Raw genomic sequence first — 56,794 nt, 5'->3', positions numbered from 1 at the left:
CTCTGACCTCGCGAGAACACCACGCGCTTGCCTTTACTGCTGGGCTGCAGCCCCTCGCCGGCCAGCATGATTCCGGCCTTCACCAGTTCCTCGTTGTAGTTGCCCATGGCCGTAAGCAACTCGGCGCTCGGCATCACGCCCGCTTCGGAATTCTTGGTGGCCTTGATGATGATCATGACGCGCATCGTCGACTCCTTGTATCAACCTTGAGGGGCGGCGCGGATGACCCGATCGCTTGCGCCGCTGACCGGATGAAGACGAGGCAGCGGTGGCACAGCCGACACATGCAGCTTAAATTTTTTATCGGCCTCGGCGGAGCCGAACGGCACGCTCGAGCTTGATGGGCCGCGGTCTGGACCGCCAGCTCTCGATGTACGGTTCCGATCAGCCGCTCAATGAACGGGTGCGACAGTGGCACATGTGGCAAGGTCTTGGTCTCGCTCACCTCAAGAATCCGCAGATGGACCTTCCAGGGGTGAAACTCACATAGCGGATCGTGGTCGTTGCCGAGTTGCTGTGGAAGTGCGGGTGCGCCACAACCCAGGAAGGCTCACCTGTACCGCTGAACACAGTGATCGTTTGATATGACTCTTAACCAGATGCCGCTGCTGCTGTCCCGCCGTGTCGCGAACTGTCGCAAAGCGTCGTCTCGACTGGCAGATCTCGAGGTCAAGCCGTACACTGCCAATCAGTGTGGACCACAGTGAATGTTTGATATTGAGTTGTCCCCAAGTTGTCCCAGCCCCTTTTCACAGCTCGCAAATGCTTGTCCGCCGGAACTAATGTAAGTTACTACCCCATCCATCACGACCGACCGATCGCCGCCACTACAAAGCGACAGAACGCAACAAAACTGCGGCATGACGCCCCCGATACTCACCTCTAGGATAGAAATTGATGAATCCGTATGACTTGGTCAGGTGCGGATGTGCGTTTGATTCATTCTCGTGACCGCGGGCAATGCCTCTGTCTTGAGCATGATCGGCGTCCCTAACCCACACCTCTTCTTTCGCGAACGTCAACGCTGTAGAGCCGTTTCGACCGCCTGCCCGGATGCTCAGGATGGCAGGGAGACAGAGGATGGACCCTCGCGCTACGTGACGGATCTCAGCGGATGGGAGCTACCACGCACACAAGCACTCGAAGATCAGCTGCTAGAGGAACTGGTCACGAAGACACGTGGGAGAGCTCCCACGCCCGAAGTCTTGAGGGAAGAGCTGTACGGCGTGTTCCTCAGTCATCTCCGCGAGATTGCGGGCGCAGCCGTTGACGAGACGATCGAATACTGGCTCAAGGGCCTGGCCGAGGGCTTCAACGGCACCTATCCGGAGCTGTGCGTGGAATTCTCATACCTGCAGCACGACGAGTGCGTTGATGCGCTCACGATCGATTATTGTGTCGATAACCAGGACGGAACGCGCACCCGACTACATTGCACGAATGTGAGAACGGCAATGTGAGAACGGCGCTCATGCGACACATGGATAGGTTTCATGAGCGTGGTGGCATCAAGTGTGGTCCGACTAACGTCGTTGCGGCCGAACTGAGAGCGCTGGCTCACCAACTCGAAGGCGCTAGGACTGAGCACCAGAAGCCTGTGAATTAGGCTCGGCCCTGGGCGACACCTCGCATTGGCAGTTCAATCATCCTGCGATCTAGGCCGCGCGCGACGCGGAGATCAGTGAGCCCCAGCGGGCTCCGCGGGCCCGGTGCCACGACAGCCCCACACCGCAGCCGTCCGCGACTTCCGGCACGGGCACTGGCGCAATTTGGCGGCGTCCGCAGCATGCTGGGGTATCATGTGGGGTACAGGTGATCTCTGTGATTCAATTAATCGCGCAAAATTCGGTACTTAGGAGGGACTTCGATTCCCTCCACCGGCACAGTCCTAGAACAAGCATTTCCGCGAGATTTGGCTCGCGGACCGTCCGAAGGCACCCGAGTCATGGGTACGTCATCACACACGTGCTCGGTATCGTTTATCGCGCGACCGCTGGCCACATTCTCAAGCAGATCTAGCCCGGAATACGGCGCACCATGTATCGAGTGACGCCGTCCTTCACGACGGCTTCCTCGCGGAAATGCTGGAGTGACGTACAGATCTTGGGTTTCAGGCTCGACGAGCAGGCCGTGGAGATCAAGCGCGTGTCCCCCAGGTAGGTGACGAACATCGAGTTCTTCAATGATTCGACCCAGTGGTCGTACGGCACGATGCCCGAACGGGATCGTCGGGACTGATGTACTCCTCGATGCTAGGAGGAAACAGTTGGTGCTGCTCGCGTGCGCCTGTGATGTACGGCATCCAGACCTCGAATCATTCCCGCCCCGCTGCAATTATAGGCAATCAACGGTTAGTTATGACACAGCCTGAATTTGCGATGTTGAACGTTCAGCCTGCTCCCGGCTCTGCTAGTCCATGCGAAGGCCCGCCCGAACTTTCGGAACCATCCTCGAGTAAGTTGGCATCGATACGCGCGCTCACCGCGGAGACGAGCGCGCGAACAATCAAGCGCAACAATCCGCTCACCGCCGGCCCATGCGCTCGACATATCTCCTCGCGTTCTCCAGGTCCGCGATCGGCAAGATCAACCCACGATCGAACTCCTCGATCGCACGCTCTCCGCTCACCTTTCGCACCCAATCCGGATGCATCAGCGCGCCGCGCCCCAACGAGACGAAGTCTGCCTCGCCGCGATCAATCATGCCGGCTGCCTGAGCCGGGGCATGCAGTCCGCCATTGGCCAGCACCGGCTTTCGGGAGTATTTTTTCGCCAATGCCGCGAGGCTCAAGCCGGCTCCGAACGCGGGCTGCCACGCCTCGAACTCCGTAGTGTGAATGTAGTCGAGCGGCAGCGAGTCCAATGTTTCAAACACGACTGCGGCCGCCGGCTCGCCTTCACTCCACTTGTGGGTGAAATCATTCACCTTGCCTTGGGAAATGCGCACTCCCACAGCGAAGTTCGCGCCGACTGCTGCACGCACCGCTTCAACCACCTCGACGATAAGCCGCACTCGGCGCTCTATGCCGCCGCCGTAGCGGTCGCCGCGAAGATTCACGCCCGCGGTCAGAAACTGATCGAGCAGATAGCCGTTCGCGCCATGGATTTCGACGCCATCGAAGCCGGCCTCGCGCGCGCGCACGGCGGCGTTGGCGAAACCGCGAATCGCCACCGATATCTCTTCCTGCGACAACGGCTCGGGCAACGAATAGTCGCCGCTGCCGTGATAGATAGTCATCTGCTGTCCTCGAGGCTTCACTGCCGACGGACCCCGCGTTCCACTGTTATATGGATTCCACTGCGACAACGCGCCAGCGTGCATGAGCTGCGCGAAGATGCGACCGCCCTGCCGATGCACCCCTTCGACCACGCGGCTCCATGCATCTCGCTGGGCGTCATCCGTCAGGCCGGGCTGAAATCTATAACCTTGCGAGAACGCCCGGTCCGTATACGTGCCTTCGGTGATCACCAGGCCGAAGCCGCCCGCGGCGAAGGCGGAGTAATACTCCGCCATTTGCTGAGTAGCGCGACCATCCTCTGTCGCACTGACTCGTGTCATCGGGGCGACTGCGACGCGGTTACGCAGCGTCAGCCCACCGAGTTCGAGCGGCGTGAAAAGCGGTGCCGCTGCGAGAACATCGACGCGCGTTTGGTTTTGCTGTGCGCGCATGCTACTTGCTCCCACCCGCACGCACGGCCGCGATCGCTTCAATCTCGATCATCGCCTTCGGATCGTAGAGCGCCTTGATCTCGGCGATGGTGTCCGCAGGGTACGGCTCCGAGAAATACTTCCTGCGCAGCTCGACGACCTGCGCGAAGTTCGCCATGTCCGTAACGAAGATCGTGACTTTGATCACGTCCTGCAGGCTCGAGCCGCCGGCCTCCAGTGCGCGGCGCAGGTTTGCAAACGCTTGTTCGCCCTGTGCGCGAAAGCCGCCCTCGACGATCTTGCCGCTGTCGTCCGCGCCGGCCTGGCCGGAGATGAAGATCAGGTTGCCGAACTTGATTCCCTGGGAGAGCAGGAAGGGAGCGTAGTTGTCAGGCCGGGTGATGATTCGTTCCAACATCGTTGCAATCCTCATGTGACATCGACGGGCGATACGTCCGTCGCGGACCAACGATGCGGCCGGCAGAGCAAATCGACAAACTCGAAATTCTCAGGCATAAGGTGAGCTCAACTCACCTCTGCAGACATGCGTCGACTCCCTCCTCTTTCCGCTCTCCGCGCATTCGAAGCCGCCGCGCGGCTGGGCAGCTTCAAGCGGGCCGCCAGCGAGCTCGCCGTTACGCCTACCGCGATCAGCCATCAGATCCGCTCGCTGGAGGAGTACACCGGACTGTCGCTGTTCAAGCGCGACGCGAGAAAGGTGGAATTGACTGACGCGGGCGTGCAGCTATTCCCGGTCTTGCAAGAGGGCTTCGACGCATTCGAAGCGACGCTCGCACGCCTGGTCCAAACGAAGAAGCGAGCGCAGGTGACGATCTCGGCGACCAATGCCTTCACCGTGAAGTGGCTCGTGCCGCGAATGCGCCGGTTTCATGAGCAACATCCGGAAATCGACCTGCTGCTCAATGCCTCGGACGAAGTCGTCGATCTCGTGGACAGCTCCGTCGACGTCGCGATCCGCTACGGCGAGGGGCCTTATCCTGGTGTCGCGAGCGAAGTCTTGTTCGCCGATCGCTACGCGCCGGTGGCTCACGCCAAACTCGGCGTGGCTTCGCCAGCAGACCTGAAGGGTGTGACGTTCATTCACTTTCAGTGGAAGCGCGCCCATCCGCTCAACCCGACCTGGGAGAGCTGGTTTGCACGAGCGCAGCTGAAATGGAGCGCAGCGCCCGGACAATTGCGCTTCTCTGACGAAGGGCACGCGATTCAGGCAGCGGTCGCCGGCCAAGGGATCGCACTGCTAAGTCTGCCGTTGGTGGAGGAAGAGCTCGCCGCCGGCCATCTGGTACAGCCGTTTGGACCCGTGATGCCTGGGCACACGTATCATCTGGTGATGAGATCCGATCGACCTCCAGCGCCGCACGTGAGCGCCACCGCTGAATGGCTTCGAGCGGAGGCACGCGCATTGTCTCGCTGACCCACCTGCGTTAATCGATGACGACAGCGCAGCCGAGTTGATAGCCGTGTTTGCGGATGGCGATGACAGGATTGCCCGTGGCGCCGACCAAAGTGAATTTGCGCCGCAGACGGCTCATTGGCACTTCCAGAGCCATCTTGCCCGACGTGTCGACCCAACCGAGCTGTTCGAGCAGCTGCCAGGTTTCGAGGCGATGACCCGGCGCGCGCACTAGCGCGGCGAGCACGGTCGCTTCCTGCGTTGTGAGTGGCGTCTCCCCGGCCGGACCACGCAATCGCATTTGCTGGAGGTCCAGGCTGAAGTCCCGCCGCGGTGGGTGACTCACGCGCAGGAGTCGTTTCCCCAGAGCAGCGGCCGCCGCGCAGAGCTCTTCAACCGAAACGGGCTTGGTCAAGTAGAGGTCCGCTCCGCACTCATACGCGCCGAGCTTGTCGTCCAGCCGATCGCGCACACTGACCACGATCACCCCCAGATCCGGGTGACTCTGCTTGAGGCGGCGCGCCAGGCTGACACCATTCTCGCCTGGCAGATTGACATCGACGACGACCAGATCGAGGGACTGATTGCCCAATGTTTCCTGCAGAGATTCGGCGCTTTCGACACCGATGACGCGATGTCCCCGACTCTGCAGCGCTTCGACGGTGATGTTGCGCAGCGCTTCGTGATCTTCGACGACGACGATGTTTAGGCAGGGATCCATAGCGTAAAACGAGCGCGCTGGTGAACCTGGTCGTAGCTCAGACGGACGTCCAGCAGTTCGGCCAGGTGCCGGACCAGATAGAGACCGAGACCCGAGCCGGTGTGCTTGTGGGCGTGCGGACTGCGGTAGTACTTCTCGAACAGCTTGTCCGGATCGGGCAGCCCGGCCGGGCCGGGCTGGTTTTCGATGGACACGCGAATGTGCGCCTGCCCCTCGCCCTCGCGCCGTTCGATGTGGCAATCGATGTCCGAGCCGGGCGCGGAGTACTTGAGAGCGTTGTCGACCAGATTGCTGATGACGATCTTCAGCAGGTGCCGGTCGCTCTCGACGTCGCACACGGGCCCGGTGGCCAGACGCAATCGGTCCGGCGCGGAGCAGGACGCGAGGACCTCGTCCATCAGAGCATTCACTCGACACGGTTCGCGGCGCGGCGTGAAACGGCCCTGTTGGAGCAGATCGAGTTGTCGGCAGCGCTCGACGACGGCATCCATGTCGTCGAGCGTGGTCAGTGCGTAACGCCGGGCGCTGTCTGAGGCTTCGGGCAACTGAAAGACCATCTTCACCGCGGCGATCGGTGTCTTTAGTTCGTGAGTGAGCATGTCCATGAAGCGTGCCTGCTCGGCGGCGCGCTTGCGCTCGGCGTCGAGCAGGCTGTGGGCCATGTTGATTTCCATCTCAGCGTGCCGCCGCGCCTCGACCAGGCCGCGGGTGCGCTGATGCAGGATGGCGCACATCACCGCGGCGGCGACCACGCCCTGACCCAGGGGCGCATCGAGGATCCATTCGACGCGCGCCGAAATCAGTCCCAGCAGCGGCATCACCATGATGGTGACCGCGACGGCCTGCAACCAGACCAGCCAGCAGATGATGCGGCGCTCGCGCGCAGGACCAGCTCGCATCGACACAGCAATCACCGGCGCCAGCAGGCCGAGCATCAGGACGACGTTGCCATTGATCTGCAATGCAAGCCCGGTCTGACCGAAGCCCATGAGACAGAGCTCGGCGATGAAGATGAGCAGGAAGCCATCGAGAACACGCACACCCAGAACGGATGCCGCGTAGTCGCGGAACACGTTGCGATAGAAGAGCACGCCGGTGCCGGCGGCGGCCACCACCAGGATGCTGGTGATCGTGTCTCCCCATTGGGCGTGCGCGGCAGGAAGGAAGTGGGCGAGATAGCCGTTCAGTGCAACGAACGCCGTGGTCTGCGTCGTCAGATAGAGCAGATACACCGCTGCCAGGCGTGAGCGCAGGTTGATGAGACCAAGCAGCGCGAGGACAGCCATCGACAGCATGACGCCGAGATAGATGGCATGGCTCAACTCCCGGACGAGGTCGTCGGCGCGCGCGTCGGCCGGCCCGAGCGCCCGCACGGCGAGCAGCGAACTACTGGTCGTCTTGAGCCGCAGGTAGTAAGTCGTCTCCTCCCGCAGCGGCGACATGAGGAATCCCAGCGTCGTAACAGGGCGATCCGGGTTGGCGTGGCGGTCCCCTGTCGTGCGCCGCAGCCAGGCGCCCGGCCGTGCCGCATCTGGCTCGTAGAGCGCGACTTCGTCGAGGAACGTCGGGCGAATGCGCAGCTCGAACGGTCCGCCGTGCGCCGGCGCTCGCACCGTGATGCGCAGCCAGTACGCCGCATCGGTAAAGCCGCCAACGAGGATCAATCCGGCGTCCTTGAATTCGCTCCGGAGTACGGCCTGGAGTTCCAGGTCACCGCTGTCATCCACCAGGACGGCGCGCGATGTCACCAAATCGTGAGCAGATGCAGGCGCGCTGAGCAGGAGTCCGAGCAGCAGGCTGACCAGGAGAGCTTTGAAATACACGCCAGGAGTGCAGGAAGTGCGGAGGAATCGAGGCGGCAATGGTACATGGGCGGCGCGCCCTGCCCTGTGCAATGTTTCGCAAGGTTCCGCAACATTTATAAGTTACAACACCGCCCCCCGTCGAAACATCTTACACATCGTCGCCGATCTATCGCGCATTTACCGATTTGCCTTGTCAATGGAACGTTATGTCTTCAGACTCGCTCTCGGCGATCGCGTCTGAAGCGCGGTGCGCCTGGCCTGCAGGGGGTCGCGGCCAACAACCAAAGACAAGTCCGGTCGACCGGCGTCAGCAGCACCATGCGATATACAGAAACGAAGGAAAGGAGCGCGGAAATCCTGCGCCTGACGCTGCCATTGATGGCTCAACATCGCGCCGCCTACCACCCTCAGACCTATACCATCTGGTATGAGCACGTATCGGGCATCAATCCGAGATTGAGCAACGAGCTCGAACAGCGCCTGGCCAGGAAGGAGTCGCTGAGCGACGACGATGTCTGGCGGCTGCACGCGAACTTCGTCATTGCCCGCGATGCCGAGGTGCTCGAGCGCATGCACCAGCGTTTGCAGAACTTGTTGTCGGATACGGCCACGGCCGCTTCCAGCGCCGGCATCGAGGCGACGCAATTCAACCAGACGCTGCAGATTCACAAGAGCCAGTTGACCCAGCCGCTGGCAATCGACCTGATCACCAACATCGTCGCCGAGCTCATCACCGATACCGAGCGGATGCGCGTCGTGACGCACGAACTCTCCGAACAGCTCGAGCGCTCGACCCAGGAGGCCCGCCAGCTGACCGAACAGCTGAAGCAGGCCGAACACCAGGCCAAACTCGATCCGCTGACGGGCATGCTCAATCGACGCGGACTGGAGCAGCGCGCGGAGTCCTTCGCCGAAGATGCCGGCTCGCTGCAAGGCGGCGTGATGCTGCTCGCCGACATCGATCACTTCAAAGTGCTGAACGACACTTACGGTCACCTGCTCGGCGACAAAGTGATCCGCTCAGTCGCGCAGCTGATCTGCGACAGCATCAAAGGACGCGACATCGCAGCGCGAATCGGCGGCGAAGAGTTTGCAATCTTCCTACCGGACACGACGCTCGAAGGTGCGACGGTGCTGGCGAAGCGGATCTGCGCCGCGACGGCATCTCGCTCGATACGCCGCAACGGCACGGATCAATCCGTCGATCGCGTGACCATTTCGATCGGCGTCGCCGCCAGCACCGCGACCGATTCGCTGGAAACCTTGCTCGATCGCGCAGACAAGGCCATGTACGCCGGCAAGCACGCTGGCCGCAACCGCGTCACGCTGTACGATCCGGCGATGGGCGCCAGTAGTTCTCCAGCGCAGAAATCTCTTGAGACGTGACGAGCGCACCGATATAGCCATCGGGCCGGACGAGCACCCAATCGCCGGGTGACGCGGCATACGCATTTTGGAAATGACCGCTGTCGTCGGCGAGATCGCCGCCACTGCCGACCGTGTGAATCCGCAATCCCGCTCGGGGCGGCACGCAATTTCGATCGACTTCGAAGCCCACCAGCGTCCAGTGCGGTCCGGCCAGCAATTCGAACAAACGTTTCGGCTGCCCGGCTGCTCCGCGCAACACCGCATCGGGAGCTCGAGCACCAGCACGCAAGCCCCGAGCTCGCGGCGGTGTTTCCATCGCGAGTGAAGACTTCTGATACCCGATATCCAGCTGATGGACTTCGCGGCCGCGACGGATATCGCCGCGCTTGGCCGCGTCGAGCAATTGCGTTGAAAGCCCCAACACGCTTGCGGCAATCGGCCGCCGCTCCTCTTCATATGTATCGAGCAGCGCATCCGAACGGCCCTCGGTGACCGCAGCCAGCTTCCAGCCCAGGTTATAGGAATCCTGGACGCTGGTGTTGAGGCCCTGGCCGCCCGTCGGCGGATGAATGTGTGCCGCATCGCCGACCAGAAGCACGCGCCCCACCCGATATCGATCCGCGAGCCTCGCATTCATGGAGTACGCCGAAGCCCACGACACCGATTCGATGTGGATATCCTTTCGGCCGGTGCGCTCGGCAACTACGACATTCAATCCGCTCGCCGACAGGTCCGGCTCGCCTGCGAGCGGGATGGGCGCCTGGATCTGAAATAGATCCGTGCCCGCCAATGGACACAGCGCAATCTGCGTCTCCATCGAATCGGAGTTGAAGCGATGCCACGCGTTTCGATCGAGCCCTGAGAGCGCCACATCCGCAACCAACGCGCGGATGCCGAGCGTCTTCCCGGGAAATCCGATATCGAGCGCGTTCCGCACGAAACTACGCCCGCCATCGGCGCCGATGAGATAACGCACTCTGAGGTGCTCCTCACCCTGCTCACAGCGAAGTCTCGCCGACACACCGGTATCGTCCTGCTCGAATCCCACCAACTCGCACCCGAACTCCACCGCGTGCCCAAACTCGGCCAGGCGCTCGCGCATCACCCGTTCGGTCAGGAACTGCGGGATCATGAGCGGGATGTGATAAGGCTCCTCCGGCGTAGGCTCGCGCGGCGCCACTACATTCGAGTCAACGTAGCTGCCGTCGATGCGATATTCCCGCTGCGGCGGATACACGCCTCCCAGCGCGACGATGCGATCGAGTATGCCCAGATCCTCGAAAATCTCCTGCGTGCGCGGCTGAATGCCCTTGCCGCGCGAGCCGTGAAACGGCTCCGGCATTTTTTCTATCAATCGAAAGCGCACGCCGCGCCGCGCGAGATCGATTGCAAGCGCGAGGCCAGCCGCGCCTGCGCCACAGATCAACACATCCGTCGAGTCGTCTTGCATGATGCCTGCTCCATATGTGTAATGTGCACATATCTGGAGGAACCCTATGCCGCCCGCGAAACGAGTGCAAGCTGCACATATTTCATCTCAGCAGCTCAAGGACTTACATCGATCGCTCATTGAGATCCTGGGCGAGCTCAACCGGCCGCAACGGGATGAATACATGGTGCGGGCAGCCGGCATATCGCTCGAGGGCGTGTTGTTTCCGCTGCTGGTGAGCGTCGAAAGAATCGGGCCCATCGGCCTGGTCGAGCTCGCCGATCGGAGCGGACGCGACTACACCACGGTGAGTCGGCAGGTCTCGAAGCTCGAAGCGCTGGGGCTGGTCAGGCGTGAGGAAAACACCGTAGATCGCCGCGTGCGCAAAGTCGCGATCACGCCCCAGGGCAAGACAATGACGAACCGCATCGACTCTGCTCGCGAGCGTTTTGCCCGCGCGATCTTCGACTCATGGGAGCCGCAGGACGTAGAAGCGCTGATGCGGCTCATGCGCAAGCTTGCGGATGCGTTGAAGAGCTAAAATTTTCCCCCGGTGCCCGGGACGGGTGTCGATTCGGACCAGTGTCGTTCGTATAGGCTGACCAGGCGATATCGGATCGCCTGCTCACCGCAGAGGACCAGGACAGTGAAGCACTACTTATTGAGCATCTATCAGCCCGATGGCCCGCCGCCTCCGCCCGAGTTTCTCGAACCCATCATGCGCGAGGTCAACGAGGTGATCCGCGAAATGAAGGCCGCCGGCGCACTCGTGTTCGGCGGCGGCCTCTACCCGGCGTCGACCGCGACGGTGCTGACGTTCAAGGACGGCAAAATGCTGACCACGGACGGGCCGTACATCGAGGGCAAGGAGCATCTCGGCGGCTTCGACATCATTCAAGCGCCCGATCTCGACGCAGCCCTCGAGTGGGGCCGCAAACTGGCGCGCGCGATCACCTTGCCCATCGAAGTGAGGCCGTTTCAGCACAACGGCAGCTGATGTCGCTTTCGCACGCAGACATTGCCAACATCTTTCGCGCGGAGTACGGGCGTGCGGTGGCGGTGCTGACGCGCTCTTTCGGCGACATTGATACTGCCGAAGAGGCCGTGCAGGACGCATTCACCACCGCGATCGAACGCTGGCCCAAGGATGGGCCGCCTCCCAGCCCGGTCGGATGGATCATCACCACCGCACGCAACCGCGCCATCGACCGGCTGCGCAAGGATAGTTCGCGACGCGATCGATACGAGCAAGCGGTGCTGCTGCAAACGAACGAGTCGCTCGACGAGGACGAAACCGTGCACGACGACCGCTTGCGGCTGATCTTCACTTGTTGCCACCCGGCGCTCGCGACGAGCGCACAGGTGGCGCTCACACTGCGGCTGCTTGGCGGTTTGACCACCGCCGAAATCGCCAGGGCGTTCCTCATTCCCGAAGTCACGCTGGCACAGCGCCTGGTGCGAGCGAAGGGCAAGATTCGCGACGCGGGAATTCCGTATCGAATACCTGAAGCGAGCGAACTCCCTGCCCGCCTGGTCGCGGTGCTCGCCGTGCTCTACCTCATCTTCAATGAAGGCTACGCCGCGACCTCCGGCACTGAGCTCACGCGTGCCGAGCTGTGCACCGAAGCCATACGACTCACCCGGGTACTGTTGAGCGAGCTGCCCGATGAGGCAGAAGTTCAAGGACTGCTTGCGCTGATGCTGTTGACGGATGCTCGCCGCGCAGCCCGCGTGAGCAGCGACGGCCAGATGGTGTTACTGCGGGATCAGGATCGCAGTCAATGGGATCCCGCATTGACTGCCGAAGGACTGAAGCTCGTCCAGCGCTGCTTGCGGCACAACCGGCCCGGTCCCTACCAGATACAGGCGGCGATCAACGCGGCACACTCGATTGCCGCGAGCACCGCCGAAACAGACTGGTCTCAGATCGTTCGACTCTACGATCAACTGCTGGCGATCCAGCCGACTCCGGTCGTGGCCCTGAACCGGGCTGTCGCGGTGGCGGAAGTCGATGGACCGCAGACAGCGCTGCGACTGGTAGATACCCTCGCCGACAACCTCCACAGGTTCTACCTGTTGCACGCGATCCGCGCGGATCTTCTTCGACGCCTCGGCCGCAAAGACGAGGCGGCAGTGTCGTACACGCATGCCATCGATCGCTGCGAGAACAGTGCGGAACGCGAGTTTCTAAGACGCCGGCTCGCGGCACTTCGATAGGTCCACCCCAAGACAGGTGCCCAAGCACGGGCAATGCTGGATAATCGCAGGCCGTTGGTCTGTAGCTGGGGTGATCAAGTGACGGGACGACCGGGTCGCGACGACAAGCCGCTTTACGAATCCATCATCGACGCTCAGAAGCTTGCCTTCGCGCCACTGTCATTTCACGCCGCGCTCGCATTGAGGGATCTGGGCATTCTGGCCGTGCTGGCAGAATCCAGGTCAGAGGGGCTGACGGCCGAACGCATCGCGCAGCTCGCGCGCGTGCCGCTCTACGGCGTGAAGGTGCTGCTCGAGGCCGGCGTCGTGTGCGATCTCATCGCACTCGAGGGCGATCGCTACTATCTGCGCCAGCTCGGGCATCTGGTCCTGCGCGACAAGATGACTCGCATCAACATGGATTTCGCCGCCGATGTCTGCTATCGCGGGATGGCGCACCTGCGCGAGACCATCACGACCGGCACACCGGCGGGACTGAGCGAACTGGGACCATGGAAGACCATCTACGAAGGTCTCACGCAACTGCCGCCGCAGGTTCAGCAAAGCTGGCTCGCATTCGACCACTATTACTCGGATCATATGTTTCCGAGCGCGCTGCCACTGGTGTTTGCCCATCAGCCTCGGCGGCTGCTCGATGTCGGCGCCAACACCGGAAAGTTCGCGCTCGCGTGCCTCGCGCACGATCCGCAAGTCCATGTCACCCTGCTCGATCATCCGGGCCAGCTCGAGCTGGCCCGGCAAGCGATTTCAGCGCAAGGTCAGGGCGCACGGGCAAGCTATCACCCCATCGACTTCCTCGATCCATCGCTCGAGTTCCCCGCGAATCAAGACGCGATCTGGATGAGCCAGTTCCTGGATTGTTTCGGCGAGACCGAGATCGTATCGATCCTCGAGCGCGCGCGGCGCGCCCTGGCTCCGCAGGGGCGCCTCTATATCGTCGAAACCTACTGGGACAATCAGGAGCACGCCGCCGCTCGCTACGTGCTCACGATGACTTCGCTCTATTTCGCCTGCCTCGCGAACGGCAACAGCAAAATGTATCGCTCAGAGGACATGCGTGCCTGCGTGCAACGTGCCGGGTTCCAGATCGAGCGCGAGCTGGAGCGCTTCTCGGCCAGCCACACGATGTACGTGTGCCGGCTTACGGCAACGCTCTGACCACCCGGAATCCCAGTGTGTTGTTCGGCGGGTCGGTTCGTCTCCGGCGTAGCGTAGCGCCGAGCGCTGCCGTCCATCCACGCGCATAGGATCGGCGCAGCCGGATCGCCGGCGCCTACGGCCGCACCGCCGGGGTTTCCATCTTCAACCCCTTGGCTCGCTCCATTAGAAACAATTCGATGTCCACGTACTCGGGCGCACCGAAGTCGAAGGGCTGGGCGCGCACGCCGACCAGGCAGCCGCGCAAGCGTCGTTGCAGAGAGCCCATGTTCTGCCATTCCAGTCGATACAGCGGATAGCCGGTCGGATGGCCTTGAGGAATGACGCTGCCGCCGAGGCGCGCGCCCCAGCGATCGTCGTGACAGGCAGCGCACGAGAGTTGCAGTTGACCCAAGCGCTGCTCGTACCAGGCTCGACCGTTCTCGCGAAACGGCTGCAGTCGAGAATCCGCAGGTGGCGCGATCGGCATGCCATGGGACTGGTAGGCAACGTAGGCCGCGAGTGCCAGCAGTTCATCGCTTTGATAGGCGAGCGACGCTGCACCTTGACGCTTCACGCGGCATTGATTGATGCGACCCATCAGATCGATCGGACGCTTGGTCTCCTCGTCGAACGTGGGATATCGAGCCGCAACCCCGCGCATGCTCTTCGGCGCTTCGGCATGACAGCTTGCACATGATTTGTCGGCAGAACCCTGCGGCTCGCCAAACAGGCGCTCGCCGTCGGCGACCCACAGCATGCCGGGATTGCTGGTCTCCTCCGACTGCATCGCCTGCGTCTGCGGCGACATGAATTCGAACCCGGAACGCCGGTCCTGCGGCGGGATCTCCGCCGCGACGCCGATCGACGCGCAAGCAAGCAGGCTCAACAGTACGAGCCGAATCATCACGTCACCGTGATCTCGGCGGAAGCGCTCTGCGTCTCGCCCTTGTCATCGGTCCACTCGAACGTGAGCGTGCCGGTCTCGGTCGCAACCGTGCTGAAGGCCATGTAGGGATTGGCAGCGATCGCAGGGAACAACTCGGCGGAGAAGATTTCTTGCGCACCGTATTTGCAAACGAATCGTTTGATGATGTTACGTGGCAGCGTGACGCCGTTCGGCCCCTCTCGATATCCGGTTTCCATGACGTGTTGAATCATCGCGCGGATCTCGATGATCTCGCCGCGTTTGGCAGTCTTCGGCACGTTGACGAGCGCGCGTGTCATTGCTGGGAGATGTCCTCGATGCAGGCCGCGAGCGTCACGATCACTTTGGCTCGAGCAGACCAGAAAGCCCCGTCGCTGGTCTCGGCCAGTGCGACCACGGTCTGCGAAGCCGCCAGGCGAATGCGAGTCGACACCCGGGCCCGACCGCTGCGTGGACCAAGGTGAAACACAACCACGTCGGCCTGCGGGTTCCTCTCGTTGAACAGCGCGATGCGCTTCACGTGATCGGCAGCGGTCATCGGGCTCTCGACTTCGACACTCACCGGCACCGCGTTGCCATTCTCCACCAACGGCGAGATCTCGAACTTGACGCGACCTTCGCGCACGCTGGCGCCACCCGTGAACGAGTCGATCGCTTCTTCAAGGGAGGGCCGGGAAATCTTCATGGCCGCAAGGTCCGCAGATACGCCACCAAATCCTCAATCTCCTCGGCCGTGAGGACAGGCTTGTCGCGCCAACCCTCGGCGATGCGCGTGTCCTTGCCGTTCGTGACGATGCCGTAGTAGGTCGGCATGATGCTGTCGGGCTTCAAGCGCTTCATATCGACGATGCGCAATCGCAGCTGCCCCGCGGACAGTCGCTCGCCGATGCCGGTCAGGTCCGGCGCAAGCGTCCCTTGCAGATGTGGGTCGGGAAACGGGCCGGAATGGCACAACACACACAGGCTCTTGTGCCGCTGCTGAATCAACTCGGCGCCTCGGCTCGGGTCGCCTGCCTGCCCTGTGAGCGACTTCTCGATGGCATCGCCGACCACGGCATAGGGACTCACGCTCTGCACTGGCGGAGTGGCCGACGCCACTGACGCCGATGCGAACAGTGCCCACACTAGCCACTTCATCCAGCTTTCATCCGAAGACGCCGTGAGTGATGGTCTTGAACCATGCCTCTGCGTAGGTCGCTTCCTGTGCCCGCATCGACTTGGGTGCGTCGAGCGCACTGACGCCGCCCGCGCCCGGCACATCGGTGAGCAAACCATTGGCAGGCTGGTAGACCCCGGCGACCGAGATTCCATAGTCCGGCGCGACCAGGCTGTAACAGGTATTGATGAGCTTGGGCGATGCCGGCTTCCGCTCGCGCAGCAAATCGACCACGGCGGTGGCACAAACGCGCGCCTGCGAATTGGCGGAGAACGCTGACTTGGGCATGCCGCCCGCGATGATGGCATCGCCGATCACATGAACGCCCGGCTGCAGCGTCGATTCGAACGACACTGGATCGACCGGACACCAGCCCGTCTGATCGGCAACACCCGCGAGCGCCGCGACCGCTGCAGCACGCTGCGGAGGTATGACATTGCCCACGTCGGCAACATGACTGCCGAACTCCGTAACGAACGTGCGCGTGTCAGTCTCGATGCGAGTGACATTGCCGCCGGAGGACAACGATACCCACTCGATCATTCCAGGATAAAGCTCCCGCCACGCCGCCTCGAACAGCTTCTGCTTGGAGAAAGCGTCCTTGGCATCGAGCAGGATCAGCTTGGAACGCGGCTTGTGAGTCTTGAGATAATGAGCAATGAGGCTGGCACGCTCGTACGGCCCGGGCGGACAGCGGAACGGATTCGCAGGCGCGGACATCACGACCACGCCGCCATCTTTCATGGCTTCTAGTTGACGACGTAACAACAAGGTCTGCTCGCCCGCCTTCCATGCGTGCGGCAGGACTTCCGCTGCAGCTTCGTTGTAACCAGGAATTGCATCGAATCGCAGCTCCACGCCCGGGGCCACGACCAGGCGATCGTAAGCAAGCTGCTTGCCATCATCCAGGCGCACGGTGCGCTGCTTGGTATCGACCGCGGTCACCTTGCGATGAATCACCTCGATGCCCGCGGCGCGCACACGGTCATAACCAAACTTCTGCTGCTCCAGTGGCCGCAGCCCGGCGATCACCGCGTTGCTGAAGGGACAGGCGATGTAGGTCGAGTTTGCTTCGACGAGCGTGACCGTGATGTCTCGATCTTCGCCCTTGATCAAGCGAGCGCAACTTGCCCCACCGAATCCACCGCCGATGACCACGACCCGCGGCGCTGCTTTCGTCGCCGCCCGAGCCGCAGGAATTCCGAAGGCAGCAAGCACACCCCCGGCGGCCATGCCGCCGAGAACAGCGCGCCGACTACTTTGATTTCGAGCGCGCATACCAGTCGGCAATGGCTTTGATCTCTTCATCCGAAAAACCCTTGGCGATGCGATTCATCACAGTGGCTGGGCGCGAACCCGAACGAAACGCCTGCATCGCCGTGACCATCTGCTCCGCCGTAAAGCTGCCGAGCGCCGGCACCGGGCCGCCTTCGGCCGCGACGGTGTGACATCCGAGGCACGACGCAGCGCCCGGCGGCGATGCTGCCCATGTCAAACCCGGCGCGACGACCAGTGTCGTCGCGACGAGCGTGTACAGCAGGCGACTCATGCCAGGCTTTGTTTCTTCAGCGGCAAGGTCCGAATGCGCTTGCCCGTGGCCGCGAACAATGCATTCATGACTGCTGGCGCTGCGACTGCAATCGTCGGTTCGCCGACGCCGCCCCAGAATCCGCCCGAGGGCACGATGTGAGTGTCCACCTTCGGCATCTCGGCCATGCGCATCACCTGATACGTGTGGAAATTGTCCTCCACCATGCGACCGCCCTGCATCGTGCACTCACCGAACAGCGCAGCCGAGAGTCCATAGACGAAGGAACCTTCGACCTGGCGCTCCACCTGCGCCGGATTGACCACGTGGCCGGCGTCGGTCGCCGCAACGATGCGATGAATCTTCATCTGACCGTCGGTGACAGACACCTCCGCGGCCGCGGCTACATAGCTGCCGAAGCCCATGATCTGAGCCAGTCCACGTCCCACGCCCTTGGGCGCCGGCGTGTCCCAACCAATGCCTTTCGCCGCAGCTTCCAGCGCCGCGAGATGTTTCGGATGGTTCTTGAGCAGCTTGCGACGAAACGCGAGCGGATCGACGCCGGCGGCGTGCGCGAGCTCTTCGATGAAAGATTCCAGGTAGAACGCGTTCTGGTTCAGATTCACGCCGCGCCAGAAACCGGGCGGCACCGGCGGGTTGCGCATGGCGTGATCGATCAGCAGATTCGGAATGGTGTAGCCGATGTGTCCTTCATCGCCCGTCAGGTTCAAGCCCTGAAACACGGCCGGATCTTTACCGCCCTGCATGCCTTCGGGGCGCACCGCCGCCAGAATCGACTGGCCGGAAATGCGCATGTGCATGGCCGTCACATTGCCGTCGTCATCCAACGCAGCCGTGAGCTTGCACTGTGTGGTCGGGTGATAAGCCCCGTGCAGCATGTCCTCTTCGCGCGTCCAGATCATCTTGATCGGTGTGCCCGGCATCTGCTTGGCGATCAGCACCGACTGGCGCACGTAGTCCTGGAAGTTGCCGCGCCGGCCGAAGCCGCCACCCAGATGCAGTTTGTAAACTTCGCACTGTTGCACCGGCAAGCCCGCAGCCTCCGCCGCTGCAGCCAGGCTCGCCTCGCCGTTTTGCGTCGGCACCCACACTTCGCATTTCTGGGGCGTATAGCGCGCGGTGGCGTTCATCGGCTCCATCGTGGCGTGGTTCTGATAGGGATAAGCGTAGACGGCCGAGATCGTCTTCTTCGCTCCGGTCAGCGCGCCCGGCGCATCGCCCACGGTGGTTTGCACGAAGGCGTCTTTTGCATCGAGGCCGCCTTTGAGCATTTCCGCGATGGACTCGCTCGATACGGCTGTGTTGGGACCTTCATCCCACACAATGGTCAGCGCATCCATCGCGGTCTTTGCTTGCCACCAGGTGTCGGCGACCACGGCGAGCGTCGTATCGTCGATCTGCATCACCTTGCGCACGCCCGGCATTTTGCTGACAGACGACGCGTCGAAGCTCTTCACCTTGCCGCCGAAGTAAGGGCACGCACGCACCGTCGCGTTCAACATGCCCGGCAGCTTCAGATCGGTACCATAGATCTGTTTGCCGGTGAGCTTGTCCGCCGTGTCCAGACGCGCGAGCGGCTTGCCCGCGATCTTCCAATTCTTCGGATCCTTCAGCGTCACCTCTTTGGGCGGCGTGACTTTGGCAGCGGCCGTCGCGACTTTGCCGAAACTGACCTTGCGACCGCTCGGTTGATGCGTGATGACGCTGTTAGCGGCAACGCATTCGCTTGGCGGGACCTTCCACTCGTTAGCCGCAGCGGTGATCAACATCTCGCGTGCCGTGGCGCCACCCTTGCGCACGTACTCGTGCGACTCGCGAATGCCTCGGCTGCCGCCGGTGGAAAAATTTCCCCACACCCGATCGCGCGCAAGATTTTGGCCCGGTGTCGGATATTCCGTGGTCACCTTGGCCCAATCGCATTCGAGCTCCTCGGCGACCAGCTGCGCCAGACCCGTGAGCGTGCCCTGGCCCATCTCGGAACGGGCGATGCGGATGATGACCTGGTCGTCGGGCTGGATGACGACCCATGCATTGACTTCGGCCGCATTCTTGGCGGCCGCCGCTTCGGCGAACGGCACGTGAAAGCCCAGCGACAAACCGCCGATGGCGGAGGCGGACCCGATCAGAAAACTACGGCGAGAAACCTGCGTTGCCATGCTCATGGTGTTTCCCTCACGTGCTCTGCTTGGCCGGCAGACCCGACGCGGCGAGCTTGATGGCTTCGCGCACGCGGTTGTAGGTTCCGCACCGGCAAATGTTGGTGATCTCGGCGTCGATGTCGGCATCGCTCGGCTTGGGGTTCTTCTTCAGCAACCCGGCGGCCGCCATGATCATGCCTGACTGGCAATAACCGCACTGGGGCACGTCGAGCTTCAGCCAGGCCCGTTGCAGCGGATGCGAACCGTCCTTGGACAGCCCTTCGATGGTCGTAATCTGTTGCTCAGCTGACAGCGCGCTGACAGGAAGGACACATGAGCGCACCGGATTGCCGTCGATGTGTACGGTACAGGCGCCGCATTGGGCCACGCCGCAGCCGTACTTCGAGCCCGTCAGGCCCGCCTGCTCCCGCAGCACCCACAGCAACGGTGTATTCGGGTCTACATCGATGTCGCGAACGGTTCCGTTGATGGTCAACCTGGCCATATGAACTCTCCTGGCAGTCGTGCTGGGGCCGCTGAGCGGATGCCGGAATATAAGCCGACCGCGCCCGAAGGAAAACCGCGCCGTAACAACACGCAATGACTGCGCAGATCCCGGAGGATGCGACAAGCGAGTGAGAGTTTTGGGCAAGCCTCGAGCGGCGCCGCTCTCTTATATGTAGGTCAGCCAGGAGTGCGGCCGTTCGCGCTTCTGGCGGTAGTACCAATTGCACGGCCAGATCATCGCGATCAGCAGCAGCAGCCAGATGAGGTACGTTGCTGGCAGCCCATAACGCGCATGAAGCACCGCCGCGGCGATGCCCAGCACGTAAAAGTGCACGACATAGAAAAAGAAAGGCACGCGCCCGAACACGATCAGGGGCTGCATCCAGCGCGGCACGCCATCGCGAGCTGCAATCTTCAGCACGACGAGCGACGCGAACACGCACGCGAGCGACCAGCTCAGGAACGCGAGGTCAGGTGGATACTTCGCAAACAACCAGAAATCCAGACTCAACACGCTGGTGAACTCGTAGGCATTGCCGTAGCCGCCCACCAGACGCACGGCCAGGAACAGACCCAGGCTAGCCAGCGCGAGCATCGACCAGAAACGGGACACGCGAGGCCGCGTGATGGAGTCGCGTCCGATCGCATATCCCAGTACGACGATCGCGGCCCACGGAACGATCGGATAGAGGGAACGGAATGCGCCGGTGCGTACCGGCTCGTAGAGAATGGCTTGCGCAGCGATGGGCAGAGAGGACACGTCGAGCAACGGATGCAGCAGGAGCACAGCCAGCGCCGCAGGCACGAGCACTTTGCCCGGCAGGTCACGGATGAGCGCGAGCAGGATGATGCTTGCTCCGATACAGCTCAGCACCACGAAGGAATAAAAGCCCATGAGCGCGCGTGGCAATCCCATGATGATTGCGTCTACCGCGATGAGCACCAGACCGCGAATGATCAACCGACGCGTCACGTCAGCGTGACTGACCCCACGCCCCTGCCGCGCGTGGCTGGTGAGGGCGACCATGAACCCCGCCATGAAAAAGAACCCCGGAGCGACGGGCACGCCGGTGAAGCGCGTGATGAACTGAAAGAAGTCCCCAACGGCCGGCGCCGCTGACGCCAACTCTTCGCCGCCCCGCCCTGCATTGAACATGAGTGAGGCATGATCGAGGGCCATGTGAGCGATGAGCAGGCCACGAAATGCGTCGACATACGATTGCCGTACTGTCGCCGTGGGCAACGCATCATCGATTGGCTCGACAGCACTGTTGCCAAGAGCTCGGGTCAGGGATGTCATGCGCTCACCCTAGCGTGACCTGATGCGGACGCAACTTACTTTAGTGCGATCCGATACGATCAAAAAGGATAGGCTGCCTAAAGTCGGTGCTCGTGAACGAACCGGCGAAGTATTCGAGCTACATGCTCACTCGCACGCCCGCCATCGGCACGATGCCGCGCTCCTCGAAACCGACGAACTGTTCGTATTGTTCGTCCGTCAGATTATCGATGGAAACGTACATCTCGAAGCGCGGCGAGAACTTCCACGCTGCATCTACATCGACGCGGTTGTAGCCGCGCAAGCGGACGTCTCCTGTCGCGATGGACGAATCAAAGGACGACCCGACATGCGTCGCGACTGCCGACAGAGTGAGCACGTCGACCGGATTCCAGTGCACGGCAGCTGCTGCGCTCCATTCCGGTCGATTGCGCAGCTCGCTGTCTGTGGCGGTGACGCGGCTGCGAGCGTGAGTCACACTCGCGTCGAATGACCATCGCGCACCCGCTCTGACCCGACCCGCAAGCTCGACGCCTCGCGAACGGACTCGGTTGCGATTGACGAGCTGTGGAGGTGGGCCGGAATCGAAGTCGATGGCGTTGCGAAACTCGCTGTCGAACCACGTCGCGCTCCAGCGGGCTACACCCGACCACAATTCCTGCGACAGCTCGATCTCATACGAGCGGCTGCGTTCGGGCGACAGGCGTGGATTGCCGACCAGCGGATGGCCAAGAGCATACAAGCTCGGCAGTTTGAACGCCTTGCCCCAACTCGCTGCGATCGTGAGGCTTTGAGGCATGGCGTAAGCAACGCGCATACGCGGACTGGTGACCGAGCTTTCCCCATCCGGCATGTCCACGCGAGCGCCCGCTTGTGCAGACAAGCCGATCCCGGACTCCACACGGACTTCGGCGAACGGAGCCCACGAGGAACGGGTCAGCTCGAACGAGGTGGGCGCGAAGAAGCCACCCACATCGAGTTGTCCTTCGCTCGCACCTTCTTCGCGTTGCCAGTCGATGCCATACGCCACGGACAACGCACTCGATAGCGACTGAGTGGCCGAAAGCGTTGCCGAGTAGCGCGTGAAATTGGTATCGACCACACTCGGCGGCACGCCGAATGGGTCGCGCAAGCCGGGCGCCACACCCGGCGAGTCGATGCTTTCATCTCTTTCGAAATACCCAAGAGTGAGCGATAGAGCGCCGCCGTCCAATCGATGGGTGAAACCAGCGCCAAGCAGGGCTTCCCGCGAATCGCGCGACTCCACATCGCGCAGTGTCGCGTACTTGAACCCGCCGCTGTCATCTGGAAATCCGTGCCGGGCGGCTTCCGAGTAACGTCCCGACACCGTGAGATCGGTCGCTTCGCCCAGCGACGCGTCAACTCCACCAGAGACCCGCTGCACCTGGAATTTGTTTCCTCGCACGCGCTCTCCTTCGTCAACCTCACCGAGGCCGAGATGCCAGCGTGCATACTCCGTCGGCAAAGTCGCGTGCAGCGAGACCTGGCTGATATCGTAAGCGCCGGCGGCTGCGCCGATGTCTACTTTCGAAGTCTTGGACTCGGAACGCGTGATGATGTTGATCACCCCTGCCAATGCGTCACCGCCATAGATCGCAGAATAGGGGCCGCGCGCAATCTCGATGCGCTCCACATCCGTGATGTCCAACGCAGAGAAGTCGAACGATCCGCCGCGTGAATTCGTCGGATCGTTGACCCGTACGCCGTTCAGCAGCACCAGGGTGTAATTGGGATCGGCGCCGCGTAAATAGATGGAGCCCGTGCCGCCACGGCCACCGACTGTATCGACGTGCAAACCCGCAACCCGCCGCAATACATCGGCAAGGCTCAATGGCTTTTCGACGTCGAAGTCTTCACGGCGCAGGACTGTCACACTCGCCGAGAGGTCCTGCTCGAGCGCGGGAACGCGAGATCCAATGACAGTGACCTCGGACTGCGGAGCAGCTGCGGCTGCCGCCACGATAAATAGAGCAATATTCATTTGAACGGCTGATTATCTCTTATACGAAGCGACCGCGACATCATCCAGACCGACGCGGTTCAGCAACACTTGATAGTGCGCATGCTGGCGGATGGGCGCCAAGCGGGGATCGTTGCGCAGAAAGATGAGACAGTTCGAGCGTTTGGCAACGGCGTCATCGAGCAGCGTCATGGCGTGCTCCTGCTCGCCCAGGCTGAGATAGGCGGCGGCCGACTCATACGGGCAAACATACGTGCCCGCACTCGCGGCCCTCTCGAGCAGCGGCAGCACCTTTTCCTTCTGCCCCGCATAGCCATAAGCCTGCGCCAGCATGATCAATGCGACCGGCGATCCGTCCAGTTCAGCGCCTCTTGCCGCGAGCTGCACCGATCTTTCATAGTCACCGGCGATGTAGGCGCCCACTCCAGCGCCTGAAAACACCGGCCCGATATCCGGGTGCTGCTGCATCTTCTTATCGGCCCAGTCCCGCGCTGCCTGGCTTTCGCCCACCATGAACAGCGCCCAGTTGCCCCAATCGGCCATCTCGGTGTTGAGCGGATCGAGGCGATCGGCATCCGCGAGCGCGAGCTTGACCTTCTGCGCCTCGCCCAGACCCGAGTAGTACAGCGCGAACCCTAATTCTGTCTGCGCCAGCGTCGGGTCGCGGCGCTTCGCCTTGTTCAAGGCGATCCAGGCATCCTTCCAGCGCCACGCCATCACGTAGGTCAGCCCCAGAGACGACCACGCCTCGGCAGAATCGGGCCGCAACTGCTGCGCTTCGGCGAGCGAATCGACCACCTTCTGCAGCATGTTGATCGGCGGCTCGAAGTAAGCAAACAACTGCCGATAGGCATCGCTGCGCGCGATGTATGCATCGAAGAATTTCGGATCCAGAGCAATGGCCTGATCGAACAGCCCGATGGCCCGCGGCAGGGATTCGTGACTGAGCAGATCCAGCTGACCGCGCCCCGCCACATACGCCTCGTACGCCTTCAAATTGCCGGTGGGAAACTCGTCCAGCGCGCGTTGCTCGTCCGCGAGGATCGCCACCTTCAATGACTCGGATACCGCGCCGGCAATGGCGGACTGCATCGCGAACAGATTCGTGTCGTCGGTGCGACCTTCGTAATCCTTGTCCCAGACGACCAGCCCCTTGCTCAAGTCTTCCAGCTCCACGGTGATGCGCAGCTCGTTGCCCGAAGCAATGCTGACAACGCCATCGAGCACGTACTGCACGTCGGGCAACTGGCGTCGGATGTGATCCCGCGCCTTGTTGTCCCTGAAGGTGAACGCGGAAGGCGTCGGCACCACTCTCAGGCCAGAGATCTTCCGCAGGTTACGAATCACCTCCCGAGTGACCTGATCTGCGAAAGGTCGCCAGGCATCGGGCGCATCGCCGGAAACATCGAAGGGCACGACGACGAGGTAAGGCGCTTCGGGCGTCGGTTGCGCCTGCCGTGATGCAAACGCAAACCAACCGAGCAGTGCCGCCACCAGCACCACCCCTGCGATCGCCAATGGCACGCGCCAGGCCGGCACAGCCGGCTCGGCCGCCCGATCGGCTGCGGGGGCTTCAACCGGTGCAGCTACACCTTCTGGAATTACCGTGACTGGGGCGATGAACTGATAGCCGCGCCCGCGGACCGTGAGGATCGTCTGCTGCAGCTCGCCGCTGTCGCCGAGGATCTTGCGGGCGCTCTTGACGTGATTGCTCAGCGTCGCATCGGAAACCTCGCGCCCGTCCCAGACTTCCCGAAACAGCTCCTCCCGGGACAGCACCCGATCGCGATGCCGGATCAGATACACCAGCAGATCGAAGACCTTCGGCTCCGCCGGGATGACGGCGTCGCCGTTGCTGATCCGGTAGCGGGTGGTATCGACGGTGTATTCGGCAATCTGGTATTTCAGCGGGCGCCCCTGGGGAAAGGTTATCGAATCATTACCCAAAAATTATCCGAACACCAAGCAGCGCCGCCGCCCTCGCAGCCAATGTGGCCCCCGATCGAACCTCGCTCGCCCTCGGGAGAATCCCCATGCCTACGCCGCTGCAAATCCTGTTGGATCCTGTCTCGCTGACCGTGCTCGGATTGTACGGAGCTTTGATACTGCTGGAAGCGCTGTTCCCCGCCCGCGCCCTGCCCCCGGTCAGGCTATGGAGAACCCGAGCCCTGGCGGTGTTCATCTTCTATTTCTATGTGTCGTCCTACCTGCCCCTGCTCTGGGGCGAGACGCTGGCGCGCTTTCAACTCTTCGACCTGCAAACGCTGAATCCCTTCGTCGGGGCCGGCATCGGGGTGCTCGCTTATGAGTTGCTGGTCTACGTCTGGCACCGGACCATGCACCGGGTGCACTGGATCTGGCGCTCGTTTCATCAGATGCACCACAGCGCCGAGCGTCTGGACAGTTTTGGTGCGTTCTACTTCAGCCCGCTGGATATCGTCGGCTTCACGTTGCTCAGCAGTCTCAGCCTGACCCTCGTCGGGCTCGGCGCGCAGGCCGTCACGTACTTCCTGTATGCCACGATGTTCCTGGCGGTCGTGCAGCACATCAACGTCCGCACGCCGCAATGGCTGGGCTATATCGTGCAGCGGCCCGAGAGCCACAGCGTCCATCACGCTCGCGGCATTCACCAGTACAACTATTCCGACCTGCCGCTGTGGGACATCCTGTTCGGCACCTTCCGCAATCCCAAGGAGTTCGTCAGCGAGGCCGGCTTCTACGACGGCGCTTCCTCGAAGCTGCCGCAGATGCTCGTGTTCAAGGATATCGCCGGCAGCGACTTCGACCCGGCGATGAAACTCGAGATTTCCAGGGCGAGCTCGCGATCGTGACCGCCGTGGTAAGGTGCGGCCCAAGACGGACCTGCCAGTGCAGGGACAGCCACCGGTGCCATGACGTACAAGCTTGCCATCTTCGATTTCGACGGGACGCTGGCCGACTCATTCGAATTCTTCCTCGCGTCTCACAACACGCTCGCCCGCCGCCATGGCTTTGCCGAAATGGACTCGGCACGGATCGATGACTATCGCGGCCAGGAGCCGCGTGAGCTAATGCGTCGCCACGGCATCCCGATGTGGAAATTGCCCATCATCGCCAGAGACTTCATGGCAATGATGGCGCGTCACGCCGACGGCATTCGCTTGTTCGAGGGGATTGCGGAGGCGCTGCATGCCTTGTCCGTGAGCGGTATAGAACTCGCCATCGTCACTTCGAATTCACTCGAGAACGTCAGACGCGTCGTTGGGAATGAGGCGCTCCAACGGGTCCGTCACATCGAGTCGGGGGCGTCCATCTTCGGCAAACGCCGGCGGCTGGAGCGCGTGTTGAAGACTTGCAACATCGCGCGACAACATGCCATCTACGTCGGCGACCAGGCGACCGATGCCCAAGCAGCGCGGGCAGCCGGCATCGCATTCGGCGCCGTGCGCTGGGGATACGCGACAGCGGCAATGCTCGATCAACACTCACCGGCGATGACGTTCGGCTGCGTATCCGAACTGCAGCGCATTGCAAAGGGCCGTGATTCAGCGCCGAGCGCGTGTTCCGAGTCGTCGTACAAAAATAGCAAGCACGAGTGATTTCGACCCGGCGACGGAACTCGCAAACGTTGATGAGCGTGGCATGGCCCGCCATTCTCATGAGAAGCTCGCGTTGATTTTTTCTGGGGATGAAAGAGCCGGCCCGCTACATCAGCGGGCCGGCGACGCAGCTCAAGGAGTCAGTCCGTGCACGCAGAGCTTGCTCTTCACCGGTCCTGCCCCGTTGTTTTGAGCCGCTTTGCCGTCCCGCGCCGGCGCCAACAGCTGGCTGACGACGCGCCCGACGCTCTTTCCTTGCCGACAGCCCTCTTTCACGGCGTGCAGGAAGTGAATGCCGCCATACACTCGTGACATTCCATTTTCATGCGCCGCGTCGCTCAAGCTCTGGAACGTGCGGGCCGCTCCCGGCAGCGTCGTGCTCACCACATCGAAGCGCATACGATCGCCAAAGTTTTGAATGAGCACTTCAGCCGCGGCAGCCCCCAGCACTGTGTGCGTCGAGGGATAATCCGGCACCGGCGGAGTGAAGAACGCCGGGGCTTGCAACGGCGTCCAGTTCTTATCCGCGTCCGTGGCCGGATTGCCGTCACGATCGGCTGCGCGAATCGCGGTAGTCGGGCGCCAGAAGCGATGACGATATTTTTCTGCGAAGCCCGTGATGTAGCCATCGGCGAGCGCGAAGTTCACCAGCGCCATGATGCGAGCGGAACGCCACACGTCAGTCCGTTCCTGGCGCAGGAGGGTGTTCGCGATGCGATTCCAACCCATGGGCGAGAACTCGAACCAGAACATGGCGAGGTCCGTCTGCTGCGCGGTTCGCACCGAGCTGTCGTTACGCCCGATCGACTTCAGAAGTTTGAAATCGCGCGCGTAATCGCGGCTGGTCAGCGCCAGCGGCCCTGGCAAGCGATGGTCCAATGCTTCCACACCGAAGGGAGTGACGTTCCCCCACCCGGGAAAGAGCGCCACCGGTCCGAACGGCGGTTTATCGAACGGCGATGTGAAGTCATAGTCGCCGGGCTCACCGTTTGGCACATACGGCGGACCGCCCGCAGTATCGGCGCCATCGCCGACGCGTCTGGCGAGATTGGCTTCAGCGCTGCGATGCCCCAGTTCGATACCCGCTTGCTTGGCCGCGCCATCCGGAATGCCGAGCAACGTCGCGGCATATGCAATTTCGACGGTGGTGCTTTGGCTCGGTGACAGGGCAACCAGCGTGTCACGCGCAGCCGTGGCGATGGCCGCATCGACGGATGCACTTGGGTACGACAACTCGATCGTGTACGGCTGATACCGACGCTCGACGCCGTTTACGGCATCGTGAATTGCCGCGTGCACGATCGCGAAGGCGCGGGAATCCATGACCAGCCCGGGATCCACCGGCAACACTTGAATCGCGACGGCATTCCACCGTGTAACAGGATTGCCGGCCGGTGAATCGGCGACTCCGCCCGCGAGCGCCGTCAAGCTGGTACACAGGGCCGCGGCCGCCAGCAACGGCGTTACAAACATCTTGGCTTTCATCGTTCTTTCCTCGGTTGATGGATCGGATGGATGTCCAAGGGCCCGCCACCCTCCCCGGAGCTGACCTCTTTGCCTGACTAAAGCCGCAACCGAAGTGAAATCAGCTCATCCAATCTCAGGGACAAAGGGACGTTGAGCCGCGAGCGGCCGCGGCGCTAAGATCTACGGCGATCAGCCCATCCGACGACGATTAGAAACGGGCGAACCATGGAAGACTTGTTCACGCTGGTGTACGCCGAACTGCGCCGGATCGCGGAGCGCCAGCTTCGTGGCGAGCGTTTTGGACATACGTTGTGCACGACAGCTCTGGTACACGAAGCGTGGTTCGAGCTTTCCAGACTCAATCGCATTCAATGGCAGAGCCGTGCGCACTTTCTTGCGTTGGCCTCACAAGCGATGCGTCGGGTACTCATCGACTATGCAGTCGCGCGCAAAACTCAAAAGCGCGGTGGTGGCAAGCCGCTGCAATCGATCGATGACGACGCGCTGGCGGTCGTGCAGGAACACGCCGAGGAGTTCGTTCTTCTCGACGAAGCATTGCAGCGGCTCGCAGCGATAAATGAACGCCACGCACGCATCGTCGAATGTCGTTTCTACGGCGGCATGAGTGTCGATGAAACCGCCGAAGCGCTCGAGATCTCTCCGGCCACGGTGAAACGCGATTGGACACTGGCGCGCGCCTGGCTGAATAAGGAGCTGGGCACGTGAGCGACGAGCGCTGGCGTCGCATCGAGGAAATATTCGGCGCGGCAATCGAGTGCGCGGCATCGAATCGCCCGACTCTGCTAGCACGAGAGTGCGGCGATGACACTGCCTTGCGCCGCGAGGTCGAACAGCTCATCGAGGGTCACGAGCGTAGCGGGCTCGTCGATACCTTGGCGACCAAGCTCGAGGCTCCGGCTCGATGGCGCTCGCGCATCGACGCGGTGGAATGGACCGATCGTCGAGTGGCACAGTACGTCGTGCTGGCGCCACTCGGAGCGGGTGCGATGGGCTGGGTCTACAAAGCCCGCGACGAGCGCCTGGGTCGAATGGTCGCCCTGAAATTTCTGCCGCCGCACCTGGTCAGCCACGAGAGCGCAAAGAATCGTTTCCTGCTCGAAGCGCGCGCGGCCGCCGCACTCGATCATCCGAATATCTGCACCGTCCACGAGATCGGCGAAGCCCCGGACGGCCAGATGTATATTTCAATGCCGCTGTACGAAGGCGAAACATTGCAGTCGCGCCTCTCGCGCGGTCCCCTCCCCGCCGCGGAGCTGACGCATATCGCCCTGCAGGTCGCCAGCGGCCTGGCGAAGGCGCACGAGCAAGGCATCGTGCACCGGGATGTGAAACCCTCGAACGTCATGCTGTTGAATGACGGCGGCGTCAAGATTCTGGACTTCGGCATTGCCCATATCGAGGACGTGTCGCTGACCGCCACGACCGGGACGGCGATGGGCACACTGGCGTACATGAGTCCGGAGCAGGCACGGGGAGAAAGTGTCGATCCGCGGATGGATGTCTGGGCGCTCGGGGTCGTGATGTATGAAATGATCACGGGCGCGCGTCCTTTTGCTGCCGAGGATGCGCGAACCTTGCGGGCCGCCATCGAGGATCGCGAAGCGGAGTCAATGGCGGCTTGCCGGCCAGACGCCCCCATCGAATTGGATGCCATTGTTCGCAAGATGCTCAGCAAGACAGCATCGCAGCGGTATGCGTCCATGGCCGATGTGGAGGCGGAGCTCACCGGGCTGATCGAGCGTGAGCAATATCCCGGCGCCGCACTCAAGCGCAATCAACCGCCTGTAACAGCTGCTGCAAGCGAGCGCCGCCACGCCGCGGTCATGGTATCGATTCTCTCGGACTACGCGACCCTGATCGAACAGCACGCGACCGAAGAAATCGAAGCGCTGATGACCAGAATCCGCAACAGCGCAGTCGATGTAGTTCGGCAACACGGCGGGCTCGTCAATCACGCCTTCGACGAGGAGATCGTCGCTCTCTTCGGCGTTCCCGCCGGTCATGAAGATGATGAGCTGCGAGCGGTACGTGCCGCGATGGAACTGCACCGGCGCGTAACCGAACTGGCCACTCAACTGCTCGGCCAGCGCGGCGCCCACGTTCGATTACGCACCGGCGTGCGTTCCGGATTGATCGTCTCGCAGCGAATGAACAGTGGGCCGCGCCGATACGCCGTAAGTGGCGCGGTCGTGCAGTCAGCTTACCGGCTCGCGATCCTGGCTGCTCGCGACACCATCCTGGTCACGCCGGAATGTCAGCGCCTGATCACTCCCTTCCTCCATACCGAGCCACAGGAGCCTGTCACATTGCTGGCTGACGAAGGCCAGGTGATACCTCATCGCGTCCTGGGTGAGTCGGGCCTGCGAGCGCGCATCGACGCCGCCGTGCACCGGGGATTGACCGCATACACCGGTCGGCAGACGGAGCTGGGCACACTTATCGAGCGATTTGCCCGCGCTCGCAATGGGCACGGGCAGATCGCTCTCATCCTCGGCGAAGCAGGTGTCGGCAAGAGCAGGCTGCTCCACGAATTGCGTTCGCGAATCATCGGAGCAGAGGTCCGCGAGCTTGGCGCTCGTTGTCACTCCTATGGAGGCACCGCGCCCTACCAACCATTCATCGACGTGCTCCGCCAGGCGCTGCAGCTCGGCCCACTGCGCGAAGACCACTCTGACATCAGCACAGTCGTCGAGCGCATTTGCTCGATCGATGCGACGCTGGTGCAATTCGTGCCGCTGTACTTGCACTTGCTCTCGATGGCGAGTGACGAATTCCCTCTGCCTCGCGATCTGCGGGGCGAGCATTTACAGCAAGCTGTGCCGGAAGCTCTGGCCGCTTTGCTGACGCGAGTCGCGAGTAGCGCTGCGACAGTGCTTTGGTTGGAGGACTGCCACTGGAGTGACGAGGGCTCGCGCGCCGCGCTTCATCGGCTGATCGAGATCGCCCCGAACCACTCTCTGTTCGTGCTCGTCACCAGCAGACCTGCAGGCGTGGAACAGATCGAATGGGCATCCCGGGCCACGCAGATCCACCTCGCCGCTCTCGATTTCAATGCATCGACCGACATCGTCCGCGACGTGCTGCGCGTTGAACGCATCTCCGCCGAGCTCGCCCAGCGCCTCTTCGAGCGCACGGCCGGCAATCCCTTCTTTCTCGAAGAGATCTGCCATGCACTCACAGAAACGGGAGCGTTGGCGACGGAGGGCGGCGAAAGCGTCGTCGCCGGCGGCGTCGCGTCACTGCAGTTGCCGGAGACCGTGCAGGCTGTCATCCGCACGCGCCTCGATGCGCTCGACAAGGATGCACTGGAAGTGCTGCGAATCGCATCTGTGATAGGTCGCGAATTCGCGCACGCGTTGCTCGCGGATGTTTTGGGAAGCAAGCACGATGTAGCGCAAGCGCTCGATCGCCTCACCCGCGCGGGGCTCGTTCAACAAAGCTGCCTCGTTCCGGACGTGGTCTACCGATTCAACCACGTGCTGACCCATGAGGTGACTTACGAGAGTCTGCTGAGCCACCAACAGCGCTCGTGGCACAAGATCGTCGGCGCCGCCCTGGAGCGACTGACGCCGCGGCAGGTCGATGAACACGCCGAGTTGCTTGCGCATCATTTCGCGCTGGCCGAAAGCTGGCAGTCAGCGATCGATCATGGCGGCCGCGCAGCGGAGCGCGCTCGCGCGCTGAGCCAGTTCGCCGACGCCCTCGCCATGCTCGACCGAGTCCGTTCGTATATTGATCGACTGCCCGACGACGAGCAGCGCGCCGATCGTATCGCCGATGTCCTGCTTCAACAGGAGCGCCTGTGCGAGACGCTTGGCAAGCGTGGGCGCCAACAGCAGATCGTCGATGAGTTGATCGCGCTGCTCGCGCCCCGAGGCACCTCGTCGCGCCTTGCGCAAGCCTATCAACGACAAGGCGATCTATTGACGTTGCTCAGGCGTTTCGATGCCGCGGATCGCGCACTGGGCACCGCGCTGCGTGTCAGTCGGGAACACGGCAACAGCGCTCTCGAACGACAGGCCCTGCGAAGTCTGGGGTTGTTACGTTGGCACGAGGGGCGCCATGAAGAAGCATTGACCATGACGGAGCGCGCGCTCGAGATCGACCGCGAGCGTTGCGATGAGCTCGCCGTCGCCGGCGATCTGGCCAATCTCAGCACCATTCTCAAAGGCATGGGCGAGCATCGGCGGGCCATCGAAAAGGTCGAAGAGGCGCTGGCCATTCCCGCGCTGGCCCAGGCGCCCGCCAGCCTGAGCTACAGCCTGCAGAATCTCGCGAACATCTACCGTGACGCGGGCGATCCGCAGCGGGCGCTGGAAGTGTTGCAACGGGCGAACGAGCTGACTCGGCTCCACTTGTTGCCGATCCAGCGATCGTTCCACCTCATGGCCATCGCCCACCTCTATTTGCAACAAGGGCAGATCGAGCGTTCATTGCAAACCTACCAGGAATCGATCGAGCTCAGTCGGCGCGCGCGTTATGCAGACGGCCTCGTGCAATCGCTGCGTGCATTCGGCGAAGTGCTGGAAGGTCTCGGCCGAGATCAGGAAGCATTGCCCCGGCTGAAGGAGGCAGCATCGTTGTTCGCGCAGCTCGAAGATCGCGCTGGCGAGGCGGAGATGTGGAGTCGGATAGCGACGATCGCCGGGCGTTGCGGGGACGTGACGTCCGCTTCGCACGCCTGGCAGAGCATGCGAGAGCTTTGTATCAAGCTGGGCGATGTCGAAGGCGAACTGCAGGCGCTCGAGGGCATCGCACGCGCAGTTCGATCCTCGGGTGGCAGCACCGAGCGCGCCATCGGGGCGGCCGAGGCGGCACTGGCACTCACCGTCACACTAGGCGCTCAGCGCCGCGAACTGGCCTTAAGGAATATTCTCGGCATCATGCATTGGGAACGTTCTGAGTACGCGCGAGCGCTGCGTCACTACGAGCTCGCGCTACGCCTCACCCGCGTGTTGTCCGATCGCGTCCATGAGGGCCTGATGCTCAACAGCTTGGGGCTCACACTCGGTCGCCTGAATCGCCATGAGGAAGCTCGCACTGCGCTCGAGGAAAGCGTCGAGCTGAATCGCGCAACCAATCAACATTTGCTCGAAAGTCACGCCTTGACGGCGCTCGGCGACATTCACCGGATGCGTCAGCGCCCAGACCTTGCACGCGCCTGTTACGAGCAATCGCTCGCGCTGCGACGTGCGCTCAACGATGTCACCGGTGAAGCTCAGTTGACACAACGCCTGGCCCAGCTCGTTACCGAACCGGAGTAACAGACATGCCGCGATTCATCATCGAACGCTCGGTCCCCCCGCTCACGCGTGCGCAGCTCGATCAAGCGGGACGCCTTTCGGTCGACGTGCTCAAGGACATGCCCGACGTGCGCTGGATTCGCAGCTACGTCTCGGATGCCGAAGGCAAGATCTATTGCGAGTACGATGCGCCGAGCGCCGAGGCGATCCGCGAGCACGCCCGCCGCGCCGGACTGCCCGTGGACCGCATCAGCGAGATTGCCCTCGAGATCAATCCCGCGATGTTCAGCTGAACTACGGTGGCGTTAGCCCCAGCGCGGCGTCTCATCCGGATTGATGCCGAGCACCGTCTTGCCCACCAACTCATGAGTGAACATCGAGTTGCCGGGATGGATGCGCCCGAGCCGTGCATCACGAAAGATCTGCTCGAGGCCGCTGCGCTTGAAGATGCCGAAGCCACCCGCCACTTCCATCGCGAGATCCACGACGCGCCACGCGTTCTCGACCGCGTTGTATTTGGCGGAAAGGATTTTCGCCGGCCAGAGCGCGCCATGATCGACTCCGCTCGACCAATCCTGCGCAATGCGTTCCAGGTGCGGCTCGATCGGGTCGAGCGCCAGCTGCATCTGCGCGATCCGGTGCTGAACCTCGGGGTGATAGATCATCGGTCGCGACAGCGCCATGGATCGCTTGCCCTGCAGCGATTGCACCGTCAGATCCAAGGCGCGACGCGCCAACCCGAAATAGATATTGCCGAACCCCAGCAGCGCCCACGCGAACACCCCCAACACGAAGTGATCGACTCCTGCGGCGCCAGCAGGGACGATGCGGGCAACGTAACGATCTGGCACGAACGCGCCATCGAGCACCGTGTCGTCACTGCGTGTGGCGCGCATCCCGAGCACGTCCCAGGTTTCGTCGATCCGGTAGCCTTCGGTGTCGCGCGGCATGAACGCATGCACGATCTTCGGCGCGCCCGGATCGCTCGTATCCATTCCGTGAATACCGAGGTAGGTCCACACCGGGGTCAAACTGCCGAACGATTTCTTTCCGGTAAAGCGATAGCCGCCTGAGACTCGCTCGGCTCGTGTCGTGGACAGCAACACGGGAATATCGTTGCCGCTCTCGGCATGGCCGGCCGCAAAGATCTCCCCTTTCATCGCAGCGTCCAACAACCACGCGAGCGAGGTGTCGCCGGCCCTGAACAGGTCCGCTGCGATTCCGGTCCAATACAGGTGCATATTGACGGCAAGCGCGGTCGGCGCCGCGTAGTAAGCCAATCGACGTTGCTGGCGCACGACTTCGGCCAGCGTCAGACCGCCCCCCCCGAAATCGCGCGGCACGGCGGCCTGCAAATATCCGCATTGCCGCAACTCCTCGAAGTCCTCGGAGAAGAAGCGGTTTTCGCGATCGTAGTCGCTCGCGCGCCGGGCGAAGCGCGCCAGCATTTCATCGTTCAGCAGCGTACTCGGGCTCATTCTGACTCTCCCAGGCGGCGGGGTGATTGTCTCTCGCCTGGGTAAAGCCACAAATAGGGACCAGAGGGCTCATCGGGTTGTCACAATCGGACCCCGTGCACTCTGGGCACGGCAAACAGGCTATCGACGGCCTGCGGCGGCGCGACCTGACTCCACAAGCGGCCCATGAGACTGTCGCCGTTCACGACGAACACGCTCTCGTCGTGGAGCACGGTTCGATTCGGCACCCAGTATTGCGGATAAGGATTGGAGCTGTCGGGCCCTGCCGTTTTGATCACGCCTGCCAGACGCAAGTGGGGTGTTGCGCCTCCCACGTCATCAATTTCCAGCAAGTGTACTGCGCTGTATGTCCAGCTGAACCGGCCGTCATACGACGGCGTATCGAACACGTTGATCGGCAGTGCCATCCGGTAGCCGTTCGTTTGCTCGACCGGCAACAGCGTAAGCGCGTGCGGATCGTCGGTTGCATCGCTCGAGGAGCCGATTTGTCCGAACACCTGCACACCCAGCGAGCGCGGCTCGGCGATGTCACTTACGTCGAAAAGCTCGACCTTGATGCCAGTGCGAGTGCCCTGCGCGTTGAGCTCTCGGCCGACGGACAGCAACAGTTCGATGCCCGCGGGTCCGACGATGGGCTGCAGATAGGTCGACACGCCGGGAATTTCGAGCTCGCCGGCAATGAACGGCTCCACCGGGTTGCTCAAGTCGATAACATAGAGCGGGTCGGTCAGTCTGGCCGTCACGACGTACGCGCGCTCGCCAAAGAAACGCACGGCGTGCACCTGCTCGCCTGGTTTGCCGATCGGCTGCGGATGCTGCGTGTTCGGCAGCTTGGCCATCGCGACCAGTCGTCGATCCGGCGTTTCGCGCAGCACCGACAGGCCGTGCACGTCGGCGCGGCTCGTGACGATACGCAGATCGCCCCGGTACTCATCCATGAAGTAGGCAGCATTCGTCCAACCAATCCTGCCGCTGACCGCGCCGCTCGCGCGATAGGTGATATCGCCCCGGTTCAGTCCGAACTTGTGTAACACAGTCATGGGCGCGCCGTCGGCAGCGACGCCTTCGCCGCCCACATACAGACTGTCGAGTGAAACGTAGATGCCGTTGACGTTGGTGCCGACGCAGTTGACATCGGTCACACGCCGCTCGTTCAAGTCGAGGGCGGTGATGACCAGCAGGTCGGCATATGCGTCCGCGGACGACAAATTGGCCGGCAACACGCAGTCGCGTGGCGTGACGAGCGGCAACTCGGCCCCGCCGTTGATGCTGTAACCGGGCAACAGATCTGCTGCGCTCGCCTCGCGGATGCGCCGCTCGTTCGCCCGCTTGGTTTCAAGCGTGTCCGCCGGCAGCACCAAACCCGCCAGTCGCGGCCGATAGCTGCTGACGAGGTAGAGCGTATTGCCGATCTTCCGACTGCCGCGCAGCCAACCGTCCAGCTCGATCTGCCATGCTTGCGACACGTTCGACGGATCGCGCACGTCGAGAAATTGCACGATGGTGCGATCCGGCTGGATTGCGAGCGCGTCGATCACCGGCTGGGCTTGCAACCAGGCCCGATAGTCCTGGCTCACGGCGGCGAGGTATTCGGTGGCGCCGCTGGCAGATTGCACTTGATACAACAGCGGCAGGGAGCTGTGCTCTCCCGCCAGGGTGAACTCGGAAACGACTTGCGTGCCGGCGGTCGTCGGATCCGTGCTGACAACTTTCAGGACGTTGCGTATCAATCCCGCGGGCGTCGCGCCTGCGGATTGCACAGGTTTGGGGATGACGGCGTACACGTGCTCGCCGTCGTATTTGACGAGATCTGCCTCATCCACCCCTGCCACCTGGACGGTGGTTCGGGAATAGCCGCCGTCGCGTCCGCCGACTGCCGCGGGTCCGCCGACGATATCGATCTCCGGCGCGCCGGCCAGGGACATCCGAATACCATTGCGCAAGGCGCCCAGGACGCTGCCGTCCTTTGTCGCATACTGCAGACCTCCGTCGGTCGATGTCGCAAGTCGCAGGTCGGAATAATCGGTGTCCAGCGGCTGCCCGCTCGAGCTCGATCCGGCGCTGCAGCCCGCCAGTCCGATCGATGCTGCCAGTGCCGTCGCTTTCGCCGCTGCGCTCATCCACTGTCCTCCAGTCCGATTTTTCCGCCAGCTGCCGGAATATTAGAAAGAGGTCGCCGGCGAATCCGTAGCGCATTTGTAAAGGTTGTCAGTGGCGCTTACAGCTGGCACGCTCTGTTAACAGGTCACGAACACGACGTACATTCGCGTAACAAATCGCAACCAAAGCTTTACAGCTGGCCGCGTGCGCTCTGGGAGAATCCCAGCTTCAGCGCGACTCGATCGCACACGCACGCAGATCACGCCAATGCACACGACACTGCGCAAACTCGCCTTGCTTCTGCTCATCGCGTCCTGCAACCCCTTGCCTGCCGGGGCGCAGGGCAAGTGCACGGCTGTGTCACCCGATTGCGTAGCCGTCGGTGAGTGGGATCTGAGCGTGGCGCTCGGTGCGGGTGTGCGCACCAACCCCATCGCAGGCCGTGCCGACATTCCGCTGGTCGTCGTTCCTCAGTTGAGCTACTACGGCAAGCGCTTCTTCCTGGACAACCTGGAACCGGGGTTTACGTTGCACGAAGGTGTCGCGAACACCTTCAACGTCATTGCCGCGCCCGGCTACGATCGCGTGTTCTTCAGCCGCGGCGACCCACAGAACGTCCTGGTCAGCGGTCCACTGGGTTCGGCGGGCGGAGGCGCAGGCGGCGGACTCATTCCCCCCGAGGATGACGATTCCCCGCCGACATATCCCAACCATCGTCGCCGCACGACCTATCTTGCCGGACCGGAATGGCTGTTTTCCTACGGCCGCTTTGCGGGACAGCTCAGCGCCCTGTATGAACTCACCGGACGGCACCATGGCTACGAGATCCGGGGCGCGCTCTCCGCCCCATTGATCCAGACCGAACATTCTCTGGTCGCAAACGCCGGCTTTACCTGGAAGAGCGCCGAGACGGTGCGCTATTACTATGGCGTCAAAGGCCTGTATCGCCCCGATGCGGCGCTCAATCCGTTCGTCAAGCTGGGTTACTCACGCGTGCTGTCCGGCCGATGGACACTCAGTGCTTTCGTTCACTATGAATATTTCAGCGGCGAGATTGCCGACAGCCCGATCGTATCGGACCCCTCTGTGGTAACTGCATTTGTGGGCTTCAACTTCAAAGTATTCTAGCCGTGCGCTGCTGTGTGGCCTGCTCGTCGCAGTCTCGGCACGGGCCGCGGCCGACGCCGAGCAGCCACCGATCGCGCTTCAGCTGCGCCCGCGTGTCTGCACGCTCGCCGACAACGACGCAACTTGTAACACCACCGTGCGTGCGCAATGGCGCTCGACCAGGAACGAGTCGCTGTGCCTGGTGATCGTGGATCAACCTCACATTCGCCGCTGCTGGGAACAACACTCCGAAGGGGTCTACAGCGTGGAAGTGGCTTTCAGCCAGGATCTCGTGGTGCAACTGCGCGATACCGAGCTCGACCGCGTGCTCGCCTCCCAAGCGATCGCCGTCATTCGCAAGGCGCTGCAGTTTCGACGCAAGCGCCGGCAACCGTGGAGCATTTTCTATTGAGCGCCAGCCCCGCCCCGCCTGTAATCCTGCTCGTCGAAGACGATCTGAGGTTGTCGGAGCTCGTGCGCACGTACCTGCAGGGCAACGGCTTCCGCGTCATCGTCGAACATCGCGGCGAGGCCGTGGTCGACCACCTTCAGCAGGACAAGCCCGACCTGGTCATCCTCGACCTCGGCTTGCCAGGCCGCGATGGCTTCGCAGTCTGCAAGGAATTGCGGAGCCTCTCGACGCTGCCCATTCTGATTCTCACTGCGCGTAACAACGATATCGATCACGTCGTGGGCCTGGAGCTCGGCGCCGACGATTACGTCGCCAAGCCCGTCGAGCCTCGCGTGCTGGTGGCGAGGATCCACGCGCTGCTCCGTCGGAGCAAGAGCAACGCGCCGCCCGAGCCTCGGTTGCTCAAGTTCGGAAACGTTTCCATCAATCCCCTGTCGCGCTCGGTGTTCGTGGGAGCCGAAGAAGTCACCCTCTCCAGCAACGAGTTCGACCTGCTGTTCTTGCTGGCCTGCCGCGCAGGAGAGATTCAGTCGCGCGAAACGTTGTATCAACAGCTCTACAAGCGCGACTACGACGGGGTCGATCGCACGCTCGACGTGCGTGTCTCGCACCTACGCAAAAAGCTGGGCGACGCCGGCGCGCCGGAAAGAATCAGGACGGTGTGGGGACACGGTTATTTGTTCGCGCCCGAGGGCTGAGCATGGCCCGCCATTTCCTGCAGCTTTACCTGGCCATCGTTGCGACGCTTGCCATCGTCAGTTGGGGGCAGGATCGGCTGTGGCACTTGTATGCGGACTCTGCCCGGCCGACGGCCAGCTATCCGTCACAAGCTGCCGTGCTGACCATCGTCGAACAACAGCTGCAATCGATGCCGCAGGACCGCTGGCCCGCAGCCATCGCGGATCTCGCCCGCAGTACGGGGCTGGATCTGGAACTGATGGAGCCGGAGGAGCTGACCGGCATCGATCCCGCCGGCGCGGAGCAAGGCAAGCCTGCGCTGTGGAGCGACGTGGACGATCGGGTCTGGGCGTTACAGCGGATCGCCGGTAGCGACCGTATGCTCGCGTTCCGATTCGTGGATGAAACATTGCGGCGCACGCCGCTGGAATGGCTGCTGGTGATCGTTTTTTACGCCGCCATAGCACTCATCGTCATGCTGTGGCTGTGGCCCCTCCGGCGCGACCTGCGCGCGCTCGAGCGATCGACGCTGCGATTCGGCGACCGCAATTGGAGCTTCGACGCCAACATCTCGCCACGCTCTCCAGTCGCTTCACTCGCCGACGCGTTCCGGCGGATGGCGCGCCGGATCGACGCCCTGATCGGCTCGCACAAAGACATGGCGAATGCGATGTCACACGAGATCAAAACACCGCTCGCGCGCATGCGCTTCGAGATCGAGCTGGCGCGCAGCGCCGAGAACCGGGAAGTACTGTTGCAACATCTCGATCACCTGAACACGGACATCGCCGAACTGAATGCATTCGTCACGGCGACGCTTGAATACGCAGTGCTCGAGCGCGCGGAGGTTGCACTGAATATCGGGCGCCACGATTTCACCCTGGTCGTCCCGGCGGTGACCGAATCCGTCAGGCGGAGCGCTCGCAATGACCTCATCCTGAGCTGCGAGGTCGCTGAAGACACCAACAGCGTAGTCTGCGACGCGCATCTCATCGAGACAGTGCTGCGCAATCTGCTCTACAACGCCACGCGCTACGCGAAACAACGCGTCAATGTAACCTTCAAAGTTGCGGCCGATAGCTATCGGCTCTACGTTGATGACGATGGTCCCGGCATTCCCGCGGCCGACCGCGAGCGCGTCTTCGGCTCCTTCATACAACTTGGCGCGCGCAGCACCTCGCACAGCGGCTTCGGACTCGGGCTGGCGATCGTCAAGCGCACCATCGAATGGCACGGGGGCGCGGCGAGCGTCGATAGCTCTCCTCTCGGTGGCGCCAGATTCATTATCGAGTGGCCGGTAGCAGGCGCGATCGACAGCTAGCGCGCGCTCACTCGAACAGGCTCACGATGCTCTGGTACTTTTCGATGTACCACCGATTCTCGTTGTTGTATCTGGGAATCGTCACCGGATGGACATCGGCGCCTACCGCTTTCCAGACACAAGGACATTTCACCGAAGCGCCTGCGAGCTGCACTCCTGGGCGGCTCAGTTCGTCGAGCTTGACCTTCATGCGGGTCAGGACACGGTAGAGCTTCGTGACATTGCGCGGCCCGCCGTTGTACGCGGCGACCGGAAAGATGCCGAGCACGGCCGGGTTGTCACGATAGGCACGGCGAATATCCGCCCGCATCCCCGCCAGCTCCAGATCCAACAGGCAGACTGCCGCTTTCATGGCGTTGAGCAGATTCGTCGCGCCTCTCTCGAAGACCGGGTCGATATTCGCGCCCCGGCAGCGCCTGACCACGAGCGCATAGGTCCCGTTTCCCCGGCGGTTGGTGAATTGCATCGGCCCGAGCGCGTTTGCGCTGGAGACGCTGTATCGATACGCCTCCTCCTGCTTCAAGCCGTACTGGCTCAGCACCTCATCGAAGGCGACCGTCTGCTTTTGCACGTAGTCGTGGTCATCCGTCTGCTCGATGACCGCAAGCGTCGTGATTACCTGCAAAGGTATGGAGTCGGCGAGCAACTCCCCAGGAAAGGCCGCACTCGGCACCTTCGCGAGACGCAATTCCTCGATCGCCTTGCGCGCGGTGGCAACGAGAAACTCTTTTCCCCCGTTGACGAACCCCGGGTCGAACGTATCTTCGGTAAAGGGCAGATAGATGATGGGCTTCGCGGTCTGGGCGACGGCGCGCCACTGCCCGCGCTTGAGGAGATTGTTGTCGAACACCGGGAACTTGCGTCCGTAGACCTTCAAGGGAGTCCCGTCCTGCGAGAAGGAGAACATCAAGCGTTCGGCGCCGGTGCCCTTCACATGCTTCGCCTGAATGCCGGGCGTGAGGGTGCGAAACTTCAACGGCCGGCGGCCGGGCTGCCACTTGATCGGCGGCCGCGGCAGCTCGATCTGGGCGACGGTCCATTCCTGCTTGATCTCGTTCCATAGCGCAAAGGCCACCGGTCGGCCGCGCAGGACCTGCTTCCTCCCCTTTCCGGTGAAGACGTATTGAAGCTCGACGTCGGCAAGCACCGTCTGCGCTTCAGCAACGAGATCCTGGATCACCTGGTGACGGGTGAGAACGCGACCCTGGACGATCACCTCCTCCGGCCCCTCCTTGGGGGGCTCCGACTCGGCGACGGCCAGGGGCAGCTCGCCCTCTTCCTGCTTCGAGCCTCCTTCCGGGCTGGGCGCCGCTTCCTCGAGCGTCGCTGCCACCTCAGCCGGAGAGCTGCCTTCCGCGTCGATCAGCGTGGGCTCGTCTTCAACGGCGCCGCCGCCGGGCGCCGCGCATCCAGAACAGATCAGCGACACCAGGATCAGGGCCAGCGCAGCCGTTTTCGTCATGCTCATCTTCCGGTTTCTCGATGCTCGATGGATGCGCTCCCATCATAGTGAATTGACTGCCCGCGAGCGCGCGAACATCCACTGCCGCCTTATCGCACGAAAACCTCGTTTGTCCGGCGACACGCGTCTCGAAGCTGAATACGCGAGGTTACGCCGATCACCGAAGGAGCAACGACCATGGCGTCACGGGTCTACATTCTTGGCGGCTACCAGACGGACTTCGCCGACAACTGGGCGCGCAGCGGCCTGGAGATCGCCGATGCCATGCGTTCGACCATCGTGCGCGGCCTGGCTGAAATCCACCTCGCTGCCTGCGACATAGAAGTCGCTCACATCGGCAATTTCGGAGCCGAGCTGTTCTGCAATCAGGGGCACCTTGGCGGCTTGTTTGCCGCCAGCGATCCGGGATTCGATGGCATCCCGGCGTCGCGGCACGAAGGCGCGTGCGCATCCGGAAGCCTGGCGCTACTCGCGGCAGGTGCTGACATCGAGGCAGGACGGTATGGGCTTGCCGCCGTTCTCGGCGTGGAGCAAATGCGCAATGTGCCGGGCGAGCAGGCAGCGAAGCTCATCGGCGGTCCGGCGATGTGGAATGGCCACGAGTACCAGCATGCTCGCTACCCCTGGGTGCAGGTCTTCAGCGACGTAGCGGACGAATACGATCGTCGTTACGGCTTGAAGCAGGAGCATCTGTCCCGCATCGCGCAGATCAATTTCGAGAACGGTAGACGCAACGCCAATGCGCAAACTCGCCGTTGGACCTTCAAGGAGCACAGTTTCAGCGCCGATGACCTCGACAATCCCATCATCGAGGGCCGCACCCGTAAGCAGGACTGCTGCCAGATCACCGATGGCGCCGCAATCGTATTTCTCGCTTCAGAAGAGCGCGCGCACGAGTATGCCAAGCGGCTCGGCAGCGACCTTGCCGCTCTGCCTTACATCAAGGGCTGGGGACATCGAACGGCGCCCATCACGTACGCCGCCAAGATCAAGACCAGCGAAGGCCAGCCCTATGTCTTTCCGCACGTGCGGGGTGCGATTACCGACGCATTCCGCCGCGCCGGCCTTGCCGGCGTCGAACAGATCGACGGCATCGAAACGCACGATTGCTTTACGACCACCGAGTACCTGGCGATCGATCATTTCGGCATCACCCCTCCCGGCCAAAGCTGGCGGGCGATCGAAGCCGGAGACATTGAGATCGGCGGGCGCATTCCCGTAAACCCCAGCGGGGGCTTGATCGGCGGCGGTCATCCGGTCGGCGCCACCGGCGTGCGAATGGCGCTGGACTGCTTCAAGCAGGTGACCGGCGCCGCAGGCGAGTATCAAGTAGCGGGCGCCAAGAACTTCGCCACGCTGAACATCGGCGGCAGCGCGACCACAACGGTGAGCCTGATCGTAGGGCGCTGAATCGGTGCACTACGAGCAGGTGACGCTGGTCCCTCACATGGTGTTCTGCAGCTCTTCCTTGCGAGCGCGCAACTGCTCACCCAGCGCCTTGAGATCCAGCTTGGTCTTGCGCACTTTGGGGAACATCTCGTTGTGCTCCTCCTTGACGTGGTGCTTGATGTATTCACCCAGGACCGTGACCTTGGCTTCCCAGTATTCCTCGCCAGGGTTGCCCGCCTCGATCTGCTCGATGAGATCCTTGGCGGAAGCGTGTTCTACAGTCGCTTCGTCGAGCAGGTCTTCTTCCTTGGGTAACGCCTGTCTCGCCGCGGGATAGAAGATCTCCTCTTCGAGCTGCGTGTGAATCTTCAATTCCAGACAGATTTTGGTCGCCAGCGTCTGTTTGCGTTTGTCGTCCCGTGCTTTCTCGAACTGCTCGAACAAATCCTCGACCAGGCTGTGGTCCGTGCGCAGCAACGCGATCGCATCCTGCGGGCGGCGCGCGGCTTTGGCTTTCGATGAACCTTTCTTACGTGCTTTCGCTGGCATCGAGCTGGCTCCATTGTTGAGATATCACGCAACGTTCGAAGGCTGCGGCGCGTTCCGCTGCTTGTGAGCCAGAGAACTTCCCGTCCAGACCCGCAGATCCCGTGGCTAGCGATACGAGCAACGGCCGCGCGGCGTTTCGGCATCCAGCGTTTCCGACCCGGCCAACGTGAGCTCATCGAAGCCGCGCTGACCGGACGCGACGCGATCGGCGTGTTGCCGACGGGCGGGGGAAAGTCGCTGTGCTTTCAGTTGCCGGCCTTGTTCCTACGTGGCGCCGTGATCGTGGTCTCGCCGCTCATCGCGCTCATGCACGATCAAGTCAGGCGACTGGAAGCGGCGAACATCGAGGCCGCCCGCCTGGACTCGACCGTTGCTCCGGCGGACCAGGAGGCGCAGGAACTCGAAATCGCCGCCGGCGAGCTCGACTTCATCTTCATCACTCCGGAACGGCTGCAGAACGTCGAGCATTTACAGCCCCTCCAGCAGCGCGAGGTGGCGCTATTGGTCGTCGATGAAGCCCATTGCATCTCGGAGTGGGGCCATGACTTCCGACCGGCGTACCTCGAGCTGGGTCAGGCGATCGCCGCGCTCGGTCATCCGCCAGTAATGGCATTGACCGCCACGGCCCCGCCTCAAGTGGTGGACGAGATCGGCGCCAGGCTCGAGTTGGACCGGCCGCTGGTCGTGCAAACGGGTATCGAGCGCGAAAATTTGTTCTTTGAAGTGATTCGCACCGTCAGCCGGCCGGAGAAGGAACAGGCGCTGCTGCAACTACTGGCGAGCGACTCCGGCAGCGGCATCGTCTACGTCGCCACGGTCCGTCGCGCAGACGAGTTGCACACCTGGTTGCGACAACAAGGCATCGACGCGGAGCGGTATCACGGCCGGATGAGCAAAGCTGCGCGGGCGAGTGCACAGAACCGGTTCATGTCGGGCCGCTGTCGGGTCATGGTCGCAACCAATGCCTTTGGCATGGGCGTCGATAAGCCCGACATCCGCTTCATCGTGCACTGGCACTATCCTGGATCGATCGAGAGCTACTACCAGGAGGCAGGTCGCGCGGGTCGCGACGGCAAGCCGGCCCGGTGTGTGCTGTTTTATAAGCTGGAGGACAAACGGATCCGCAGCTTCTTTCTGGGCCGCAAGGGACCGAGGCCCGCGGATGCGATGAAGTTGCTGAAAGCACTGAGCGAGCTGACCTCCACTGGCAAGCCCATCTCCATGAGTGCACTGGCCGAGGCAAGCAGCCTGCACCCGCGCCGCGTCACCGTTTTGATCAATGCGCTGGAAGAGCTGGAGCTGGTGGAACGCTCCGGCCGGGCGCTGCAACCGATAGGAAACTTACGCCCGGAGCAACTGGACGAACTGTTCGGCGACTTCGACGCTCAACACCAAGCCGAGCGCGACCGCCTGGAGGCGATGATTCGTTACAGCGAATCCCTCGAGTGCCGCATGCAGCTGCTGCGCGAATACTTCGGCGAAGATCGCGGTCACCCGTGCGACCACTGTGACAATTGCAGGCGGCCGCAGGAGCGGGTCCACGACGTCGAACCGGCCCCGGTCGAGACACCGACCGAAACGAAATCCCAGTTTGCATCGGGCCGGCGCGTCCGACATCGGACTTTCGGCGAAGGTGAGGTGATCCGCGCCGAGGACGATCAGATCATCGTTTCCTTCCCGCGCCGGGGCGAGAAGCGGATTCTCGCGTCGAAGCTGCGGGTGATCTGAGCCGTGTCGCAAAGTCCTCGCGAGTCAACGCTCGATTGATCCCGAATGCCGCGCGCGTCCCCTCCGCCGCTGCGACGATCGCTAATTGAACGTCGCGCGTGATATTTCCGGCAGCGTAAACGCCAGGGACACTGGTAGAGGAATACTGGCCGCACTTTACACCGCCATCATCCCCATAGTCACATCCGATTACTCGCGACAAGGCAGACTGTTCCGAAGAAGGCGTATCGAAGAACAGCGCCTCACGCGCCAGCGCGTCGCCATCGTGAAATACGATTCGTTTCAATCGGCCGCTGCGGGCTTCGAGCTTTGAAATAGCGGCAGTACGAACCTGGATGCCGTTACGCTGCAGCTGGCGTTGAGCACCCGCCGTCAAACGCTCGCCGTCGGTGCAGAGAACGATATCGGCGGTCCAAGCCGTCATCGCCCTCGCCATTTCAAAGCCACGCTTACCGTGCCCGTAAACTGCAACTGCGCGATCGCGGAACTCCCAACCGTGACAGTACGGGCATTGGAAGACACTCGTGCCGAACAGCTTCTCGATGCCCGGCACCTGCGGCAGGCGATCGAGCACGCCAGTTGCAAGAAGCAACTTGCGTGAACGTACCTCCGAGCCTCGCGCGAACTTCACTTTGAACCCTAGCCCGCCCGCGAGCGGACGAACTCCAACCACCGTTGCCGAGCGCCGCTCGACTTGGTCGTAACGGGCAAGCTCTTCGTGCGCCAGTGCGCGAAACTCTCTGGGATCGATGCCGTCGCGCGTGATAAATCCGTGCATTTGCCTGGAGGCCCAATTACGCGGCGTACCCTTATCGCAAATGAGCACCCTACGCCGCGCCCGCCCCAAAACGAGCGCCGCACTCAGTCCAGCAGGCCCTGCACCTACGATGACCACATCCCAATCTTCCGAACGTCGCATGCACCGCCCTCGCGCTCCTCACTGAGCAACTACATGGCCTCACGCAGGTTCCAAAATCTGGCGCACAAAATAGAGCGCCGCAACGGAGAGGCGCGACTGAAGATATATATAGAGGGAGGAAACAACCGCGGCACGCAGCGGCGCCCCTCGCCGACGCCGGCGCGATAAGCAAGTCGTTGATTCTACTGGACCGAGCGCTCCCTATCGAGCGCCCGGAGACGCCTTACGGAGTCCCGCGCACTGAGCAGCCGACGGGCGCTCGCGATCTGATTCGCAGGACTCCTCCGACTGACCCACTAGACCGAATGTTTGACCTCCACAGGCGCAGGTTCAAATCCCTTCATCGGAACTGCCTGCGTCCACTGAAGACTAGTGAACGCTCAGGAGCGCTTCACCGGACAGCAGCTTTCGACCCCAAAGAGGACGCTCCACTGTCTCGATCTCTGCCGGCCTTTGCTGCATTGAGCAAGAAATCTCTTGGCACGCAGCGTAAACTGGGTTGATGCCAAGTATCAGCGAGCTTGACGAAATTCCTTGGGAACGCCTAAGTCATGCCTACGGCGTGGCATCCGATGTGCCCGGGCAGATTCGGTGCCTGTACTCTGGCGCTCCGGCGGAGCGAGAACGGGCGATTGAGGAATTGTTTCCGAACATCTGGCACCAAGGCACTGTCTACGAGGCCACGGACTTTGCACTGCCCTTTCTCATTGAGCTCCTTCGTAACAAGGGAGTACCGGAGCCACAGCGCGATGATCTCGCTCTTCTCATTGCGTGCATCCTGAGTGGACGGGGTTACTGGGAGGCCCACCAAGCAGTCACGACACTCAATCCGTTCACCAAGAAGCCGATCCCGCATCCTCCCGATCTCGAACAGCGGATTACCAGGGAACGACAAATCGTTGCAGACGTTCGCGAGCGCGGCCTTGCGGCACTGGGACTGCTAGTTCCCTACTTGAAGCATCCGCACGCTGATATACGGCGGACAGTGGCTGAGGCCTTCGCGCACTATCCATTAGAAGCCAACACTCTGATTCCACACCTGCAGGATGCTCTGGGCGTCGAGAGTGACGACGAAGTTCGCCCTGAGATGGCGAACAGCCTCGACACACTCCAACAGAACTCGAGATCGACGCGGTCCTGATCACGCGCTGGAGAGACTTGGCAGCACTTCGCGGACGCTTGTCACGGACTCCGATTCCGACATCGGGTAATGCCAGCAATCGGAGCGTCGATGTCCGCTTCTGGTCCGAAAGCTGGCGTCTCGTGATCACCGCACGCATATCCGCATGAAGACTGCAGGAACACCGTGTAGCGCTTCGTCGCCACTTCCACTGAAGGCTGCTGAGCGATCTTGGGCCAGTACGTTCTCGCCGTCTTCGATCCGGCCCAGTGGGCGTACTACGCGCTCGCCTGCCACAATTCATCGCAGATTCCCCGAGATGGCGGGATTAGAATCGTGGCATCGGGTTCGGATGCCCAGCGACGTCAAAGGAATGTCAGCTCCTTGCCGAGCCGTTCGGCATCGCCTGCAAATCGCCTATGGAAAATCTTGCTCGCCCTCTGGTAGCAGCTGCACTTTGTATAGTTTTGGTTGCCGGGTGCTCGGAATCTCTGCCGCCGCCCGATGTACAGTTCCTTGCTTCAGACCTTCATTTCACGATCGGCGGTCAACACATCGTAACTCCCGCCGTTGCGATCGGCATGCCCGACCACACGTTTGACCTGAGCGAACGCAAGCCCAAACAGAGCCTCAGGGATCGGCTAACGCGGTCGGCGAGCGATCCGAAAAGACCCGCCAGAGCAGACAATCTCGAACTTGTGATCAGGCAATATGCGGGCGACTATCTAGGTTCGAGCAATATCTGTCCTTTGCTCGCGCGGAAGTGGTCGCAATCATTATGCCTCGGGACGCATGACGGCCTACTTCGACGTTTGCCTGAAAGGTTCGAGCTCTTGGACCGTAACAAGCTAGATCTCCTCCAGTATCACTGGACGGTTGGCAAGGAGCGTCAATACGACCAGGTCAAAGACATGGCCCTCCGAGCGGGCGCCACCGAAGTCGGATGCGACAAACAATCAAACTTTTGTACTGCAGTGGTCGAGGTGCTACCGGGACTGCTGGCGATCTGGACAGTGTGGAGCGACGACACGACCGGAGTGCCAGCTCGGGCGATGGCTGATACGCAAGGTACAGCCATCGTTCAGTTCGTCCGCCGGGCGCTAGGTCCCGTTGAAGATCCGACGCTGGTCGATGCAATCTAAGCTCGACCGTGGTCGAACTCACGCGGCCCAATCACCTTACGCGGATACGCGCGACGACCGCAGGAACAGGGCAAATCGCTTCTGCGCGACCAGTCCACTGAAGGCTATTGAGCGCTTTGGACTATCCGACTGGCTTGCCAACCATCGGCCGATGACTATAATGACTATCCTGACCAATTGAAGGAGAGGCATCGTGGACAACGACCTTTGGACGGTGGCAGAGGCAAAAGCCAAACTGAGCGAAGTCATCGAACATGCCCAGAAGGAAGGCCCGCAAGTTATCACCCGTAACGGGCGCCGTGCCGTGGTTGTCGTTGACGCTGCAGAATGGGAACGAAGAACAAAACGCAGCGGCAATCTCGCCGAATTCTTCGCAGCGTCTCCCCTGCGCAGTTCGGGTTTGAAGGTCCGCAGACCGAAAGATCGGATGCGCCCGACTGATCTATGAACTTCCTGCTCGATACCAATGTCGTTTCCGAATGGACGAAACCCCGCCCAGATGCCGGTGTCGTAAGCTGGCTCTCGGAGATCGACGAGGATTCGGTTTATCTCAGCGTGATCACCTTCGCTGAATTGCGCCATGGTATTGAGAGACTGCCGACGGGTAAGCGCAAGAAACAGCTGGATGAGTGGCTAAAGGGAGAATTGCCGCTCCGGTTCGAGCAGCGCATCTTGCCGGTGGATGGAGCCGTAGCCGATGAGTGGGGTCGCTTGGTTGCCCGCCACGAATCCCTCGGTCGCCCCATCCATGCAATGGATGCAATCATCGGAGCCACCGCCCAAGTGCATGCCCTTACCTTGGTCACTCGCAACACTTTGGACTTTGAAGCCTCTGTGAAATCTATAGTGAATCCTTGGAAGTAGTGCTGCTATCTGACCCGTATCCGCATTCTGATCACCAGAACAGCGCAAATCCCCTCCTCTTCGGAACTGCCTGTATCCACTAACGGCTGCTCAGTGCTCTGTTGCGCCGGTTGAGCGGAAGTGCGCCAAGCAGCAGGCCGCATCCGCAAAGCAGGGTGTTACCCCGCTTCTTGGGGCGGCCGCGCCGGACTTCCAATTCTTACGGGTCGAACGGAGTCAGCTCGCCCCGATTTGCCACAATCAATCCATCAATCTGCCTCAGTCAAGATTCATCCTGATCCGAGCCGCCTCGATCCGACGCGCTAGATGCCGCGCGGCTCGTGAACTCAAGTAGTGGGGTACAGAAACGAGATGCGTTGGACCCTTGCCATTCTCATCACAGCGGCCTTGATCGCTGGCTGCGCTCCGATTTGTGAAAACGAAGTATCGGCTGCGGCACGTTCGCCATCTGGGAAGATGAAGGCCGTGCTTTTTAATCGAGACTGCGGCGCCACGGTCGGCCTCAATACTCAGGTGTCGGTTCTGTCGGCTGAAGCGGTGTTGCCAAACGACGGGGGCAACGTTCTAATAGTTGACGACGATGTTCCCTTGGCGTTGCAATGGGAGTCAGATGGTTCGCTGAAGATAACCGGTACGCTGCCTTCTCGAATATACAAGCAAGAGCACGTCGTTGCGGGCGTTCGCATCACCTATGGCAACTACAAGCGCTCCGAGAAGACGCTGTAGAGCGGCGCGAAGCCCCCTTGCCCCGATAGTCCTCATCGCACGCGAACGCGCACCGAGACCGCCGGAACAGCGTGTAGCCCCTCACCCCGACCACATGTCCTGCACCTTTCAACAGGGCCGCAGGTTGCATGGAAAACTCCGCCCACAGCGATCCATCGGTGCTGGGCGAAAGCATGATTTCGCCCAGCATGTCGCGCAGAATCGCCCGCGCTTCGGCGGCAGCGACAATATCGTCACCCAAGCCTCGATCGATCTGATCCCGATAGTAGTCGGCAGTTCGCGGCAGCATGGCGAGCACCCGCGCGTTCTCACGCTCAGCCGGGCGGGTATCGCTCAGTTCGGCGCGCTTGGTCCCGGCACGCTCGATCGCAGCTTGCAATTCGTCGGCTGTGAGGTCCGGATCACCGCACTTCAGCCGCTCCCGCAGTCGTTCGATTCGGGCATCCAATGCCTGCAGTTCCAGAGGAAGCGCCTGTACTCGCATCGCAGCCTGCTTCACCTGCTCGGCATAAGCGACCTGCATTTCCTTCGCCATCTGGCGTACTCGCTCCGGCGCCAACAGATCACCGCGAAGTCGGCCCAGGATCGTCCGTTCGATGGAATCACGTCGCACTCGGATTTGGTTCGAGCACGCACCACCATTCCAGTGACCGCTACATGCGTAGCTCCGGGCATCGGCAATGACGTAGTGGACTTTGCACACGTTGCACACCAGCAGCCCGCTCAGCAGGTACTTTGCCCGACCGCCGCTCTTGAGCCGTTTATCGCTGTTGGCTGAGGCGCGCGTGCGATCCTGGGCACGCTCATACCACCGTCCAGCCTTCGAACTCCGCACCCTTACGACAGTTGCGGAACTGATCTTCGATACTGGCCGCCCGCTGCAGGTCGGTGCTGAAACGCGCATAGAGAGCGGCTTTCATTTTCGCGACTCCATTTGTTTCAAGTAACGATCGATGGCCCGGCGAATCTGTTCACTGACCGGCGTATCGAGTTTGTCCTTGAGCTTCAGGAGCGCGGCGTGCTGCTCGTGAGTCAGATACACCATCACGGGCTTCACGTTGACGGGTTTTGATGGCATGGCCGGTCCGTACACTTGATCGCCTGGGCTGATACTAGCCATGTTTCTTTTCATCATCAACGTTCGGCGGCGATGGATGCGGGACCTCACCGGAATCGCCACACGCATCCTCAGGGCGCGGACCCCGCGCCGCTGACTCTTGCAGAAGCCGATTGAGCGCCACGCGCGCAAAGACCCGCGCGAGTTCATCAAGGAGGTGAGGCGGATAGCTCACTTGCCAAACCGTCTTAGCGGCCGAGGTATATCGCCGTGATTTGTGGACGCCTGTGGCCCAACTCGTAGGTGATGGTCCGGCGAGCGAAGACATCCTGCAGCTGCTGCTCGCGCGTGAGTGTTCGCGATGGTGGACCGCCGGCAGCGGGGGCTTTCCAGCCCGTGAGCGCTTCATAGCGAGCCTGCGCGTAATGATGTCGCAGCCCGTGCATACGACGTAAACCCGCAGCTTTGCACTGGCTGTCGTACAGGTGCCGCTGCTGCTTGTAGCTCTTGTCCGCCGGGATGAGCGAACCAGTTCCGGCGAGCTTATGTGCTTCATTGAGCACGACGCGCTGTTCGGGCGTTGTTATCGGAATCGTTCGCGGACGTCCGCCTTTGGCCCACGAACCCCTGAGTACGACGCAATTGCCTTTGTCTGCATAGCTCGGCCGGAACTTGATGGGACATTGCGGTTTTGCCGCCGAACCGTTCCACGATCTGCGTGAGCGCCTTCATCGCGGTGTACAGCCGATTGGTGGCGCAGCGGCGGATGACGTGAGGAACTGCATCACCGAGATCAACGTCGCCATGTGAAGCAATATTGATCTCGGCATGTGCAGCAATATCGCAGACGACTATCACGTCATGAACTAGATCGAGTTCCCTGAAGACGCCTTCGAGCTGTCGCCTGATCTTCCCGATCTGTTCCTCGTTGCTCTTGAGGAATGGGATGGATTGGTGAGCAGATTGACTCTCGCTCATAGCCCACCCCCACTTGCGCGGAGATGGAGGGGACAACAACTCCCTCAACTAAGGTTGGGCGGCAGAAAGCGACAGGATCGAATTGAAAACAGCGAAACCCGCGACCCGGTCGCGGGATAATGACGGCAGCCATGACAGCACCTCTGTTGTGCGGTCGTGGTTAGGGCTGTCGTCGGTGTTCCACCACCGGCGGCGGCCCGCCCTGTTTGACAACGGTGAAGGCGAGCGAAAAGGGTCCGTCACATCGCCTACATCGGCGGCACAGCGTAGCGGACACGCTCGGCGGCGGGAACTGCAGGAACAGCACAAATCGGTTTACCGCCGCCGCGATCAACAAGTTAGGCGAATTGAACCTGCAGTGACCTCAATAGATTTGTCGGCGCGTCCACTTCCAGAACAAAGGAAGTAGATATGGAACACCCATTAATCACCGGTGGCGGGGAGAGGGTCCGGACATATGAGCTTGGGGAGGTATAAAGCCGTTCTGCGGAACCATTCCACCGAAGGCTCCAGAATTCCACATCGCTCAGTTGTAAAATTAGAGGGAGGTCTATTCACAATGACGAATCAATTGCCGCTCCTCGGTCATTCTCGGACATCCCGAGCGCTGGCTTCGGTACTGGGTTTCCTGCTATTGGTCAATCCGGTGGCGGCGACGCAAGGTGACTTTCGGGTGCTGCAGATTTCCATGCTCTGCTTCTACAAGGAACCGAAGTACAAAACCCCCTTCGTCAAAATGCTTGAGGCACGAGCCGATTTTGGTGGATGGGCAGCGTTGGATGCCGACCCGATCGCTCAATGCATACGGAAGATGGATTGGGATGCGAACTCATTCTGTGCGGACCTGGCGTCTGTGAACGCTGAGGATCGACGGGCCATCGACGCCATGTTCCGAGCGCACTCAGACGAGTTCGACACGCTGCGACCAGCGATCGAATTCATCGGTCAATACACCGACGCTCGGATGTTCTCTAGCGAGAAGGCTCCGTCGTGCCCGTTCACGTAGGAACATGGCCTTGCCCGCGTCCAGTAATGGAGAGTTGAACAACGTCCGGCCGAGAGCAGACGCTTCGTAATCACCGCACGCGTACCCGCATGGAGACCGCAGGAACAACGCGTAGCGCTTCTTGCCTATCACTCCACGGAGCACCGCTGACATCCACCGATGACCGCAGAGAGTGCAAAGCCGCCTGAACGCCTCTAACCAACCAGGATTGAATTCCCATCCATTCCTTACTAGTATGAATTCTGTAAGGACCGGAGGTGAAGCCATGAGCACAGATTCGACGTTGACCAGTAAGGGACAGACCACTATTCCTAAAGACATCCGGGAAACCCTGGGGATGAAATCCGGCGACCGGATGACTTTTACCATGCTGCCGGATGGCACCGTTCTCATGCGCGTCAAGAACAAGAGCGTGATGAGTCTTGCCGGAAGCCTGCGGAAGAAAGGGCAAAAGGCCGTTCCGGTTGAGCTGCTGTCCCGATAATGCTCGGCCTCGACACCAATGTTTTGGTGCGCTTTCTCGTTCAAGACGATCAGGCGCAGTTCGAGCGCGCGCAGAAGCTGATCGGTCGCGAGTTACGCACCGGTAGCGGTGTACTCATCAGCCTCCTGGTATTGCTAGAAACAGAATGGGTACTGCGAAGCCGCTACAGCTTGGCAAAGTCGGAGATCCTCGCCGCGTTCTCAGGACTCCTTGCGTCAGCCGAGTTGCGATTTGAAGACGAGCATTCCATCGAGAAGGCTCTGTTCGCATGGAAAGACTCGCCTGCCGACTTTGCGGATTGTCTAATCGGCGCAAGGCATCGTGCCCTGGGATGCCGCGCAACTGCTTCGTTCAACGTCAAGGCAACAAAGCTGCCAGGGTTTATTGCGGCCTGATGTCCTGCATCGGAGATACGCAATTCGAGCTACCTCACTCGAATCCGGATCGGTACCGCAGCAGGAACGGCGCAAATCCCTTCGGCGGCATTGCCTGCGTCTACTAGCGGGAGCCGTATCCCTCGCGGACTCACGGCGAAGAATGAGTCACTGCGCTCGAACATCGCTCGCGTCGATATCCGCGGTGTGATCAGCACGAACGCTCAACCTGCGCTTGGACTATCTAGTGGGACTCCGATGTCTGCAACGCGCGAGCTGAATCCATTCTGATTGTTCCGTCCTTCTCGACGATTGCTCGATCGGTTTTCAGCACGAGACCTGCGAACGAAATTCGCACTGCGCCTACCGCGACCGTCGAGCCATCGGGCCTGTTATCGATAGTGCCTGGATTGATTGTCACCCGAGGTTGATCGGTACTCTTCGATCTGATGATGACGTTGCCTGAATAGTCGATGTCGCCGTTTTCTAACGTTGACACGCGATCCGCAGAGAACTCGATCTGCGGATCTTCTTGGTGCTGCTCGCCCGAATCTCCCGGCTCGGGCTGGGCTGCCCAGACAACATAACTGCCAGAGGTGATCAGCACGGACGTCAGTACAATCCCGGAAAGCCGGCGCGAGAAGCCTGGTAAGGGATGTTTAAGCATGGCGACTCTCTCTTTCAATGGATGGCTAGATTGCCAATGGCATCCGATCGGCATACGCCACGCTGAATCGGCGGCGAGTTGCGTCTTGAGCAAAGCCTCGGCGTACCGGCGTCGTCCTGTGTCCGATTCAACGAATACGGCCGCGTCACACGCCAGCTCCTGATCGAACCGTAACCGCGCTATGGCCCAGTACATCAGTGGATTGAACCAGAAGAGACATAGCCAGATTGTGGCGATGCCATTGACGAGTACGTCGAATCGCTTCTTGTGTGCCTCCTCGTGCGCCAGCACCAAGGTGCGTTCTTCCGGGGTGTACATATTCTCGAAGTCGATCGGAAGCACGATGCGAGGACGCCAAATGCCAACGAGTACAGGGCCGATGACAGAGGCGCTGCGATACGTACCGTCCTGAGCAGCCGTCACGTTGCGCAAGGAGCGGATGAACGCTCTCTGCCTCCTCACCATGAACGCGAAGATCAACACGCAGCCCGAGGCCCAAACAACCACTCCCACCGTGGCGTAATCGGCACCTGCATAGACGTGTTTCTCTGATGACGCAGCCGAAGGGAGTGCGCTGAGCACCAGACGCGGAAAAGTGAGGCTTGCCGCTTCCAAGGATTGAGAGGGCGCCGGAAGTGACACAACGAGCGCACTAGCGGGCACAAGCAGCCACAACAGATAGCCCACTTGCGCACCGGCAAAACGCCTCAGCGGTTTGCGCGTGAGCCCTACAACGAAAATCGCCAGGCTGGCTGCGACCGTCAGCTCTGCGATCACGTACATCGGGCTAACGCTCATCTTCGAGCTCCTCGATCAGGCGTTTGAGTTCCGCGAGGTCCTTCTTGGTCAACTTCCGCTGCTTGCTAAAATGCGCCACGAGCGGCGCGACGCGACCGCCAAACAGCCGGTCCAGAAGTCCCTTGCTTTCGCGCGCGAGCCATTGGTCGCGCTGAAGCACGGGAGAGTACAAATAGCGGCGACCGTCTCTCTGAGCGCTGATAGCTCCTTTCTTCAATAGACGATTTAGCAGTGTCTTGATCGTCGGCTCCTGCCAATCCTGCCGATTCTTCAGAGCGGCCACCACGTCCTCTGTGGAGACCGGACTGGTCCGCCACAACACTTCCATCACCGCTGACTCCGCCTCGCTGATGGAAGGAAGGTCTTCCATGGACTTCTCCTGCGTTACGATTACAAGTGTAGACAGTTTTCAGTTTACACGTGTAATCAATATGGTCAAGCGGTTCAGTGCCATGGGCGGAAAAAGGGACGACCAAATCATTTCTGGCGCACACGACAACTTGAGGCGAATGGCGAAATGGCTCAAGCAGTCATCGGACGCGCACCCGCACGGAGACTGCAGGAACAGCGGGTAGCGCCTCTCCGGAATTGCCTGCATCCGCTGAAGGCCGCTGAGCGCTCTGGAGTGCTGTTCCGGGATGCCAGAGCGGCATCATCCCTTATGGCATGCAATGAGATTACGAGAGTGTGCAGGCACCGGTGTCGTTACATTGCCTTATTAGACGCCCAAGTGATCCAGCGCTTTACTTTCTTGCTGATCGCGATCGGGTTGGCTTTTTTCCCGAGTGTCGAGTATCGAGTGCTCCTGGTGGACGGCCCCGGACACCGAGTTCTATGGATATCCTCTGC

At 61.6% G+C, this 56,794-nt stretch carries 55 protein-coding genes and 1 pseudogene (1 of these 56 only partly in view); 26 read left to right on the top strand and 30 right to left on the bottom strand.

The window, feature by feature from the left end; translation table 11 throughout:
• On the bottom strand, positions 1-185 hold the beginning of the coding sequence (locus EK373_RS23185; RefSeq protein WP_129646408.1) for a YciI family protein. 253 nt of this gene lie to the left of the window's left edge; only the first 185 of its 438 coding nucleotides appear in the window; it begins with the start codon at positions 183-185; its stop codon lies beyond the left edge, outside the window.
• 762 nt (positions 186-947) lie between these two features.
• Here EK373_RS23185 and EK373_RS23180 point away from each other — a divergent pair.
• Entirely contained in the window at positions 948-1,460 is a 513-nt protein-coding gene (locus tag EK373_RS23180; protein ID WP_129646406.1) for a hypothetical protein, read from the top strand.
• 555 nt (positions 1,461-2,015) lie between these two features.
• Here the strand turns inward: EK373_RS23180 and EK373_RS33145 are convergent.
• The 3 genes from EK373_RS33145 to EK373_RS23170 form a co-directional block, all read right to left on the bottom strand.
• Complete coding sequence (locus EK373_RS33145) at positions 2,016-2,171, bottom strand: hypothetical protein (RefSeq protein WP_157994504.1); 156 nt, start codon at positions 2,169-2,171, stop codon at positions 2,016-2,018.
• Between the two features lie 352 nt (positions 2,172-2,523).
• Positions 2,524-3,669, bottom strand: a complete 1,146-nt coding sequence (locus EK373_RS23175) for an oxidoreductase (protein ID WP_129646403.1) — start codon at positions 3,667-3,669, stop codon at positions 2,524-2,526.
• Position 3,670: 1 nt separating this feature from the next.
• Positions 3,671-4,066, bottom strand: a complete 396-nt coding sequence (locus EK373_RS23170) for a RidA family protein (RefSeq protein ID WP_129646401.1) — start codon at positions 4,064-4,066, stop codon at positions 3,671-3,673.
• Between the two features lie 126 nt (positions 4,067-4,192).
• Between EK373_RS23170 and EK373_RS23165 the strand changes: the two genes are divergently transcribed.
• Complete coding sequence (locus EK373_RS23165; RefSeq protein ID WP_129646399.1) at positions 4,193-5,083, top strand: LysR substrate-binding domain-containing protein; 891 nt, start codon at positions 4,193-4,195, stop codon at positions 5,081-5,083.
• A gap of 10 nt (positions 5,084-5,093) precedes the next feature.
• On the opposite strand, the gene EK373_RS23160 is transcribed toward EK373_RS23165, so the two are convergent.
• Entirely contained in the window at positions 5,094-5,783 is a 690-nt protein-coding gene (locus tag EK373_RS23160) for a response regulator transcription factor (protein ID WP_129646397.1), read from the bottom strand.
• Positions 5,768-7,510, bottom strand: coding sequence for a sensor histidine kinase (locus tag EK373_RS23155; protein WP_232831228.1), 1,743 nt, complete (start codon positions 7,508-7,510; stop codon positions 5,768-5,770). The genes EK373_RS23160 and EK373_RS23155 overlap by 16 nt, the downstream gene beginning before the upstream one ends.
• Positions 7,511-7,906: 396 nt before the next feature.
• Here EK373_RS23155 and EK373_RS23150 point away from each other — a divergent pair, with 396 nt between their 5' ends.
• Positions 7,907-8,974 (top strand): GGDEF domain-containing protein, encoded by a 1,068-nt coding sequence (locus tag EK373_RS23150; RefSeq protein WP_157994503.1) that lies wholly within the window; start codon positions 7,907-7,909, stop codon positions 8,972-8,974.
• Here the strand turns inward: EK373_RS23150 and EK373_RS23145 are convergent.
• A complete protein-coding gene (locus EK373_RS23145) occupies positions 8,910-10,406 on the bottom strand; it encodes an FAD-dependent oxidoreductase (protein WP_198683575.1) in 1,497 nt (498 codons plus the stop codon). The two genes, EK373_RS23150 and EK373_RS23145, sit on opposite strands and share 65 nt — an antisense overlap.
• A gap of 46 nt (positions 10,407-10,452) precedes the next feature.
• On the opposite strand from EK373_RS23145, the gene EK373_RS23140 reads away from it, so the two are divergent.
• From EK373_RS23140 to EK373_RS23125, 4 genes are all read left to right on the top strand, one after another.
• Positions 10,453-10,926 carry a MarR family winged helix-turn-helix transcriptional regulator gene (locus EK373_RS23140; protein ID WP_129646389.1) on the top strand — a complete coding sequence of 158 codons (474 nt, stop codon included), beginning with the start codon at positions 10,453-10,455 and terminating at the stop codon, positions 10,924-10,926.
• A gap of 105 nt (positions 10,927-11,031) precedes the next feature.
• Positions 11,032-11,382 (top strand): YciI family protein, encoded by a 351-nt coding sequence (locus EK373_RS23135; protein WP_129646387.1) that lies wholly within the window; start codon positions 11,032-11,034, stop codon positions 11,380-11,382.
• Positions 11,382-12,602 (top strand): RNA polymerase sigma factor, encoded by a 1,221-nt coding sequence (locus tag EK373_RS23130; protein WP_129646385.1) that lies wholly within the window; start codon positions 11,382-11,384, stop codon positions 12,600-12,602. Before EK373_RS23135 ends, EK373_RS23130 begins: the two co-directional genes overlap by 1 nt.
• Positions 12,603-12,680: 78 nt before the next feature.
• Complete coding sequence (locus EK373_RS23125; protein WP_198683574.1) at positions 12,681-13,760, top strand: class I SAM-dependent methyltransferase; 1,080 nt, start codon at positions 12,681-12,683, stop codon at positions 13,758-13,760.
• A 115-nt stretch (positions 13,761-13,875) separates the two neighbouring features.
• Here the strand turns inward: EK373_RS23125 and soxA are convergent, their stop codons facing one another.
• The 11 genes from soxA to EK373_RS23070 form a co-directional block, all read right to left on the bottom strand.
• Positions 13,876-14,646 carry a sulfur oxidation c-type cytochrome SoxA gene (soxA, locus tag EK373_RS23120; RefSeq protein WP_129646381.1) on the bottom strand — a complete coding sequence of 257 codons (771 nt, stop codon included), beginning with the start codon at positions 14,644-14,646 and terminating at the stop codon, positions 13,876-13,878.
• On the bottom strand, positions 14,646-14,966 hold the full coding sequence (gene soxZ, locus EK373_RS23115) for a thiosulfate oxidation carrier complex protein SoxZ (RefSeq protein WP_129646379.1): 321 nt from the start codon (positions 14,964-14,966) through the stop codon (positions 14,646-14,648). Before soxZ ends, soxA begins: the two co-directional genes overlap by 1 nt.
• Complete coding sequence (locus tag EK373_RS23110; RefSeq protein ID WP_129646377.1) at positions 14,963-15,352, bottom strand: SoxY-related AACIE arm protein; 390 nt, start codon at positions 15,350-15,352, stop codon at positions 14,963-14,965. Before EK373_RS23110 ends, soxZ begins: the two co-directional genes overlap by 4 nt.
• A complete protein-coding gene (gene soxX, locus EK373_RS23105) occupies positions 15,349-15,804 on the bottom strand; it encodes a sulfur oxidation c-type cytochrome SoxX (protein WP_129646375.1) in 456 nt (151 codons plus the stop codon). The genes EK373_RS23110 and soxX overlap by 4 nt, the downstream gene beginning before the upstream one ends.
• Before the next feature lie 7 nt (positions 15,805-15,811).
• Positions 15,812-17,101 carry an FCSD flavin-binding domain-containing protein gene (locus tag EK373_RS23100; RefSeq protein WP_129646373.1) on the bottom strand — a complete coding sequence of 430 codons (1,290 nt, stop codon included), beginning with the start codon at positions 17,099-17,101 and terminating at the stop codon, positions 15,812-15,814.
• Positions 17,079-17,372, bottom strand: coding sequence for a c-type cytochrome (locus EK373_RS23095; protein WP_129646371.1), 294 nt, complete (start codon positions 17,370-17,372; stop codon positions 17,079-17,081). The genes EK373_RS23100 and EK373_RS23095 overlap by 23 nt, the downstream gene beginning before the upstream one ends.
• Positions 17,369-19,534 carry a xanthine dehydrogenase family protein molybdopterin-binding subunit gene (locus tag EK373_RS23090; protein ID WP_129646369.1) on the bottom strand — a complete coding sequence of 722 codons (2,166 nt, stop codon included), beginning with the start codon at positions 19,532-19,534 and terminating at the stop codon, positions 17,369-17,371. The genes EK373_RS23095 and EK373_RS23090 overlap by 4 nt, the downstream gene beginning before the upstream one ends.
• 10 nt (positions 19,535-19,544) lie before the next feature.
• Positions 19,545-20,015, bottom strand: a complete 471-nt coding sequence (locus tag EK373_RS23085; RefSeq protein ID WP_129646367.1) for a (2Fe-2S)-binding protein — start codon at positions 20,013-20,015, stop codon at positions 19,545-19,547.
• Positions 20,016-20,183: 168 nt separating this feature from the next.
• On the bottom strand, positions 20,184-21,317 hold the full coding sequence (locus EK373_RS23080) for a DUF1624 domain-containing protein (protein ID WP_129646365.1): 1,134 nt from the start codon (positions 21,315-21,317) through the stop codon (positions 20,184-20,186).
• A gap of 118 nt (positions 21,318-21,435) precedes the next feature.
• Positions 21,436-23,298 (bottom strand): TonB-dependent receptor plug domain-containing protein, encoded by a 1,863-nt coding sequence (locus EK373_RS23075; protein WP_129646363.1) that lies wholly within the window; start codon positions 23,296-23,298, stop codon positions 21,436-21,438.
• A gap of 12 nt (positions 23,299-23,310) precedes the next feature.
• Entirely contained in the window at positions 23,311-25,224 is a 1,914-nt protein-coding gene (locus EK373_RS23070; RefSeq protein ID WP_198683572.1) for a winged helix-turn-helix domain-containing protein, read from the bottom strand.
• Positions 25,225-25,310: 86 nt separating this feature from the next.
• On the opposite strand from EK373_RS23070, the gene EK373_RS23065 reads away from it, so the two are divergent.
• Positions 25,311-26,108: a sterol desaturase family protein gene (locus EK373_RS23065; protein ID WP_129646361.1), complete on the top strand. Its 798-nt coding sequence runs from the start codon at positions 25,311-25,313 to the stop codon at positions 26,106-26,108.
• Positions 26,109-26,168: 60 nt separating this feature from the next.
• Complete coding sequence (locus EK373_RS23060; RefSeq protein WP_129646359.1) at positions 26,169-26,855, top strand: HAD hydrolase-like protein; 687 nt, start codon at positions 26,169-26,171, stop codon at positions 26,853-26,855.
• Positions 26,856-26,987: 132 nt separating this feature from the next.
• Here the strand turns inward: EK373_RS23060 and EK373_RS23055 are convergent, their stop codons facing one another.
• Positions 26,988-28,340: a vanadium-dependent haloperoxidase gene (locus EK373_RS23055; protein WP_129646357.1), complete on the bottom strand. Its 1,353-nt coding sequence runs from the start codon at positions 28,338-28,340 to the stop codon at positions 26,988-26,990.
• Positions 28,341-28,547: 207 nt separating this feature from the next.
• On the opposite strand from EK373_RS23055, the gene EK373_RS23050 reads away from it, so the two are divergent.
• From EK373_RS23050 to EK373_RS23040, 3 genes are read left to right on the top strand one after another with little or no spacing between them, the layout of a single operon-like run.
• Positions 28,548-29,048: an ECF-type sigma factor gene (locus EK373_RS23050; protein WP_129646355.1), complete on the top strand. Its 501-nt coding sequence runs from the start codon at positions 28,548-28,550 to the stop codon at positions 29,046-29,048.
• Positions 29,045-33,607: a serine/threonine-protein kinase gene (locus EK373_RS23045; RefSeq protein ID WP_129646353.1), complete on the top strand. Its 4,563-nt coding sequence runs from the start codon at positions 29,045-29,047 to the stop codon at positions 33,605-33,607. Before EK373_RS23050 ends, EK373_RS23045 begins: the two co-directional genes overlap by 4 nt.
• Before the next feature lie 5 nt (positions 33,608-33,612).
• On the top strand, positions 33,613-33,879 hold the full coding sequence (locus EK373_RS23040) for a DUF4242 domain-containing protein (RefSeq protein WP_129646351.1): 267 nt from the start codon (positions 33,613-33,615) through the stop codon (positions 33,877-33,879).
• Between the two features lie 12 nt (positions 33,880-33,891).
• Here EK373_RS23040 and EK373_RS23035 read toward each other — a convergent pair whose 3' ends face one another.
• Entirely contained in the window at positions 33,892-35,064 is a 1,173-nt protein-coding gene (locus EK373_RS23035; RefSeq protein WP_129646350.1) for an acyl-CoA dehydrogenase family protein, read from the bottom strand.
• A gap of 80 nt (positions 35,065-35,144) precedes the next feature.
• Positions 35,145-37,184, bottom strand: a complete 2,040-nt coding sequence (locus tag EK373_RS23030) for a beta-propeller domain-containing protein (RefSeq protein WP_129646348.1) — start codon at positions 37,182-37,184, stop codon at positions 35,145-35,147.
• Between the two features lie 247 nt (positions 37,185-37,431).
• Here EK373_RS23030 and EK373_RS23025 point away from each other — a divergent pair, with 247 nt between their 5' ends.
• The 4 genes from EK373_RS23025 to EK373_RS23015 are packed head-to-tail and all read left to right on the top strand — an operon-like array spanning position 37,432 to position 40,682.
• A complete protein-coding gene (locus tag EK373_RS23025; RefSeq protein ID WP_129646346.1) occupies positions 37,432-38,292 on the top strand; it encodes a MipA/OmpV family protein in 861 nt (286 codons plus the stop codon).
• Positions 38,264-38,683, top strand: a complete 420-nt coding sequence (locus EK373_RS33475) for a DUF3019 domain-containing protein (RefSeq protein WP_198683571.1) — start codon at positions 38,264-38,266, stop codon at positions 38,681-38,683. The genes EK373_RS23025 and EK373_RS33475 overlap by 29 nt, the downstream gene beginning before the upstream one ends.
• Positions 38,680-39,381, top strand: coding sequence for a response regulator transcription factor (locus EK373_RS23020; RefSeq protein ID WP_198683570.1), 702 nt, complete (start codon positions 38,680-38,682; stop codon positions 39,379-39,381). The genes EK373_RS33475 and EK373_RS23020 overlap by 4 nt, the downstream gene beginning before the upstream one ends.
• A 2-nt stretch (positions 39,382-39,383) precedes the next feature.
• Entirely contained in the window at positions 39,384-40,682 is a 1,299-nt protein-coding gene (locus EK373_RS23015) for an ATP-binding protein (protein WP_129646342.1), read from the top strand.
• A gap of 7 nt (positions 40,683-40,689) precedes the next feature.
• Here EK373_RS23015 and EK373_RS23010 read toward each other — a convergent pair whose 3' ends face one another.
• Positions 40,690-42,150: a hypothetical protein gene (locus EK373_RS23010; protein WP_129646340.1), complete on the bottom strand. Its 1,461-nt coding sequence runs from the start codon at positions 42,148-42,150 to the stop codon at positions 40,690-40,692.
• Positions 42,151-42,321: 171 nt separating this feature from the next.
• On the opposite strand from EK373_RS23010, the gene EK373_RS23005 reads away from it, so the two are divergent.
• A complete protein-coding gene (locus EK373_RS23005; RefSeq protein WP_129646338.1) occupies positions 42,322-43,554 on the top strand; it encodes an acetyl-CoA acetyltransferase in 1,233 nt (410 codons plus the stop codon).
• A gap of 33 nt (positions 43,555-43,587) precedes the next feature.
• Here the strand turns inward: EK373_RS23005 and EK373_RS23000 are convergent, their stop codons facing one another.
• Positions 43,588-44,082: a hemerythrin domain-containing protein gene (locus tag EK373_RS23000; RefSeq protein ID WP_129646336.1), complete on the bottom strand. Its 495-nt coding sequence runs from the start codon at positions 44,080-44,082 to the stop codon at positions 43,588-43,590.
• Positions 44,083-44,145: 63 nt separating this feature from the next.
• Here EK373_RS23000 and EK373_RS22995 point away from each other — a divergent pair, with 63 nt between their 5' ends.
• A complete protein-coding gene (locus EK373_RS22995) occupies positions 44,146-45,810 on the top strand; it encodes a RecQ family ATP-dependent DNA helicase (RefSeq protein ID WP_129646334.1) in 1,665 nt (554 codons plus the stop codon).
• Here the strand turns inward: EK373_RS22995 and EK373_RS22990 are convergent.
• On the bottom strand, positions 45,746-46,729 hold the full coding sequence (locus tag EK373_RS22990; RefSeq protein ID WP_129646332.1) for an NAD(P)/FAD-dependent oxidoreductase: 984 nt from the start codon (positions 46,727-46,729) through the stop codon (positions 45,746-45,748). The genes EK373_RS22995 and EK373_RS22990 overlap by 65 nt on opposite strands.
• A 502-nt stretch (positions 46,730-47,231) precedes the next feature.
• Between EK373_RS22990 and EK373_RS22985 the strand changes: the two genes are divergently transcribed.
• From EK373_RS22985 to EK373_RS22965, 5 genes are all read left to right on the top strand, one after another.
• Positions 47,232-47,870 (top strand): HEAT repeat domain-containing protein, encoded by a 639-nt coding sequence (locus tag EK373_RS22985; RefSeq protein ID WP_129646330.1) that lies wholly within the window; start codon positions 47,232-47,234, stop codon positions 47,868-47,870.
• A 398-nt stretch (positions 47,871-48,268) separates the two neighbouring features.
• Positions 48,269-48,991, top strand: a complete 723-nt coding sequence (locus tag EK373_RS22980; protein ID WP_129646328.1) for a hypothetical protein — start codon at positions 48,269-48,271, stop codon at positions 48,989-48,991.
• A gap of 193 nt (positions 48,992-49,184) precedes the next feature.
• A complete protein-coding gene (locus EK373_RS22975) occupies positions 49,185-49,439 on the top strand; it encodes a type II toxin-antitoxin system Phd/YefM family antitoxin (RefSeq protein ID WP_198683569.1) in 255 nt (84 codons plus the stop codon).
• A complete protein-coding gene (locus EK373_RS22970; RefSeq protein WP_129646324.1) occupies positions 49,436-49,855 on the top strand; it encodes a type II toxin-antitoxin system VapC family toxin in 420 nt (139 codons plus the stop codon). The genes EK373_RS22975 and EK373_RS22970 overlap by 4 nt, the downstream gene beginning before the upstream one ends.
• A 351-nt stretch (positions 49,856-50,206) precedes the next feature.
• Entirely contained in the window at positions 50,207-50,581 is a 375-nt protein-coding gene (locus tag EK373_RS22965) for a hypothetical protein (protein ID WP_129646322.1), read from the top strand.
• Here the strand turns inward: EK373_RS22965 and EK373_RS22960 are convergent.
• The 4 genes and pseudogenes from EK373_RS22960 to EK373_RS22950 form a co-directional block, all read right to left on the bottom strand.
• Positions 50,541-51,416 carry a zinc ribbon domain-containing protein gene (locus EK373_RS22960; protein ID WP_269813711.1) on the bottom strand — a complete coding sequence of 292 codons (876 nt, stop codon included), beginning with the start codon at positions 51,414-51,416 and terminating at the stop codon, positions 50,541-50,543. The two genes, EK373_RS22965 and EK373_RS22960, sit on opposite strands and share 41 nt — an antisense overlap.
• Positions 51,385-51,501 (bottom strand): recombinase family protein, encoded by a 117-nt coding sequence (locus EK373_RS33470; RefSeq protein ID WP_198683568.1) that lies wholly within the window; start codon positions 51,499-51,501, stop codon positions 51,385-51,387. The genes EK373_RS22960 and EK373_RS33470 overlap by 32 nt, the downstream gene beginning before the upstream one ends.
• Positions 51,498-51,701, bottom strand: coding sequence for a ribbon-helix-helix domain-containing protein (locus EK373_RS22955; protein ID WP_129646318.1), 204 nt, complete (start codon positions 51,699-51,701; stop codon positions 51,498-51,500). The genes EK373_RS33470 and EK373_RS22955 overlap by 4 nt, the downstream gene beginning before the upstream one ends.
• Positions 51,702-51,886: 185 nt before the next feature.
• Positions 51,887-52,315, bottom strand: a pseudogene (locus EK373_RS22950) (integrase domain-containing protein); the annotation flags it as partial.
• Between the two features lie 860 nt (positions 52,316-53,175).
• Here EK373_RS22950 and EK373_RS22945 point away from each other — a divergent pair.
• The 3 genes from EK373_RS22945 (at position 53,176) to EK373_RS22935 (ending at position 54,501) form a co-directional block, all read left to right on the top strand.
• On the top strand, positions 53,176-53,622 hold the full coding sequence (locus EK373_RS22945; protein WP_129646314.1) for a hypothetical protein: 447 nt from the start codon (positions 53,176-53,178) through the stop codon (positions 53,620-53,622).
• A 265-nt stretch (positions 53,623-53,887) separates the two neighbouring features.
• Positions 53,888-54,106, top strand: coding sequence for an AbrB/MazE/SpoVT family DNA-binding domain-containing protein (locus EK373_RS22940; protein ID WP_129646312.1), 219 nt, complete (start codon positions 53,888-53,890; stop codon positions 54,104-54,106).
• Positions 54,106-54,501 carry a PIN domain-containing protein gene (locus EK373_RS22935; RefSeq protein ID WP_129646311.1) on the top strand — a complete coding sequence of 132 codons (396 nt, stop codon included), beginning with the start codon at positions 54,106-54,108 and terminating at the stop codon, positions 54,499-54,501. Before EK373_RS22940 ends, EK373_RS22935 begins: the two co-directional genes overlap by 1 nt.
• 223 nt (positions 54,502-54,724) lie before the next feature.
• Here the strand turns inward: EK373_RS22935 and EK373_RS22930 are convergent, their stop codons facing one another.
• Both EK373_RS22930 and EK373_RS22925 read right to left on the bottom strand, forming a co-directional pair.
• Positions 54,725-55,945: a M56 family metallopeptidase gene (locus tag EK373_RS22930; RefSeq protein ID WP_129646309.1), complete on the bottom strand. Its 1,221-nt coding sequence runs from the start codon at positions 55,943-55,945 to the stop codon at positions 54,725-54,727.
• Positions 55,935-56,315 carry a BlaI/MecI/CopY family transcriptional regulator gene (locus EK373_RS22925; protein ID WP_129646307.1) on the bottom strand — a complete coding sequence of 127 codons (381 nt, stop codon included), beginning with the start codon at positions 56,313-56,315 and terminating at the stop codon, positions 55,935-55,937. The genes EK373_RS22930 and EK373_RS22925 overlap by 11 nt, the downstream gene beginning before the upstream one ends.
• Positions 56,316-56,794 lie beyond the last annotated feature (479 nt).

Source organism: Peristeroidobacter agariperforans, from assembly GCF_004138335.1.
GTDB classification, from domain to species: Bacteria; Pseudomonadota; Gammaproteobacteria; order Steroidobacterales; family Steroidobacteraceae; genus Steroidobacter; species Steroidobacter agariperforans.
The sequence above is the reverse complement of the archived record's forward strand: the minus strand, read 5'-3'. Positions and strand labels throughout refer to the sequence as shown.

Bases quoted from the DNA above. Each gene is read 5' to 3' on its own strand.
- EK373_RS33145 (WP_157994504.1), bottom strand. From the start codon at position 2,171: ATGTTCGTCACCTACCTGGGGGACACGCGCTTGATCTCCACGGCCTGC.
- EK373_RS23175 (WP_129646403.1), bottom strand. From the start codon at position 3,669: ATGCGCGCACAGCAAAACCAAACGCGCGTCGATGTTCTCGCAGCGGCA.
- EK373_RS23170 (WP_129646401.1), bottom strand. From the start codon at position 4,066: ATGTTGGAACGAATCATCACCCGGCCTGACAACTACGCTCCCTTCCTG.
- EK373_RS23165 (WP_129646399.1), top strand. From the start codon at position 4,193: ATGCGTCGACTCCCTCCTCTTTCCGCTCTCCGCGCATTCGAAGCCGCC.
- EK373_RS23160 (WP_129646397.1), bottom strand. From the start codon at position 5,783: ATGGATCCCTGCCTAAACATCGTCGTCGTCGAAGATCACGAAGCGCTG.
- EK373_RS23150 (WP_157994503.1), top strand. From the start codon at position 7,907: ATGCGATATACAGAAACGAAGGAAAGGAGCGCGGAAATCCTGCGCCTG.
- EK373_RS23145 (WP_198683575.1), bottom strand. From the start codon at position 10,406: ATGCAAGACGACTCGACGGATGTGTTGATCTGTGGCGCAGGCGCGGCT.
- EK373_RS23140 (WP_129646389.1), top strand. From the start codon at position 10,453: ATGCCGCCCGCGAAACGAGTGCAAGCTGCACATATTTCATCTCAGCAG.
- EK373_RS23130 (WP_129646385.1), top strand. From the start codon at position 11,382: ATGTCGCTTTCGCACGCAGACATTGCCAACATCTTTCGCGCGGAGTAC.
- soxA (WP_129646381.1), bottom strand. From the start codon at position 14,646: ATGATTCGGCTCGTACTGTTGAGCCTGCTTGCTTGCGCGTCGATCGGC.
- soxZ (WP_129646379.1), bottom strand. From the start codon at position 14,966: ATGACACGCGCGCTCGTCAACGTGCCGAAGACTGCCAAACGCGGCGAG.
- EK373_RS23110 (WP_129646377.1), bottom strand. From the start codon at position 15,352: ATGAAGATTTCCCGGCCCTCCCTTGAAGAAGCGATCGACTCGTTCACG.
- soxX (WP_129646375.1), bottom strand. From the start codon at position 15,804: ATGAAGTGGCTAGTGTGGGCACTGTTCGCATCGGCGTCAGTGGCGTCG.
- EK373_RS23100 (WP_129646373.1), bottom strand. From the start codon at position 17,101: ATGCGCGCTCGAAATCAAAGTAGTCGGCGCGCTGTTCTCGGCGGCATG.
- EK373_RS23095 (WP_129646371.1), bottom strand. From the start codon at position 17,372: ATGAGTCGCCTGCTGTACACGCTCGTCGCGACGACACTGGTCGTCGCG.
- EK373_RS23090 (WP_129646369.1), bottom strand. From the start codon at position 19,534: ATGAGCATGGCAACGCAGGTTTCTCGCCGTAGTTTTCTGATCGGGTCC.
- EK373_RS23085 (WP_129646367.1), bottom strand. From the start codon at position 20,015: ATGGCCAGGTTGACCATCAACGGAACCGTTCGCGACATCGATGTAGAC.
- EK373_RS23080 (WP_129646365.1), bottom strand. From the start codon at position 21,317: ATGACATCCCTGACCCGAGCTCTTGGCAACAGTGCTGTCGAGCCAATC.
- EK373_RS23075 (WP_129646363.1), bottom strand. From the start codon at position 23,298: ATGAATATTGCTCTATTTATCGTGGCGGCAGCCGCAGCTGCTCCGCAG.
- EK373_RS23065 (WP_129646361.1), top strand. From the start codon at position 25,311: ATGCCTACGCCGCTGCAAATCCTGTTGGATCCTGTCTCGCTGACCGTG.
- EK373_RS23060 (WP_129646359.1), top strand. From the start codon at position 26,169: ATGACGTACAAGCTTGCCATCTTCGATTTCGACGGGACGCTGGCCGAC.
- EK373_RS23055 (WP_129646357.1), bottom strand. From the start codon at position 28,340: ATGAAAGCCAAGATGTTTGTAACGCCGTTGCTGGCGGCCGCGGCCCTG.
- EK373_RS23050 (WP_129646355.1), top strand. From the start codon at position 28,548: ATGGAAGACTTGTTCACGCTGGTGTACGCCGAACTGCGCCGGATCGCG.
- EK373_RS23040 (WP_129646351.1), top strand. From the start codon at position 33,613: ATGCCGCGATTCATCATCGAACGCTCGGTCCCCCCGCTCACGCGTGCG.
- EK373_RS23035 (WP_129646350.1), bottom strand. From the start codon at position 35,064: ATGAGCCCGAGTACGCTGCTGAACGATGAAATGCTGGCGCGCTTCGCC.
- EK373_RS23030 (WP_129646348.1), bottom strand. From the start codon at position 37,184: ATGAGCGCAGCGGCGAAAGCGACGGCACTGGCAGCATCGATCGGACTG.
- EK373_RS23025 (WP_129646346.1), top strand. From the start codon at position 37,432: ATGCACACGACACTGCGCAAACTCGCCTTGCTTCTGCTCATCGCGTCC.
- EK373_RS23015 (WP_129646342.1), top strand. From the start codon at position 39,384: ATGGCCCGCCATTTCCTGCAGCTTTACCTGGCCATCGTTGCGACGCTT.
- EK373_RS23010 (WP_129646340.1), bottom strand. From the start codon at position 42,150: ATGAGCATGACGAAAACGGCTGCGCTGGCCCTGATCCTGGTGTCGCTG.
- EK373_RS23005 (WP_129646338.1), top strand. From the start codon at position 42,322: ATGGCGTCACGGGTCTACATTCTTGGCGGCTACCAGACGGACTTCGCC.
- EK373_RS23000 (WP_129646336.1), bottom strand. From the start codon at position 44,082: ATGCCAGCGAAAGCACGTAAGAAAGGTTCATCGAAAGCCAAAGCCGCG.
- EK373_RS22990 (WP_129646332.1), bottom strand. From the start codon at position 46,729: ATGCGACGTTCGGAAGATTGGGATGTGGTCATCGTAGGTGCAGGGCCT.
- EK373_RS22985 (WP_129646330.1), top strand. From the start codon at position 47,232: ATGCCAAGTATCAGCGAGCTTGACGAAATTCCTTGGGAACGCCTAAGT.
- EK373_RS22980 (WP_129646328.1), top strand. From the start codon at position 48,269: ATGGAAAATCTTGCTCGCCCTCTGGTAGCAGCTGCACTTTGTATAGTT.
- EK373_RS22970 (WP_129646324.1), top strand. From the start codon at position 49,436: ATGAACTTCCTGCTCGATACCAATGTCGTTTCCGAATGGACGAAACCC.
- EK373_RS22965 (WP_129646322.1), top strand. From the start codon at position 50,207: ATGCGTTGGACCCTTGCCATTCTCATCACAGCGGCCTTGATCGCTGGC.
- EK373_RS33470 (WP_198683568.1), bottom strand. From the start codon at position 51,501: ATGAAAGCCGCTCTCTATGCGCGTTTCAGCACCGACCTGCAGCGGGCG.
- EK373_RS22955 (WP_129646318.1), bottom strand. From the start codon at position 51,701: ATGGCTAGTATCAGCCCAGGCGATCAAGTGTACGGACCGGCCATGCCA.
- EK373_RS22945 (WP_129646314.1), top strand. From the start codon at position 53,176: ATGACGAATCAATTGCCGCTCCTCGGTCATTCTCGGACATCCCGAGCG.
- EK373_RS22940 (WP_129646312.1), top strand. From the start codon at position 53,888: ATGAGCACAGATTCGACGTTGACCAGTAAGGGACAGACCACTATTCCT.
- EK373_RS22935 (WP_129646311.1), top strand. From the start codon at position 54,106: ATGCTCGGCCTCGACACCAATGTTTTGGTGCGCTTTCTCGTTCAAGAC.
- EK373_RS22930 (WP_129646309.1), bottom strand. From the start codon at position 55,945: ATGAGCGTTAGCCCGATGTACGTGATCGCAGAGCTGACGGTCGCAGCC.
- EK373_RS22925 (WP_129646307.1), bottom strand. From the start codon at position 56,315: ATGGAAGACCTTCCTTCCATCAGCGAGGCGGAGTCAGCGGTGATGGAA.